The organism is Bradyrhizobium sp. HKCCYLRH3061 (genome assembly GCF_051168015.1).
Classification (GTDB): domain Bacteria; phylum Pseudomonadota; class Alphaproteobacteria; order Rhizobiales; family Xanthobacteraceae; genus Bradyrhizobium.
This window is the reverse complement of record NZ_JBNPUE010000024.1, coordinates 1-57120: the sequence shown is the minus strand read 5'-3', so window position 1 is coordinate 57120 and position 57120 is coordinate 1. Positions and strand designations below refer to the sequence as shown.

Annotated in this window: 50 protein-coding genes, 1 pseudogene and 1 riboswitch (1 of these 52 only partly in view); of the genes and pseudogenes, 29 read left to right on the top strand and 22 right to left on the bottom strand. The window is 65.3% G+C overall.

The annotated features are described in order from the left end of the window. The 4 genes in view from cobN to ACQR2C_RS29500 are tightly spaced (at most 20 nt apart) and all read right to left on the bottom strand, a layout consistent with a single transcriptional unit that may run on beyond the window. Positions 1-2586: the 5' portion of a cobaltochelatase subunit CobN gene (cobN, locus tag ACQR2C_RS29515; protein WP_434882692.1), read on the bottom strand. It extends 837 nt beyond the left edge of the window; 2586 of the gene's 3423 nt are visible here — the first part of the coding sequence; it begins with the start codon at positions 2584-2586; the stop codon falls past the left edge of the window. Positions 2587-2595: 9 nt separating this feature from the next. After that, positions 2596-3633 (bottom strand): cobalamin biosynthesis protein CobW, encoded by a 1038-nt coding sequence (gene cobW / locus ACQR2C_RS29510; protein ID WP_434882691.1) that lies wholly within the window; start codon positions 3631-3633, stop codon positions 2596-2598. Between the two features lie 20 nt (positions 3634-3653). Then, on the bottom strand, positions 3654-4049 hold the full coding sequence (locus tag ACQR2C_RS29505) for a DUF1636 domain-containing protein (protein WP_315805170.1): 396 nt from the start codon (positions 4047-4049) through the stop codon (positions 3654-3656). A 3-nt stretch (positions 4050-4052) separates the two neighbouring features. Then, entirely contained in the window at positions 4053-4685 is a 633-nt protein-coding gene (locus ACQR2C_RS29500) for a HupE/UreJ family protein (RefSeq protein ID WP_316182768.1), read from the bottom strand. A 119-nt stretch (positions 4686-4804) separates the two neighbouring features. Then, a riboswitch (cobalamin riboswitch) is annotated at positions 4805-4997 on the bottom strand. A 33-nt stretch (positions 4998-5030) separates the two neighbouring features. Here ACQR2C_RS29500 and cobU point away from each other — a divergent pair. The 3 genes from cobU to ACQR2C_RS29485 are packed head-to-tail and all read left to right on the top strand — an operon-like array spanning position 5031 to position 7690. Further along, positions 5031-5567 carry a bifunctional adenosylcobinamide kinase/adenosylcobinamide-phosphate guanylyltransferase gene (cobU, locus tag ACQR2C_RS29495; RefSeq protein ID WP_434882690.1) on the top strand — a complete coding sequence of 179 codons (537 nt, stop codon included), beginning with the start codon at positions 5031-5033 and terminating at the stop codon, positions 5565-5567. 16 nt (positions 5568-5583) lie between these two features. After that, positions 5584-6192, top strand: coding sequence for a cob(I)yrinic acid a,c-diamide adenosyltransferase (gene cobO, locus ACQR2C_RS29490; protein WP_434882689.1), 609 nt, complete (start codon positions 5584-5586; stop codon positions 6190-6192). Between the two features lie 4 nt (positions 6193-6196). Continuing rightward, positions 6197-7690 carry a cobyric acid synthase gene (locus ACQR2C_RS29485; RefSeq protein ID WP_434882688.1) on the top strand — a complete coding sequence of 498 codons (1494 nt, stop codon included), beginning with the start codon at positions 6197-6199 and terminating at the stop codon, positions 7688-7690. On the opposite strand, the gene cbiB is transcribed toward ACQR2C_RS29485, so the two are convergent. Continuing rightward, positions 7677-8648 (bottom strand): adenosylcobinamide-phosphate synthase CbiB, encoded by a 972-nt coding sequence (gene cbiB, locus ACQR2C_RS29480; protein WP_434882687.1) that lies wholly within the window; start codon positions 8646-8648, stop codon positions 7677-7679. The genes ACQR2C_RS29485 and cbiB overlap by 14 nt on opposite strands. Positions 8649-8685: 37 nt before the next feature. Between cbiB and cobD the strand changes: the two genes are divergently transcribed. Beyond that, a complete protein-coding gene (gene cobD / locus ACQR2C_RS29475) occupies positions 8686-9738 on the top strand; it encodes a threonine-phosphate decarboxylase CobD (RefSeq protein WP_434882686.1) in 1053 nt (350 codons plus the stop codon). Here cobD and cobS read toward each other — a convergent pair. Genes cobS through cobT form a run of 3 tightly spaced genes read right to left on the bottom strand, consistent with a single transcriptional unit; the run spans position 9735 to position 12099 of the window. Next, positions 9735-10454: an adenosylcobinamide-GDP ribazoletransferase gene (cobS, locus tag ACQR2C_RS29470; RefSeq protein ID WP_434882685.1), complete on the bottom strand. Its 720-nt coding sequence runs from the start codon at positions 10452-10454 to the stop codon at positions 9735-9737. The genes cobD and cobS overlap by 4 nt on opposite strands. Then, complete coding sequence (locus ACQR2C_RS29465; RefSeq protein ID WP_434882684.1) at positions 10451-11044, bottom strand: histidine phosphatase family protein; 594 nt, start codon at positions 11042-11044, stop codon at positions 10451-10453. Before ACQR2C_RS29465 ends, cobS begins: the two co-directional genes overlap by 4 nt. Beyond that, positions 11044-12099: a nicotinate-nucleotide--dimethylbenzimidazole phosphoribosyltransferase gene (cobT, locus tag ACQR2C_RS29460; RefSeq protein ID WP_434882683.1), complete on the bottom strand. Its 1056-nt coding sequence runs from the start codon at positions 12097-12099 to the stop codon at positions 11044-11046. Before cobT ends, ACQR2C_RS29465 begins: the two co-directional genes overlap by 1 nt. Positions 12100-12242: 143 nt before the next feature. On the opposite strand from cobT, the gene ACQR2C_RS29455 reads away from it, so the two are divergent. Both ACQR2C_RS29455 and ACQR2C_RS29450 read left to right on the top strand, forming a co-directional pair. Next, positions 12243-14600 carry an Orn/Lys/Arg decarboxylase N-terminal domain-containing protein gene (locus ACQR2C_RS29455; protein WP_434882682.1) on the top strand — a complete coding sequence of 786 codons (2358 nt, stop codon included), beginning with the start codon at positions 12243-12245 and terminating at the stop codon, positions 14598-14600. 8 nt (positions 14601-14608) lie between these two features. Then, entirely contained in the window at positions 14609-15181 is a 573-nt protein-coding gene (locus ACQR2C_RS29450; protein ID WP_434882681.1) for a GNAT family N-acetyltransferase, read from the top strand. A gap of 9 nt (positions 15182-15190) precedes the next feature. Here the strand turns inward: ACQR2C_RS29450 and ACQR2C_RS29445 are convergent, their stop codons facing one another. Together ACQR2C_RS29445 and ACQR2C_RS29440 are read right to left on the bottom strand one after the other, a co-directional pair. Next, positions 15191-15403, bottom strand: a complete 213-nt coding sequence (locus tag ACQR2C_RS29445) for a hypothetical protein (RefSeq protein WP_315805115.1) — start codon at positions 15401-15403, stop codon at positions 15191-15193. 431 nt (positions 15404-15834) lie between these two features. Next, complete coding sequence (locus ACQR2C_RS29440; RefSeq protein WP_434882680.1) at positions 15835-16884, bottom strand: hydroxyacid dehydrogenase; 1050 nt, start codon at positions 16882-16884, stop codon at positions 15835-15837. 149 nt (positions 16885-17033) lie between these two features. Between ACQR2C_RS29440 and ACQR2C_RS29435 the strand changes: the two genes are divergently transcribed. From ACQR2C_RS29435 to ACQR2C_RS29425, 3 genes are all read left to right on the top strand, one after another. After that, positions 17034-17585: a thiamine pyrophosphate-binding protein gene (locus ACQR2C_RS29435; protein WP_434882679.1), complete on the top strand. Its 552-nt coding sequence runs from the start codon at positions 17034-17036 to the stop codon at positions 17583-17585. Then, positions 17582-18181, top strand: a complete 600-nt coding sequence (locus ACQR2C_RS29430; protein WP_315805112.1) for a thiamine pyrophosphate-dependent enzyme — start codon at positions 17582-17584, stop codon at positions 18179-18181. The genes ACQR2C_RS29435 and ACQR2C_RS29430 overlap by 4 nt, the downstream gene beginning before the upstream one ends. Before the next feature lie 129 nt (positions 18182-18310). Next, a complete protein-coding gene (locus tag ACQR2C_RS29425; protein ID WP_316218496.1) occupies positions 18311-18664 on the top strand; it encodes a VanZ family protein in 354 nt (117 codons plus the stop codon). Between the two features lie 57 nt (positions 18665-18721). Here the strand turns inward: ACQR2C_RS29425 and ACQR2C_RS29420 are convergent, their stop codons facing one another. Together ACQR2C_RS29420 and ACQR2C_RS29415 are read right to left on the bottom strand one after the other, a co-directional pair. Then, on the bottom strand, positions 18722-19111 hold the full coding sequence (locus ACQR2C_RS29420) for a DUF1236 domain-containing protein (protein ID WP_316182757.1): 390 nt from the start codon (positions 19109-19111) through the stop codon (positions 18722-18724). A gap of 977 nt (positions 19112-20088) precedes the next feature. After that, entirely contained in the window at positions 20089-20763 is a 675-nt protein-coding gene (locus ACQR2C_RS29415; protein ID WP_434882678.1) for a hypothetical protein, read from the bottom strand. A 626-nt stretch (positions 20764-21389) separates the two neighbouring features. On the opposite strand from ACQR2C_RS29415, the gene ACQR2C_RS29410 reads away from it, so the two are divergent. Both ACQR2C_RS29410 and ACQR2C_RS29405 read left to right on the top strand, forming a co-directional pair. After that, positions 21390-21629, top strand: a complete 240-nt coding sequence (locus ACQR2C_RS29410; RefSeq protein ID WP_316218498.1) for a DUF7336 domain-containing protein — start codon at positions 21390-21392, stop codon at positions 21627-21629. A 246-nt stretch (positions 21630-21875) separates the two neighbouring features. Further along, the gene (locus ACQR2C_RS29405; protein WP_316218499.1) at positions 21876-23294 is read left to right on the top strand and encodes a TRAP transporter substrate-binding protein; all 1419 of its coding nucleotides are present in this window, start codon (positions 21876-21878) and stop codon (positions 23292-23294) included. 197 nt (positions 23295-23491) lie between these two features. Here the strand turns inward: ACQR2C_RS29405 and ACQR2C_RS29400 are convergent, their stop codons facing one another. Next, positions 23492-24415 (bottom strand): LysR substrate-binding domain-containing protein, encoded by a 924-nt coding sequence (locus tag ACQR2C_RS29400; protein WP_434882677.1) that lies wholly within the window; start codon positions 24413-24415, stop codon positions 23492-23494. Between the two features lie 157 nt (positions 24416-24572). Here ACQR2C_RS29400 and ACQR2C_RS29395 point away from each other — a divergent pair. Beyond that, positions 24573-24845, top strand: a pseudogene (locus ACQR2C_RS29395) (alpha/beta fold hydrolase); the annotation flags it as partial. 134 nt (positions 24846-24979) lie between these two features. On the opposite strand, the gene arr reads toward ACQR2C_RS29395, so the two are convergent. From arr to ACQR2C_RS29370, 5 genes are all read right to left on the bottom strand, one after another. Continuing rightward, entirely contained in the window at positions 24980-25393 is a 414-nt protein-coding gene (arr, locus tag ACQR2C_RS29390) for an NAD(+)--rifampin ADP-ribosyltransferase (protein ID WP_316218501.1), read from the bottom strand. Positions 25394-25483: 90 nt separating this feature from the next. Continuing rightward, entirely contained in the window at positions 25484-26458 is a 975-nt protein-coding gene (gene argC / locus ACQR2C_RS29385; protein WP_434882676.1) for an N-acetyl-gamma-glutamyl-phosphate reductase, read from the bottom strand. 335 nt (positions 26459-26793) lie between these two features. Continuing rightward, a complete protein-coding gene (hyi, locus tag ACQR2C_RS29380; protein ID WP_434882675.1) occupies positions 26794-27585 on the bottom strand; it encodes a hydroxypyruvate isomerase in 792 nt (263 codons plus the stop codon). 33 nt (positions 27586-27618) lie between these two features. Further along, on the bottom strand, positions 27619-29406 hold the full coding sequence (gene gcl, locus ACQR2C_RS29375; protein WP_434882674.1) for a glyoxylate carboligase: 1788 nt from the start codon (positions 29404-29406) through the stop codon (positions 27619-27621). Between the two features lie 168 nt (positions 29407-29574). Further along, positions 29575-31377, bottom strand: coding sequence for an adenine deaminase (locus tag ACQR2C_RS29370; protein ID WP_434882673.1), 1803 nt, complete (start codon positions 31375-31377; stop codon positions 29575-29577). Positions 31378-31802: 425 nt separating this feature from the next. Between ACQR2C_RS29370 and ACQR2C_RS29365 the strand changes: the two genes are divergently transcribed. Then, on the top strand, positions 31803-32288 hold the full coding sequence (locus ACQR2C_RS29365) for a hypothetical protein (protein ID WP_316182750.1): 486 nt from the start codon (positions 31803-31805) through the stop codon (positions 32286-32288). 120 nt (positions 32289-32408) lie between these two features. On the opposite strand, the gene ACQR2C_RS29360 is transcribed toward ACQR2C_RS29365, so the two are convergent. Both ACQR2C_RS29360 and ACQR2C_RS29355 read right to left on the bottom strand, forming a co-directional pair. Beyond that, complete coding sequence (locus ACQR2C_RS29360; RefSeq protein ID WP_434882672.1) at positions 32409-33242, bottom strand: IclR family transcriptional regulator; 834 nt, start codon at positions 33240-33242, stop codon at positions 32409-32411. A gap of 123 nt (positions 33243-33365) precedes the next feature. Beyond that, a complete protein-coding gene (locus tag ACQR2C_RS29355; RefSeq protein WP_434882671.1) occupies positions 33366-35507 on the bottom strand; it encodes an acetate--CoA ligase family protein in 2142 nt (713 codons plus the stop codon). Positions 35508-35732: 225 nt separating this feature from the next. On the opposite strand from ACQR2C_RS29355, the gene ACQR2C_RS29350 reads away from it, so the two are divergent. The 4 genes from ACQR2C_RS29350 to ACQR2C_RS29335 all read left to right on the top strand — a co-directional run bounded on the left by ACQR2C_RS29350 (position 35733) and on the right by ACQR2C_RS29335 (position 40494). Next, on the top strand, positions 35733-36428 hold the full coding sequence (locus ACQR2C_RS29350) for a GntR family transcriptional regulator (protein WP_409997984.1): 696 nt from the start codon (positions 35733-35735) through the stop codon (positions 36426-36428). 61 nt (positions 36429-36489) lie between these two features. Continuing rightward, positions 36490-38223, top strand: a complete 1734-nt coding sequence (oxc, locus tag ACQR2C_RS29345) for an oxalyl-CoA decarboxylase (RefSeq protein WP_316182747.1) — start codon at positions 36490-36492, stop codon at positions 38221-38223. Between the two features lie 65 nt (positions 38224-38288). Continuing rightward, on the top strand, positions 38289-39566 hold the full coding sequence (gene frc / locus ACQR2C_RS29340; RefSeq protein WP_315805096.1) for a formyl-CoA transferase: 1278 nt from the start codon (positions 38289-38291) through the stop codon (positions 39564-39566). A 592-nt stretch (positions 39567-40158) separates the two neighbouring features. Then, positions 40159-40494: a hypothetical protein gene (locus tag ACQR2C_RS29335; protein WP_315805095.1), complete on the top strand. Its 336-nt coding sequence runs from the start codon at positions 40159-40161 to the stop codon at positions 40492-40494. Positions 40495-40691: 197 nt separating this feature from the next. Here ACQR2C_RS29335 and ACQR2C_RS29330 read toward each other — a convergent pair whose 3' ends face one another. After that, positions 40692-41168 (bottom strand): peptidoglycan-binding domain-containing protein, encoded by a 477-nt coding sequence (locus ACQR2C_RS29330; RefSeq protein ID WP_315805094.1) that lies wholly within the window; start codon positions 41166-41168, stop codon positions 40692-40694. A gap of 451 nt (positions 41169-41619) precedes the next feature. Between ACQR2C_RS29330 and ACQR2C_RS29325 the strand changes: the two genes are divergently transcribed. The 8 genes from ACQR2C_RS29325 (at position 41620) to ACQR2C_RS29290 (ending at position 49989) form a co-directional block, all read left to right on the top strand. Then, a complete protein-coding gene (locus ACQR2C_RS29325; protein WP_434882670.1) occupies positions 41620-41757 on the top strand; it encodes a hypothetical protein in 138 nt (45 codons plus the stop codon). A 387-nt stretch (positions 41758-42144) separates the two neighbouring features. After that, positions 42145-43143: a Bug family tripartite tricarboxylate transporter substrate binding protein gene (locus tag ACQR2C_RS29320; protein WP_434882669.1), complete on the top strand. Its 999-nt coding sequence runs from the start codon at positions 42145-42147 to the stop codon at positions 43141-43143. 9 nt (positions 43144-43152) lie between these two features. After that, positions 43153-43647, top strand: a complete 495-nt coding sequence (locus ACQR2C_RS29315; RefSeq protein WP_434882668.1) for a tripartite tricarboxylate transporter TctB family protein — start codon at positions 43153-43155, stop codon at positions 43645-43647. Positions 43648-43688: 41 nt separating this feature from the next. Further along, positions 43689-45188: a tripartite tricarboxylate transporter permease gene (locus tag ACQR2C_RS29310; protein WP_315805090.1), complete on the top strand. Its 1500-nt coding sequence runs from the start codon at positions 43689-43691 to the stop codon at positions 45186-45188. Between the two features lie 218 nt (positions 45189-45406). Continuing rightward, a complete protein-coding gene (gene oxlT / locus ACQR2C_RS29305; protein WP_315716169.1) occupies positions 45407-46693 on the top strand; it encodes an oxalate/formate MFS antiporter in 1287 nt (428 codons plus the stop codon). A gap of 244 nt (positions 46694-46937) precedes the next feature. Beyond that, on the top strand, positions 46938-48251 hold the full coding sequence (gene oxlT, locus ACQR2C_RS29300; protein ID WP_434882667.1) for an oxalate/formate MFS antiporter: 1314 nt from the start codon (positions 46938-46940) through the stop codon (positions 48249-48251). 211 nt (positions 48252-48462) lie between these two features. Further along, entirely contained in the window at positions 48463-48882 is a 420-nt protein-coding gene (locus tag ACQR2C_RS29295) for a CBS domain-containing protein (RefSeq protein WP_172114347.1), read from the top strand. A 138-nt stretch (positions 48883-49020) separates the two neighbouring features. Further along, positions 49021-49989, top strand: coding sequence for a quinone oxidoreductase family protein (locus ACQR2C_RS29290; RefSeq protein WP_316218514.1), 969 nt, complete (start codon positions 49021-49023; stop codon positions 49987-49989). A gap of 74 nt (positions 49990-50063) precedes the next feature. Here ACQR2C_RS29290 and ACQR2C_RS29285 read toward each other — a convergent pair whose 3' ends face one another. After that, positions 50064-50192: a hypothetical protein gene (locus ACQR2C_RS29285; protein ID WP_315716165.1), complete on the bottom strand. Its 129-nt coding sequence runs from the start codon at positions 50190-50192 to the stop codon at positions 50064-50066. On the opposite strand from ACQR2C_RS29285, the gene ACQR2C_RS29280 reads away from it, so the two are divergent. The 4 genes from ACQR2C_RS29280 (at position 50173) to ACQR2C_RS29265 (ending at position 56978) form a co-directional block, all read left to right on the top strand. Next, positions 50173-51486, top strand: a complete 1314-nt coding sequence (locus ACQR2C_RS29280) for a cation diffusion facilitator family transporter (RefSeq protein ID WP_315805086.1) — start codon at positions 50173-50175, stop codon at positions 51484-51486. The genes ACQR2C_RS29285 and ACQR2C_RS29280 overlap by 20 nt on opposite strands. A gap of 207 nt (positions 51487-51693) precedes the next feature. After that, positions 51694-54018 carry an ATP-binding protein gene (locus ACQR2C_RS29275; protein WP_434882666.1) on the top strand — a complete coding sequence of 775 codons (2325 nt, stop codon included), beginning with the start codon at positions 51694-51696 and terminating at the stop codon, positions 54016-54018. Positions 54019-55199: 1181 nt separating this feature from the next. Next, entirely contained in the window at positions 55200-56540 is a 1341-nt protein-coding gene (locus tag ACQR2C_RS29270; protein WP_434882665.1) for a hypothetical protein, read from the top strand. A 99-nt stretch (positions 56541-56639) separates the two neighbouring features. Next, positions 56640-56978 carry an antibiotic biosynthesis monooxygenase gene (locus ACQR2C_RS29265; RefSeq protein WP_315805083.1) on the top strand — a complete coding sequence of 113 codons (339 nt, stop codon included), beginning with the start codon at positions 56640-56642 and terminating at the stop codon, positions 56976-56978. Positions 56979-57120: the final 142 nt, after the last annotated feature.

Below are 57120 nucleotides of genomic sequence, written 5' to 3'. Positions count from 1 at the left end.
GAACAGCCCCGAGATCCGCAGCGTCGCATCGATGCGCGGGCGATCGAGCATCGCCAACGGCAACACATCGACGCCCGTGACGCGATTGGAGTTGAGATCCCAGCGCGGCCGCACGCCGAGATAAGCCAAGGCCTGGGCCAGATCGTCACCCCCCGTGCGCAGCGATGCGGACGCCCAGAGATCGAGCATGAGCGCGCGCGGATAGTCGCCATGGTCCTGCAGATAGCGCCGGATCACCTCGTCGGCGGCGCGCTGGCCAACCAGAGCCGCAGTGCGGGTCGGAATCGCGCGCGGATCGATCGCGGTCAGATTGCGGCCCGTGGGCAGCACGTCGAGACGGCCGCGGCTCGGCGCGCCGGCAGGACCGGCGGCGACGCGCCGGCCGTCGAGCGCCGCGAGCAACGCGCTGTGCTCGGCCGCCGCGCTCCCGTCAATCCGGGCTGCGATGTCGGCGCGATCGATAGTCGCTGCCGCCTGTCCCGCGGCCGCAATGATCGCATCGGCCAACAGGCCGGTCGCCGCCGTGTCGGGCGCCTGCCCGAACACGTGCAGGCGGTCACGCACCGCGAGCTCCTTGATGTCGCAGAGCTGCGCATCGAGCTGCGCGATCGCCTCGCGTCCGGCCATGGCACGGTCGAGCCCGCAATCGGCGGCCAAGCCGCTCTGCCAGGCCCGCGCGACGATCTCCTCCTCGAGCAGCTTCAAGCGGCGTTTGTCGAGACCATCCGCCTCGGCATACTCCTCGACCAGCCCCTCCAGCTCCAGCAAGGGTCCGTGCAGGCCGGCCTGCGACAGCGGCGGCGTCAGATGCCCGAGCGTCAGTGCCGACAACCGCCGCTTGGCCTGCATCGCTTCGCCGGGATTGTTGACGATGAAGGGATAGATCACCGGCAACGGGCCCAGCACGGCCTCCGGCCAGCACGCGCTCGAGAGCGCCAGCGCCTTGCCCGGCAGCCATTCCAGCGTGCCATGCGCACCCAGATGAATCAGCGCATCGATCCGCTCGGCCTCACGAAGATACGCGTAGAGCGCGACGAAAGCGTGCCGCGGCGGCACGCTGGTGTCGTGATAGCCGGACTTGCGGTCGGCGCGATGGCCACGATCCGGCTGCAACAAAATCAGAAGTTTTCCTGTACGCAGCACCGGGAAACGGAACGCGCCATCCCGGAATGCCGGGTCGACATCCGCCTCTCCCCAGGTATCGTGCAAGGCGCGCTGCAGATCATCCGGCAACAGCGCCAGCGCGGACCGATAGGTCGCGAGCGGCACGACGAGCTCATCTGCCTGGTCCCGCAGCAGCGCTTCGATGTCGTCGGCGGTCGGCGCTGCGCGGCCGATGTCGTACCCGCTGTCCGCCAACAGCCGCGCGATCGCGGCCGCGCTTGCGCTGGTGTCGAGACCGACCGCATAGCCGCGGCGGCCGCCGCGCGCCGGATAATCGGACAGCATCAGCACTACGCGCCGTTCGCTGGCCGGCAGCGCGCGCAATTGCGCCCATCGCGCCGCGAGCCGGGCGACGTAAGCAATACGGTCCTGTTGAGGCACATAACGCATCGCGCTGAACTGCAGACGCTCGTCCGCCGGCGCCTCACCCTTGAACGCAATCGGGCGCGCCAGCAGCCGGCCGTCGAGCTCCGGCAGCACGACATTCATCGCAAGGTCCGGCGGCGACAGTCCACGCGCCGAGGAAGCCCACGCGTCCTCGGTGCTCTGCGCCTGGATGATCTGCAGAACCGGCGCGTCCGCGAGGTCGAGCGCCGTTGTGCCGTCCTCGCGCTGCGCCGAGAACGCGGTCGCGTTCAAGATGACCGCAGGACGCCGGTGCCGGACCAGTCGCGCCAGCGCATCGCCGATGCTGGGATCCTTCAGGCTGGTCACCGCGACCGCGACCGCCGCCAGCCCTTCGGCTTCGATCGAACGCATCAATTCCGCAATCCCGGCCGTATCGGCGGCAAGCAGGCTCGCACGGTAGAACACGATCAGCGCGCTCGGCCGCGCATCATCGTGGCTGCAGAGGTCATCGATGCCGACCGCGCCGCGGTCGCGCGCGAAGCCGACGATGGAGCCGAGCGCGAGCGGCTCGCCAAACGGCGCATCACGGCCAAGCAGGCTCGCGAGATAGTGCAGCGCCTCGCGCGCATTGCCGACGCCGCCCTCGTGCAGATAGCCGTAGAGCCGCGACGTCGCGTCGTGCGGCAAGGTCGAGAGCGCATCGAGCCGGTCGTCGGCGCGATCATCGCCCGGCAGCGCCGCGAACAGAATGTTGCTGCTGCGGCAGGTCGACGCGATGCGCTCCAGCCCGTAGCGCCAATAGTCGAGCCCGCCGAGACAGCGCACGACGACGGCGCGCGCGCCGAGCACGACGCGATCGACATAGAGATCGACCGACATCGGATGCTTCAGCCGCTTCAGGCTGGCGAGGCGCAGGCTGGGCAGCTCGGTCGACGTCGCGGTCCAGGCTTCGGCCAACGCCGACAGGTCGGTGTCCGAGAACGACAGCACGACGATCTCGGCCGGCGACTGCGCAAGATCCACGGCCTGTTCGAGGTCGTCGAGATCCGCGCCCGTTGTCGCCAGCAGGTGCATCGGTGACGCCTACCCTGTGATCAGGCTCTGGATGGCGGCGGCATCGAGGCCGCGCTCGCCGATGATCACCAACCGCCCCTGCCGCGATTCGCCCGAGCGCCACGGGCGCTCGAACTGATGCTGGATGCGGCTGCCCACGGCCTGCACCAGGAGGCGCAGCGGCTTGCCGGCAACTTCCACGAACCCTTTCACCCGCAAGACATCATGCGCATCGACGGCGGCCGCGATCCGGTCGACGAGCGCATCGGGCGAGGCCTGCGCCGGGACGTCGAGCACGAAGCTCTCAAAATCGTCGTGATCATGCTCGGCCTCGTTGTCGTGATGCGACGGCCGGGCGGCGAGATCGTCCTCCGCTGCGGCGCCGAGCCCGAGCAGCACCGACGCCGACAGCCTGCCATGCTCGGTCGCGATCACCTTGACCGCGCGCTGCACCTTGGCGGCGATCTCGGCGGCGACATCCTTGCGCTGCTCCTCGCTCATCAGATCGCTCTTGTTCATCACGACGAGATCGGCGCACAGCAACTGGTCCTCGTAGACCTCCTCCAGCGGGTTGTCGTGATCGAGCGAGGCATCGGTGGCGCGCTGCGCCGCGAGCGCTTCCGGATCGTCGGCGAAGCGGCCCGCAACCACCGCCGGGCCGTCGACGACCGCCACGACGCCGTCGACCGTGACACGCGTCGCGATCTCGGGCCAGTTGAAGGCCTGCACCAGCGGCTTCGGCAGCGCCAGCCCCGAGGTCTCGATCACGATATGCTCCGGCGGCTCCTTCTGGTCCAGCAGGCTCATGAGCGCGGGCACGAAATCGTCGGCGACGGTGCAGCACAGACAGCCGTTCGACAGCTCGACGATGCGATCCTCCGGACAGTCCGGCACGCCGCAGCCCTTCAGGATGTCGCCGTCGATGCCGACATCGCCGAACTCATTGACGATGATGGCGAGCCGGCGACCGTTCGCGGTCTCGATCAAGTTGCGCACCAGCGTCGTCTTGCCGGCGCCGAGAAAACCGGTGACGATGGTGCAAGGCGTCTTGGCGAACGACTTCGTCATGGCGATGCGATCTCTCGGTTTCAGCGTGGCGCCGACAGCGCAGGCACGCGCGCGACGGTGTTCTTGCGGATGTATTCCGGGCGCTCGCGCCAGGCCGGCAGGCCCGCATCATGGCGCTGATGCAGCTGCGCGAATGCCAGCACATCCCGCGCATGCAGATCCGGATCGAGCGCGCCGAGCACATAGGTCCATTTGCCCGGCGCTGTCACCGCAACCGTGCACGCACGATTGCAGTTCGACAGGCACTCGACACCGACAACGGTGACGCCGGCGCGCTGCGCGGCCGGCACCGTCTCGATGGCTGCGAGCAAACGGGCACCGGCCCGCGGCTCGTCCGGCGGCGCAGCTTCAGGCGCCTGCGTGCGGCAGGTGACGCAGACGAACAGCGTCGTCTCTCCAGTCTCCGATGCGATCATCAATCAGCCGATCACGCCGGCGGCCGTTGCGGCGGCAACGCCGCCCACCAGCACGATGGCAGCGCCCGCGAGCCGCAGCGCCAGCGGCGCAGCCGCCTTGGCCTTCGCCGACAGCAGCCTGGTGCCGAGGAACGCACCGGCCGCGATGACGGTCTGGATCACGAGCAGCCCAGCGAGATAGGCTCCAAGCGGAGAGTTCTCGGCGCCGACGATCGATTCACCCAGCGCATATCCGTGGACGAGGCCGGTCACGGCGAACAGGCCGGCAACCGGCAACACGCCGAAACGCCCACGCATCACCACCACCAGCCCAACCACGGCGGTGGTCAGGCCGACCAGCAGCTCGGCAGCCGGGATGTTGGCCTTGGCCACATGCAGGCCGACGCCCGCGATCATCGCGGTGGTGAAGGCGAGCACCGGCGCGAAGCCGCGGCCCAGAAGAGCTGCAACGATGCCTGCGCCCACGATCGCCGCCAGATGGTCGATTCCGATGATGGGATGGCCGAGGCCGGACAGCATCCCCTGCGCAAACGTCTGCGGCAGCTTGCCGCCCATCATGTGATGCGCGAAGGCGGGATCGGCGGCGAGCAGCAACAGGCTCGCGGCTGCAAAGGTCGTGGTACGGGTCAACTTCATGGCCGTCTCCGTCGCTTGCCGGCTCCCCAGAGGACCGGACGATGCGCTGCATCCGACGGCATCCCGCCCATCCCGGCGGGATCAGAACCAGCATCGCGACTCCCCGCGCGACGGGTCGGCCAACAGCAATGTCGACGGCAGGTCTCCTGGCTCTCGGGTCGCTGCATCAGGCCACCTTCCCGGTTTCCCAGTGGTGTCTTGGCCTCACACTCGCCGATTACAGTTGCGGGGGCAGCCACGGCCTTGGGTCAAGAACCCGCACCGTGTTCCCTAAATCTCTCCTTTCGGAGAACCGTCATCTGTTAGATACGGGTCGCGCCAAAGCCCGTCAATCGGAATCGTCCCATGGTCCCTGCCCCGCCGCATCCCGCCCTGCCGCGCCTGACGCTGGTGCTCGGCGGCGCGCGCTCGGGCAAGAGTCGCCATGCCGAGACCCTCGTCACCGCCTACCCGCCGCCTTGGACCTATGTTGCGACCGCGCAGGCGTTCGACGCCGAAATGACCGACCGGATCGCCCAGCACAAGGCGCGCCGCATTGAGGGATGGCAGACGCTGGAAACGACACATGATCTTGCCGGCCTCATCCGGGCACATGGAGATTCGGGCACGCCGATGCTGATCGATTGCCTGACGCTCTGGCTCAGCAATGTGATGCTCGCCGACATGGACGTACCGGCCAGATGTGCCGAGCTGATCGATGCGCTCAGGAGCGCGAATGGCCCCATCGTGGCCGTGTCCAACGAAGTCGGGCTGGGCATCGTGCCGGACAATGCGCTGGCGCGCGCCTTTCGCGACGCCCAGGGACGATTGAACCAGGACGTCGCGGCCGTGGCCGATCGCGTGATCCTGATGGCGGCAGGACTGCCGCTGACTTTGAAGTGACAAGGAGAACATGCCCGTGACCGAAAGCGCCGACGATTCCCGCCACAAGGCGAAGATGGAGAACCGCAAGGCGGTGCAGGATGCCGAGGTCGCCTCCAAGACCGTGGAGAAGGGCCTGCTCATCGTTCACACCGGCAAGGGCAAGGGCAAATCGACGGCGGCGTGGGGCCTGATGCTGCGCGCGATCGGCCGCGGCTTTCGCATCGGCGTCGTGCAGTTCGGCAAGGGCGCGTGGGAGACCGGCGAGCGCAAGGCGATCGAGACGTTCGGCGACCAGGTGTCGTGGCACACGCTCGGCGAAGGTTTTACGTGGGAAACCCAGGATCGCGCGCGCGACGTCGCCGCGGCCGAGCGCGCCTGGGCCAAGGCAAAGGAGCTGATGGCTTTTCCGTCGATCCGGCTGCTCGTCCTCGATGAGCTCAACATCGCGCTGCGCTACGATCACCTTGATATCACCGACGTCGTCGCCACGCTCGCAGGGCGCCGTCCCGATCTGCACGTCGTCGTCACCGGCCGCAACGCCAAGCCGGAGCTGATCGAGGCCGCCGATCTCGTGACCGAGATGAACCTCGTGAAGCATCATTTCGCGGCCGGTGTGAAGGCGCAGGAAGGCATCGAGTACTAGGCTCATGAGCGCGCGCGCCATCATGTTCCAGGGCACCGGCTCCGACGTCGGCAAATCGCTGATCGTCGCAGGACTCGCGCGCGCGCTGACATTGCGCGGCCTGAAAGTAGCGCCGTTCAAGCCGCAGAACATGTCGAACAATGCCGCCGTCACCGCGGATGGCGGCGAGATCGGCCGCGCCCAGGCGCTGCAGGCGCGCGCGGCGCGGCAACCGATGACGGTGCACATGAACCCGGTGCTGCTGAAGCCGCAAAGCGAGATCGGGTCGCAGGTGGTGGTGCAGGGACGCGTCATCGGCAACGCCAAGGCGTCGGCCTATCAGGCGATGAAGCCGCAATTGATGAAGGCGGTGCTCGAGAGCTTTCACCATCTGGCTGCTGATGCCGACATCGTGCTGGTCGAAGGCGCCGGCTCCGCCTCCGAGATCAACCTGCGCGCCGGCGATATCGCCAACATGGGCTTTGCCCAGGCGGTGCAGATTCCGGTGGTGCTGATCGGCGACATCGACCGCGGCGGCGTCATTGCGAGCCTGGTCGGCACCCAGGCGGTGCTCGCGCCCGCGGATGCCGCACGCATCGCGGGTTTCCTCGTCAACAAGTTCCGCGGCGATCCGGCGTTATTCGCGTCGGGCATCAACGAGATCGCGCAGCGGACAGGCTGGACGTCGCTCGGGCTCATTCCGCATTTTTCCGATGCGCGCCGCCTGCCCGCCGAGGATGCGCTCGGACTGGCTGAACGCGGATCATCGGAAGGACGCAGGCCGAAGGTCGTCATCCTCGCCTATCCGCGCATCTCCAATTTCGACGAGTTCGATCCGTTGCGGCTGGAGGACGGAATCGACCTGCAGTTCCTGCGCCCGGGCACGCCGATTCCTGGCGACGCATCCATCGTGATCCTGCCGGGCTCGAAGGCGACGATCGCCGATCTCAGCGCCCTGCGTGACGCCGGCTGGGACATCGATCTCATCGCGCATCTGCGCCGCGGCGGCCGCGTGCTCGGCATCTGCGGCGGCTATCAGATGCTCGGACGCATGATCAGCGATCCCGACGGACACGAGGGGGCATCTGGTTCCGTCACGGGACTTGGGCTGCTCGACGTCGAAACGACCCTGACGGATGACAAGGCGTTGCGCGAGGTCCAGGGCACGCTGATGGACGGTCAATTGCCGTTCCGCGGCTACGAGATGCACATCGGCCGCACCGAGGGACCAGCGACACAGCGCCCCTTCCTGACCTTCTCCGACGGTCGTCGCGATGGCGCCATCGCGCCTGATGGCCTGGTAGCCGGCTGCTACGTGCATAGTCTGTTCGCCGACGATGGCCTGCGCAGCCATTGGCTGCGCGGCCTCGGTGCGACGACCAGCGGCCTCTCTTATGAGATCGATGTGGACACAACGTTGGATGCACTCGCGGTGCATCTCGAGCGCTACGTCGACGTTGATCGTATCCTGGCATTGGCGAGCAAACGCGCGCCCCCCGTGGCGACTACAGGATCCTGACCAGGACGAGGCCTGCGACGACCGCCGCCTGAACCAGACACGCCAGCCGATACAGCCGCAAGGCGCGCCGGATGTCGGAGGCCTCGAGATCGGCGCGCCCATCCCCCATCCAGGCATCGGTGACGAGATGACCGTGATAGACGCGCGGTCCGGCCAGGCGCAGTCCGAGTGCACCGGCCATCGCCGCCTCCGGCCAGCCGGCATTGGGCGAACGATGCTTCGATGCATCGCGTGCAACGTCTCGCACCGCGGCCGAAGCCGAAGCGTTGGGGATGCAGACCGCAGCGGCTGCGATCCACAGCGCGGACAGGCGCGAGGCCGGCAGGTTGACGAGATCATCGAGCCGCGCCGCCGCCCAGCCGAACGCGCGGTGACGGTCCGAGAGATGACCGATCATGCTGTCGGCGGTGTTGAGAGCCTTGTAGATCAGGATGCCTGGAAGACCGCCGATGACGAGCCAGAACAACGGAGCCACGACACCGTCGGAGAAGTTTTCAGCCAGGCTCTCGACCGCGGCCCGCGCGACGCCGGCTTCATCCAGCCGCTCGGGATCGCGGCCGACGATCATCGCCACCGCCCCGCGGCCGCCGTCGAGTCCCTGCTGCTCCAACCCCTCTGCGACCGCGGCGACATGCGTATCGAGACTGCGCTGGGCCAGCAGGCTGCTTGCCGCCACACCAAGGATGATGGTTGCAACCGGCTCGCCGACGAGCGCCTGCACGACCCATGTTGCAATGAGGCCGGTGGCCATCATCCCGACGACGAGCAGGCACACGAGCGCAATGCCGCGCGCGCGTCGTGCGGCAAAGCTGTCTGCTGCCCTGTTCCAGCGGCGGTCCCCCCATGCTATCAGCGCGCCCATCCACATCACGGGATGTCCGATCCGCTGCACCAGCAGTTGAGGATAGCTGACCGCCGCCTCGACGAGGAGCGCCGTGAGCGCGAGAGAGACGAACATCGATCTCCGCTGAAGGAAAGGCATGTAAAGGAACGAGATGGACGACAGAGCGACTAGCACGCATAAGGATGAGCCGGAAGCGATCCTTCACGGCGGCGATCTCGCTGCGGTCAGCCGTCTCTACCCGGACGCACCGCTGCCGTGGATCGATCTGTCGACCGGCATCAATCCGATCCCTTACCCCGTGCCGACGGTCCCGGCTGAGAGCTGGACACGGTTGCCCAGCAAGCCCGACGAGGACGCGCTGCTGTCCGTTGCCGCTGCACGGTACCGCCTGCAGACACCCGCATCGATTGTTGCGGCCGCAGGCACCCAAGCGCTGCTGCAGATTCTGCCGCGCCTGCGCGCTTCGAGTTCGGTCGCTGTGTTTGCGCCGACCTACGAAGAACATGAGCTCTGCTGGCGCCGCTGCGGTCACCGAGTGCGTTTGGTCGACAAGGTCGATGCGCTGGCCGAAGCAGACGTCGCCATTGTGGTCAACCCGAACAATCCCACTGGACGATTGCTGCCACGCGCCACGCTCCACTTGCTCGGCGTGACGCTCGCGCGTCGCAACGGCCTGCTTGTGGTAGACGAAGCTTTTGCTGATTTCTGTCCCGTGGAGGCGAGCCTGATTCCGAACTTGCCACCAGCCACTCTGGTGTTGCGATCGTTCGGAAAGGCTTACGGCCTGGCAGGATTGAGGCTCGGCTTTGCCATAACTTCCCAGGACCTGGCCGATCAATTGCGCCGTGCGCTGGGTCCATGGGCCGTGTCTGGACCTGCGCTTGCGATGGGTTCGATTGCTCTGGCTGACGACCAATGGCTGCGGGACGCACGCGTGAGGCTGGTGTCCGACGGACAACGGCTCGATACGATGCTGACCGCGTCCGGCTGCCAAATTCACAGCCTCGGTTCCAGGGCTCTTGGCGGAACACCCCTGTTCAGGCTGGTCGAGAACGCGAACGCTGCCGCATTGGCCGAGCGGCTCGCCCGGCACGGCATCCACGTTCGGCGTTTTCCGGCTCAGCCAAACTGGCTGCGCTTCGGCCTGCCGGGCGATGAGTCCGAGTGGCAGCGGCTGGCGCAGGCGCTCGGCGGCGCCTTCTAGCCGAGCACGCAGGCGGCAAGCAGCAGCGTTTCCGTGACCTCGATGCTGGCGCCATGGCAATCACCAGTGATGCCGCCGAGCCGCCATTGCCAATAGAATGCGACCGCCGGCAGGAGCACGATGGCGAGCAGCGTCGGGACCGCGCCGGCCAGCGCGGCGATCACGAGCACGCCGCCCCACGCGATAATGACATTCCAACCGACGCTGTTCGAGACGCTCGCGCCGAGCCCCGGCTTCAACGACAGTAGCGTCTTGGTGCAGACCAGCGTTCCCAGCCGTGCCCAGGCCGGGATCAGCAGCAGCACCCAGGCCGTCGGGCCCGTGGCCAGCTCGGCGGTCAGCACCAGCTTGGCGGCGATCTGCAAGCTGATCGCGACGACGGCGAAGCTGCCGGCATGGGGATCGCCGAGCACGGCGATGAAGCGTTCAGGCTTGCCATGCGCGGCGCCGAACGCATCAGCGACGTCGCCGAGCCCATCGAGATGCAGCGCGCCGGTGATCCAGATCCAGGCGACCAGCACGGCCAGCGCGACGATCCACGGATCGGCCTCATGAAAAAGGCGGGCGATCAGCGCCAGACAGGCGCCAATCACCAGTCCCGCGGCCGGAAACCAGACCGACGCCCGCGCAAGATCGTCCGGTCGCGACTCCGCGACGCGTGGGGTCGGCAGCCGCGTCAGGAACTGCAATGCAATCCAGAATTCACGAAGCGTCATGGCTGAATGATCTCGACGATTTCGCCCCAAGCTACACCATCATCGCCCTGCCCGGCTTCGAGTGTGATCCGCGTGCCGGGACAGATACGCAGGCTCCATAGCTGGCGCAGCGGCCAGCCGAGCAGATGCGACAGCGCGGCACGCACGGCGCCGCCATGCGTCACCACCAGAACCGGCGCAGGCTCGGACTTTGCCAGAATGTGATCAGTCGCGCGCGTGACACGCGCTCGCAGATCGACCCAGCTCTCACCACCCGGTGCCCGGACTGTGGGATCAGCATGAAAGGCGTCGAGCAAACCTTTCCCCCCGGGCTCGGCGGCGAGGTCACGGCGGCTTCGCCCGTCCCAGTGCCCGAAATCGAGCTCGCTCCAGTCCGCATCGATGTCCAGCGCGCAGCCGGCCTGTCGCGCATAGTCCTCCGCCGCCGCACGTGCGCGCGCCAACGGCGAGCTGACAACGCTGCGCCAGATCCGGCTCTGCGTCTGCCGCCGGAATTGATCCCAGCCGAGGTCGCTGAGCGGCGGGTCGGTACGGCCGTCGAGATGGCCGTCCCGCCCCGTCGTCCCGTGCCGCAGCAGATCGATCCGCATCAGGGCTTGGCTCCTGATACAGCGGCCTCCGCGAAGGTCGCCATGCCCCCGTGAAGCGCACAAGCCAGCCGGATGATCGGCAGCGCGGTGGCGGCGCCGGAGGCCTCGCCGAGCCGCAGATCGAGGTCGATCAGAGGACGCGCGCCGAGCGCGTCGAGCACGATGGCGTGGCCGCGTTCGGCCGAGCGGTGCGAGAACAGCAGCCACGGACGGCAGGAAGGATTGAGGCGGACGGCAACCAGCGCTGCGACCGAGACGATGAAGCCGTCGACCAGCACCGGCCAGCGCCGCTGCGCGGCGGCGACGATCGCGCCGGCCATCGCAATGATCTCGAAGCCGCCGACCGCTTTCAGGACGTCCGCGACGGCCGCTCCCGCCGTGAGCCCGTGTTGCCGCAATGCGTCGGCGATCACCGCGGCCTTCCTGGCCCGCCCGTCGGCGTCGAGCCCGGTGCCGCTGCCGACGGTGTCCGCAGGCGCACAGGACAGCAGCGCTGCGGCGATCGCTGCCGCCGACGTCGTGTTGCCGATCCCCATCTCGCCGAAGATCACGAGTTGCGGCGCGTGATCGGCCTGCCGCAGCACCGCGCGCCGTCCGGCTTCCACCGCGAACGCAACCTCCTCCGGCGTCAGCGCCGCCTCGGTGCTGAAATCGCGGGTGCCGCGCCGTGGCTTGTCGACGACGACGCCGGGCACCGGCTCATGCGCCAGCGTCCCGACGTCGACCACCTCAAGCGGGCAGCCCAGGCTGCGCGCCAGCACCGAGATCGCCGCACCACCGGCCGCGAAGTTGTGCAGCATCTGCACCGTCACTTCCGGCGGATAGGCCGACACGCCCTGCGCCGCGATGCCGTGATCCCCTGCGAACAGCACCACCGGGACCCTGTCGGCCCCCGGCCGTTCCAGGGCCTGCAGCGCCGCCAGTTCGACCGCCACCTGCTCCAATCGCCCAAGGGCGCCAAACGGCTTGGTCAACTGCGCCTGGCGTTCCAGCGCCGCCTGCCGATGGAGTTCGGACGGGGCCGCACAATCAAGGCTGATCCATTCAGGAAGCACCGCGGATCCTTTCAGCGTCACTCGGGTTCGGGACGATTGCCACCGCGAGACGGCCGAGACAAGCTCCGTGAGTGCCCGATTGTCATTGAACCGTCATCGAACGTGACGACAGGTGGCTGCCCCACCCAGCCCGAAAGACTCTCATGGAATATTCCCGTCGCTTCACCTTCCTGTTCGCCGCGCCCGTGTTCGAAACCGACGATCTCGCCGGCGTCCGCTTCAACCAGATCATCGAGGAGATCCAGCGCTCGGGCTTCGAGGTGGTGCGCGCCCGCAAGCTGGAGGACGCCGAGATCGCGGTGCAGACGGACGCCGCGATCGGCTGCATGGTCGTCGACTGGGGCAAGAAGGGACTGGAGGGCAAGACGGCGTCGCTGATCAATCTGATGCGCCGGCGCGGACTGGACTTCCCGATCATCCTCCTGATCCGCCGCAAGCGGTTCGAGGATCTGCCGGTCGAGGTGCTCGACTTCATCGACGGCTATGTCTTCCTGTCGGAGGAGACGCCCGCCTTCATCGCCAAGAACCTGATCAGCCGACTGAAGCAATATGCGGAGACGCTGAAAACGCCGTTCTTCGGCACGCTGGTCGACTATGCCGAGGAAGGCAACCAGCTCTGGACCTGTCCCGGACACAATGGCGGCGTGTTCTACAGCCGCAGCCCGATCGGCCGGATCTTCGTCGAGCATCTCGGCGAAGCCGTATTCCGCGACGACCTCGACAATTCCGTGCTCGATCTCGGTGATCTCCTGACCCATGAGGGACCGGCGCTGCGCGCGCAGAAGGAAGCGGCGCAAATCTTTGGCGCCGAGAAGACCTATTTTGTCCTCAACGGCACCTCGACCTCCAACAAGGTCGTGTTGGGCGCGCTGGTCACCGATGGTGACCTCGTGCTGTTCGACCGCAACAACCACAAGGCGGCCCATCATGGTGCGCTGCTCATCTCGGGCGGCGTCCCGATCTACGTCCCGACAGTTCGCAACCCCTGGGGCCTGATCGGCCCGATGCGCTGGGACCTGCTCGACGAGCAGCACCTGCGGCAACAAATCCGCGACAACCCGCTGGTGAAGGACCCCGACGCCTGGCGCAAGGAGCGGCCGTTCCGCGTCGCGGTGGTCGAGCAGTGCACCTATGACGGCACGATCCACAGAGCCGAGATGATCCTGAAGCGGATCGGCCACCTCTGCGACTACATCATGTTCGACGAGGCCTGGGCGGGGTTCATGAAGTTCCACCCGCTCTATGCCGGCCGCTTCGCCATGGGCCTCGGCGATCTCGGACCCGACGCACCAGGCATCATCGCCACGCAATCGACCCACAAGCAGCTCGCGAGCTTCTCCCAGGCCTCGCAGATCCACGTCAAGGACCGCCACATCAAGGGGCAGCGGCGGCGGATCGAGCATCGGCGCTTCAACGAAAGCTTCATGCAGCACGCCTCGACCTCGCCGTTCTATCCGCTGTTCGCCTCGCTGGACGTCGGCGCGCAGATGATGAAGGGCCGCTCCGGCGAGGTGCTGTGGGACGACACGATCCGGCTCGGCATCGAATTGCGCAAGAAGATCCGGGCGATGCGCAGGGAATTCGAGGAGAAGGAGAAGGATCCGGCACGGCGCTGGTTCTTCGAGCCGTTCGTTCCGGATCGCGTCTCGATTCCCGATGCGGCCAATCCCGGAGCCAGCCACGATGTGGCCTGGGAGGCGATCTCGACCGACCAGCTCGCAACCGACGCGTCCCTCTGGCAGCTCGCGCCCGGGGCGGCATGGCACGGCTTTCCGGATCTGGCCGCCGGCTTCACCATGACCGATCCGAACAAGCTGACCTTGCTCACCCCAGGCTTTGATCGCGCCACGGGCGGCTATGCCGACCACGGCATCCCGGCGCCGATCGTCGCGCAATATCTGCGCGAGAACCGTATCGTGGCGGAGAAGAACGATCTCAACTCGCTGCTCTTCCTGCTGACGCCGGGTGTCGAGGCCAGCAAGGCCGGAACCCTGATCAGCGGTCTGGTCGCCTTCAAGCGGCTCCACGATGACAACGTGCTGCTGGAGGACGCCATTCCGGAGTTCACCCGGAAGCGCTTTGCGCGCTACGGCAAGCTGCGGCTGCGCGACCTCTGCGGCGAGATGCATCGTTTCTATCGCGACGCCGAGGTGAGCGCGCTGCAGGCAAAGCAGTTCCAGCCGCAGCATTTGCCGGAGATCGCGATGTCGCCGCGTGAGGCAGCGCGTGCGCTGATGCGCAACGAGGTCGATTACCTGCCGATCGACCAGATCGCCGGGCGCGTTGCGACGACGCCGTTCGTGGTCTATCCGCCGGGCATCGCCACCATCGTTCCGGGCGAGCGGCTCTCCGCGCGCGCCCAGCCGATGATCGATTACCTCAAGATGTTCGAGCGGGCGTTCAACGCCTATCCCGGCTTCGACGTCGAGATCCAGGGGCTGTACAAGGAGCTCGACGAGTCCGGCCGGGTCCGGCTCCATACCTATGTCTGCGCAGAGTAATTCGAACCATGGACAGCACGATCACGGCTGGCGAGACCGAGCCGCCGGTCCTCGTCAGGCCGTCACGCGACGAGGACGTCGAGGCCATGCTCTCGATCTACCGGCGGCATGTCCGCCGCGGGGTCGAGGACAGCGCCCCCGGTTCCGGCGCGCCGGAGCCGGACGATCTCAAGCAGCGGCGCAAGAATCTGCGCAATCATCGCCTGCCGCATCTGGTTGCGACATTCCGCGGCGAGGTCGTGGGCTATGCCTATGTGGTCCTGTTCAGGAAGCGGCCGGCCTATCGGTTCGCGGTCAAGCATTCGATCTATGTCCACCATGAGCATCTCGGCCGCGGTGTCGGCCGGCTGCTGATGCAGGCGCTGATCGATGCTTCCGCCGCGGCGGGATATCGGCAGATGATCGGCTATATCGACGCCGACAACGTCGCCTCGCTCGGCATTCACGAACGCTTCGGATTCGCCAGAGTGGGGCTGCTGCCGGGCGTCGCCTACCGCTACGGCCGCTGGTGCGACACCGTGATGGTGCAGCGCTCGCTCGGCCCCGGGGCCCGCGATGCACCGGCTGGGCTGGGCCGCTGAGCCCGCAGCTCAGGAGGGAAAGTCGGCCGCCTTCACCTCGATGCGGTCGGCGTGCAGCGACCAGTCGCGCAGCTCCTGCTGTTCGCAGAACCTGGACTTTGCGATTTCTGCGGCTTCGCCTTCGCTGTCGGCCTCAACCTCCAGCGTGCTCTGGCAAATCTCGCACTGGCGGCCATTCTCGCCCAGCACGTCCTTCAGGAAATGGATGACGTAGCGCGACATGCAACCTCCTGCCTCTCACGCAGTGATCGAGGAGATGTTAGCGCGCTTCTCCGTCCGCTGTTGACCGATATCAAGCGGCCGACGCAAATATTTGACGCAGCTCGTGGAACCGGCGCTCAGGCTCCGACCGAAGGCAGGCTTGCGGCGGCAATCGCGACGAACTGCGAGACGGCGCGACGGACGCGGCCATGGGTCGACTTCAGGATGGCGTTCAGGCGGCGCATCGGACCAGTTTCCCTTCTGCGCCGAGCGAAAAAAATGGCCTAAGCTCATGGCGCCTCTGGAAAAATGATCAGCCGCCGCCGGGCTGTCGAGACGGCGCGGAAAATAGCAATGTCCACGTCGCCGCAGCCGCCCGGGAGAGAAGATTCATTACCACCCCGCAGCTTGCGACGCATGAAATCTTCTCCCCGCAACTCCCCCTCTCCCGGCTAGCCCGGCGCCACTCCGAACGCCTCGCGGAAACGGGCGCTGTAGCGCGGCCAGGCCTCGGGATTGATCAGGCGCGGCGGCCGGCCGCCGTCGAGCGCGGCGAGCAGTTGCTCGGCCGCGATCCGGCCCATGTTCTGCCGCGCCTCCCGCGTCACGCCGGCGGTGTGCGGGCTCGCCAGCACGTTGTCGAATTGGAGCAGCGGATGATCCGGCGGCGGCGGCTCCTTGGCCCAGACGTCGAGCCCGGCGCCGGCGATGCGCTTTTCGCTCAGAGCAGCGAACAGCGCCTCCTCGTCGTGAATGAAGCCGCGGGCGGTGGTGACGAAATAGGCATGCGGCTGCATCAGCGCAAACTCCCGGGCGCCGATCATGCCGCGGCTGTCTCTCGTCAGCGGGCAGTTGATCGAGACGAAATCGGAGCGCCGCATCAGGTCATGGAGTTCGACCTTCTCCGCGCCGCGGGCCGCGATCTCCTCCGACGAGAGATAGGGGTCATAGGCCAGCACCGTCATGCCGAGGAGGCCGCGACACAGCTCGGCAACCCGGCGGCCGACGTTGCCAAGTCCGACGATGCCGATCGTCCGCCCCTGCACCTCGTTGCCGATCAGATCGTTGCGGTTGACATCCGCCTCGCGGCGCAGCCGGCGGTCGGACTGGATGATGCGCTTCGACAGGGTCAGCATCATGCCGAGCGTGTGCTCCGCCACCGAATGCGCGTTGCCGCCGGACTGGTTGACGACGAGGACGCCGGCCGCGGTGCAGGCCTCGACATCGACCGGGTCATATCCAGCCCCGTTGCTCGACACGACGAGAAGGTTCGGGGCGCGGCGCAGCAGGTTTGCATCGACATGGAAGCGCGGCGCGAGCTCGTCGCGGGCCGCCCCGATCTGGTAGGCGTGGGCGGCGGCGAGGATCGGCGCCGTCTCGGCCTCGGAGCTCTCGTTCTCCAGCCGGTCGAGCCGGACGTCGGGGCGGCCTGCGAGCAGCTCGCTGAAGATCGGGTGCGCGAGATATTTGACGTAGAAGACGCGCTTGGAATTCGCGGCCATGAACAGGCGACCTCCTGGTATCTTGGTTCTTGATTTCCGACTTGAAAGGCGGATGCCTGACCGGCCGGGCCGGCATGTTGACAATCGTCCCGGTGCCGTCAAGCTCGGCACCAAACAGAGCCCCATCAGGGACGACCGGAGGAACAGCAATGGCCGCCGATGCCGACGCGGCGCGATCAGCGGCCGCTGTGCCGAATTGGCACGAGATCGTGCTGCAGACGTTGAAGCGCAACGCCGTCGATCTCATCCCCTACGTTCCCGACCGCGTCCTGACGCCGCTGATCCAGAGCCTGCACGATGATCCGTTCTTCACGACGTTTGCGACCGCGCGCGAGGAGGAAGCGGTCGGCATTCTCGCCGGCGCCTGGATGGGCGGGCGGCGCGGCGCGCTCCTGATGCAGACCTCGGGCTTCGCGACCTTGCCCAACGTGCTGGCCTCGCTGGTCGTGCCCTGCCAGATCCCGCTCATCATGCTCGTGTCGGAGCGCGGCACGCTCGGCGAATTCAACTACGGCCAGTCGCTGGTGTGCCGGACCATGCGGCCGGTGCTCGATGCGCTGGCGATGGAGCATCACACCATGACGCGGCTCGACGAGCTCGACTTCATCGTCGACCGCTCGATCAAGCAGGCGGTCGCGACGCAGGCGCCGGTGGCGCTGATCCTCTCCCCGCTGCTCACCGGCGGAAAGGTGTTCGCATGACCGCGCCGATCCTCAACACCAAGATCATGAACCGCCATGACCTTACCTGCCGGCTGGTTGCGAAGCTCAAGCATGAGGAAGCCGTCATCGGCGGCATTGGCAACACCAATTTCGATCTGTGGGCGGCGGGCCCGCGGCCGCAGAACTTCTACATGCTCGGCAGCATGGGGCTGGCCTGCCCGATCGCGCTCGGCGTCGCGCTGGCGCAGCCGCAGCGCCGGGTGTTCGCGCTCGAAGGCGACGGCTCGCTGCTGATGCAGCTCGGCTGCCTCGCCACGATTGCGACGCTGGCGCCGAAAAATTTGGCCATCATCGTCATGGACAACGGCGTCTACCAGATCACCGGCAGCCAGCCGACCTCGGCCCGGCAGGCCGACGTCGCAGCCATTGCCGCAGGATGCGGCATTCGCGCCAGCCATTGGGCCGCAGATGAGGAGGATTTCGAACGCCTCGTCGATCTGGCGCTGGGAACCGCCGGCCCGGTGCTGATCGCGGCCCGCATCGACGACAAGCCCGGCGTCGGCGCCACCCGGCGCGATCCCGCGCAGATTCGCGAGCGCTTCATGCAGGGGTTGGGCGTGCGGCAGCCGATCTGAAAAGCCCGGCGACGGCGCCGCGCGGTAAGATGAGACGCCATGAACCTCGACCCGCGCCGCGTTAACTACACTAGGGGCTCAAGCCGCTGTGAGCCCGGCCCACAGCCCGGATCGTGCTAAGCAGAGCTCATGAAGATCGTATTCCGCCTTTCGGCCTGGCTGCTCGCCGCAGCCGTCGCCTTCGCGACGCTGGGCCCGCCGAACTACCGGCCGCATTCCCATCTCGGACAGGACGGCGAGCACGCCCTCGCCTTCGTCCTGATCGGCCTGGCCTTCGGCCTCGCCTATCGCAGCCATCGGCTGCTGACCACAGGGATCGCGGTCATCCTAATCGGGGCGCTGGAGCTGGCGCAATTCCTGGCACCCGGGCGTCATGCGCGGCTGGAGGATTTCATCGTCGACGCCACCACCGCCTGCATCGGCTTCGGCCTGGCCGCCGCGCTCGACTGGCTCGCGCGCCAGATCCGCACCCAGACCACCTGAACGCAGAAAGGCCCCGCCACGGTTTGCGGCGGGGCCTTCCGGCGCGATGATGTCAGATCACTCGATGATCTTGATCACGCGGCGGGTGCGCGGATCGACGATCACGCGGCGATCGTTGACGACTGCGTAGCGATACTCGGTGTAGCGCGGCACCGGGCGCAGCTCGACGGTGGCGGGCAGCGGCTCGCCGACCACGACGCGCTCATGCACCACGACGGACGGCGCACGCTCGGCATCGATCGACGTGATCACGGCGTTCGGGATCTCCACCGCGGCACCAACGGCCGCACCGACCGTGCCGCCGACCATGGCGCCAACCGGACCGGCGACCGCGCCGCCAGCCGCCGCGCCGTTGGCGGCGCCTTCGACGGTGGTGGACTGGGCAAACGCGGCGGTCGACGCCAGCAGCGAGGTGGCGATCAGCGTAACAGCAAGACGGGTCCTCATCATTCTCTCCTCCAGTGCGTTCAAGGTGCCCGCTCAACACCGAGAGAACGCCCGCGGTTCCGGTTCCAAATGGCCGAAACTTCATCATTCCCTTGGGAACGGAAACCGAAGCTCCGCAACGGGACATGACAAAGATCGCTCGAGGTCTCTCCACGTTTCAAACAGCGGCGCAGGTTCGCGATCTCGCGGCGGATCACGCCCGAGTCCTGCGATCGATCGCCCTTCGATGAGATCGAGAGGGCGCAGGGAATGCCGGGTGAAGGCCTCACCCATGGCCCGCCTGCTGAAAAAATGCAGGCGGCAGGTACCACAGGCAAAGCCGATCAACCGGCATTCCCTGCGCGGCGGTCTTAACGCTTCCTTCGCGCTCTCCTCGGGGACCGGCTGATTGACCCCGTCGCTCGCGCGAGGGCAAGAGCCCTCGTCACGCGCTTGACCTCGGCACCGGGAGGCCAGGACCACACGACTTCGCGTCCGTGATGTGTCGTTCGTCCGCATGCGCAAGCACATGCTGCGACATCTCACGGCCACCGCATCCCTGCCCCACGTGTCGTGACGATCGCGCGCTACGCCCCTCTCGGCGGGACAGGATGGGTGCATCATGCATTATTTCTGAGAAAAAGAAAGGCCTTTCCGGAGCTGCCGATCGTCAGCGGACTATCAAGTTGATTCAGAAGCCGAATTTTTTGCGTGCGGATACGACACCGCCTAGCGCCTGATGGCCCGCTCAGCCTAAAGCGCGCAAAGCTCCGGGACTGATTTGCCCGACGAGCAAGCGGTCGCTGTCAGCTCGGAGGACAATCGGGGCACTCGGGAAAGAGCACACTCGAGTGGCTTCCTGAATGTCAGCGCCGCGCGTGTCCGGCTCTAGGATGGAACCGGAGCAAGCCGTCCGATGGCCGCTTGACCCAAAGGCGAAGCGATCGCTTGGCATCTTTCGCCGTGCGGGACATTCGAAATAACCGCCCCAGAGACCGCTATTGCTGCTTTGTCTTACGCAGGTCGTTTCGAGTTGTCGTCACGACCGCAGACACTTTACCATGAAACTCCTGCTCCGCAGCTGTCATCGCCTCCGGAGCATAGGACTTGCCATGACTTGAATATGTATCAACGACAATCCGTCTGTTCTTACTACACCCTGCGAGGGCCTCTTGCTCGATCGCATCGATGGAATCATCGGACGTTCGAGCCAATTGGCGAGCAGCGCCCTCGAGACAGAAGGAATAGGCGCGCACAGCCTGCTCTTCGAACGCCTTATCTGGATCAATCTTCAAGAGCTGCTCCGCCCGGTGCTGCAGATCGACAATCCAGGGGATCTCCTTGAAGAATGATCCTACGGCGTCGTCAACGTAGGAGCGCTCATCTACGCGGTGCGCACCATCCAATGCGCGCTGCCGACAGACCGAAAACAAGTCATTCACAATGTCAGTTCTCGCGCTATCCCCCGCGCGCTTCAGTCTATCTGGACCATTGGCTGGACCGTTTGCGATGACGAAGCGGCGCAAAGCCGAGGGCATTTCCTGCTTCACGCAGTCGTGGAAATATTGCAGCTCGTCAGCAGCCCCCACGGGGCGCGGGTCGAGGAGCCCGAGAGCCATGGCCAAAATGCCGAGACTTGTAAGGTACGGCTGAGATGATCGGCTGAGCTTCATCGGGCTTCATTCCAATTTTCCATCAAGCTCCACTCATATTGACCTCAGATTGATAAGCCATGAAAATGATCGCATCGAAGATCCGCGATGATCGAGTCAGCTGTACGCCGACGGCCCGCCGCGCTCGTGCATCTGCAAGGAATAACCTCGTACTCTGGCTCATACCGCACCTTCAAATGGCAGCTGGGATGTCCGCCTGCCGAGGCAATCGGAAGCAAGTCATTGGACTACCGAAAGCATGTTTTGACCCGAGGCCGACTTCTAGCTCATTCAATCAAGTTTAACTTTCGGCCCGCCGATTGATAGACATAGGTGCTATAGCGTATTGTCGCATGTTCATCCTGTTACAACTCTGGATTATGATAGGAGCATCGGCCCTCGTATGGAGGACCGGCAAGCTGATCCGTGAAGAAAGGCAAATAGCCAACCGTGATCGAGCGTATTATCGGCGCAGTGACAGCGATCTTTTCAAGCTGATCTTGTATTTTATTCTTTGGTTTCTGACGGGGCTTGGACTGTTCATCCTGTGGCTTCATGTCACTCGCAGCGTCTAAGGACAACTCCCGCTTCAGGCCCGAGTCCGACTTCGAGACCTTCATGGCGGCCAAAAACAAGGACGAGAGTAGATGCGCAGGGTCTTTCTGCTTTGGCACAGCCGACCGCTCGAAGGCGGCATCGATGAGAACGATACCGATGACAAGCTCATCGGGGTCTACAGCAGCGCCGCCGAAGCAGAGTCCGCAAGACAGCGCAAACTTCAATTTGAAGGCTTTCGCGGCTATCCGGACGCCTTCCTTGTCGACGAATATCAGGTCGACAAGGATCGGTGGAGTGAAGGGTTCATCACGGAGCCGACCGCGAAGTGAACGTCGCACGATGCCGGTTTCTGGCCCGTCCCGGACCCTTCCGGGACGGCGCTGGCAACGTCCACTCTTGGGCTCCTCGGAATTAGGCGCCAGAATGCCTCAGGGCCACTTTGACCGGAAGCTGGACCAGCAAGGCTGGCTTTCATCAACTCTCAACCGTTGCGACGGAACATTCCGGACGGACACCGGTTCGCCCAAGTTCCAGCGCGTTTAAAGCCAAAGCGCGTTTTTCAGAGGGTCCCGCTGATGTCATCGTCCGATGTGGTCAGGAGCGCTCACGATCGCCGTCAACGACGGTTGCTGATCGTGCTGGCCCTGGGATTTGTCGCTTTTGGCGCCGCTGCAGCCGGCCTGTTCTACGTCTTGCAGCCCGAGACACTCCGGATCGCCGTCGGACCGGCGGCGAGCGACGACCATAAGGTGGTCCAGGCGATGGCCGACGCCTTCGGTGAGGAAAGCAGGACCGTCCGGCTCTCCCCGATCACGACCGGCGGAGCGGCGGAGTCACTGGCGCTGCTGGCCGCCGACAAGACCGATCTGGCGGTCGGCCGCGGTGACCTCGGCATGCCGCCCGATGCGCAAACACTGGCCGTCCTGCGCAAGAACTATGTCGTGCTGTGGTCGCCCTCCGGGCGACGCGGCAGCGAATCCAAGCATAAGGCCGGCGGCAAGATCGCCGATATCGCCCATCTGGCGGGTCACAAGGTCGGCATCATCGGAAGGACCGGAGCAAACGTGGCCGTGCTCCAGGCCATTCTGGAGGGATCCGGCGTGCCACCCGACAAGGTTGCCACCGCCCAATTCGGCACAGACGAGATCGAGAAGCTTGCGCAAGACCCCACCCTCGATGCGTATCTCGCCGTCGGTCCGCTCGACAGCAAGATCACGGTGGACGCGATCACCGCGACCTCCCGGGCACGCGGAGCGCCCACGTTTCTTCCGATCGAAGCATCGGAGGCCATTGCCCTGAAGCATCCGCGCTACGAGGCCGAGGAAATTCCAGCCAGCGTCTTCAACGCGAAACCGGCCTGGCCGGAGGACAAGGTCGACACGATCAGCGTCAATCACCTGATCCTGGCCAAGAAGGGGCTCTCCGAAGCCAAGGCGGCGGCCTTCTACCGGCAACTCTTCGCGGTCCGCGACACGATCACGCAAGGTCTCGCCGGCGCTTCGCACATCATGAAGCCCGATACCGAGAAGGAGACCGAACCATCGGTGCATCGCGGCGCCGCGGCGGTGATCAACGGCACTGAGCGAACCTTTCTGGACAAGTACAGCGACTACTTCTGGTTCGCCTTGCTCGTTCTGTCCGGCATCGGTTCGGCCGCCGAATGGCTGCGCCGCTATCTGAACCGGGATGAACTGGAGGACGACACCAGCGGCCGCAACCGCATTCTTGCGGCGGTCTCGGAAGTGCGCAATGCCGCGTCGGAAAACGATCTGCTGACCAGGCAGCGGGAGGTCGACGGGATCATCGCCGAGACCCTCAAGGGCTATGATGATGGCGCCATCGAACCGGAGGACTTGGCGGCATTCGGTCTCGTCGTTGAATTGTTCAATCATGCCATTGCCGAAAGGCGAACGACGCTGCACGGCGATCCCACCGATCAACCACGAACGGTGGGTAACCCTCGGCTCTCTTCGATAGGCGCGCCCGGCCAATGACGCCTCATCGGCGCCTTGGGTTGCGGCGAAGCGCTGCAAGTTCCAGCCCCATTGGACGCCCGATCTGATAGCCATCAGAATGCGAGCCTCCCGCCTTGATATGCTCGGCGGGATAGTCCCAAGGTCAGGCCGAAGCCGAGGCAGCAGGCGCCTGCCCGAAGGCTGCTTTTGACCTGCACGGCCGTCCATCGTCCCCGCTATTCGGCTTCAACATAGCGAATGATGCTCTGGTTCTGAACGTTTGCGACCAGCTCGTCGGCGCGCGACAACAGCCGGCGGAGCAAGGGCGACTGGTTTGACCGATTGTATCCCAGGGCCAAATCGACCGTCGGGGTGCCGCCCTCGAGCGCCCGCGCGACGACGTTGGGGGCGAGCATGTTCTGCGCATAGAGCGGAACGAGGCTGATGCCGCCGGTCGATGCCACCAGCGACATCGCGGACGATATGTTCTCGCCTGCGTACTTTGCCTCCAGGGTGATGCCGACCCTGGAGGCATAGTCCTGGATGACCTCCTGCAACACGGGGGAGGTTCGCGCCGAACTGACATAGATTTCGCGGGCGAGATCCTGCGGCCGAATCTTCTTGCGCGAGGCCAGACGATGATCGGCGGGCAGCACCGCGATCAACGGCTCCTTCGCCAGCACTTTGAAGACGACACCCTCGTTGTCTTTCTCGGGACGGAGAAAGGCGATGTCCAGCTTCCCTCGCATCAATGCCAGCGCGAGCTCCGGCGAGGATTGCGTGCTGAGCGTGACCTCGACGTCCGGGGCTTCCTCGCGCAGGATGCGCAAGAGTTGCGGCAGCCACATGACCTCCAGCCCGACGAGGAATCCCATCGAAAGGAGAGGCTTTTGCGGGCGAGCCGTCTGCCGGGCCCCCTCGGTCGCCGCCTCGACCTGAAGCAGCGCCAATCGCGCGTGATCGAGAAACACGCGTCCGGCGGAGGTCAGCGCCACGCCGCGGGCCTGGCGCTCCAACAGCGGAACGCCGACTTCGGACTCGAGATCGCGGATCTGCCGGCTGAGCGACGGCTGCGAGGTGTTCAGTCGCCGCTGGGCAGCGGTCAGCAGGCTGCCTTCTTCAGCGACGGCAACGAAATAGCGCAGATGCCTGAGCTCCATGCCCCCTCGTATATCTTCCAAGCATAGCTCGAAGCTTACAAGGTCTTGGTCATCGGCAAAAGATGAGATCTACCGTCGCGCCGTCTGCAACCCAAAATGGGACAAGAAACATTGTCGACGCCGAAGCCCAGCATCGTCTTCTGTCATGCCCCTTCGGGCCGAGCAGGAGCAGAAGCTGGTCTGGGCGACCCACTATCCGCCGGCCGCCGACCTGCTCGAGCAGCAAGATCTCGACGCGGTCGCCTGGAGATCGAAGCCGAGCTGATACATTCTCGCCAAGAACGACCAGACCGTGCACCCCGATCTGCAGCGGTTTCTTTCCAAGCGCATGAAGGCGACCGTGATCGAGGCCGACAGCAGCCATGTCGCCATGCTGTCGCAGCCCGACCTCGTCATCGAGGCCATTCGCAAGGCTTCCGCTGCCGTTTGAGACCGTCGGCCGAACTGAGGTTCATCTCACTCGCGAAGGGAGATGCCGTTGGCCGGAGCGCATCTCCCTTCCGCTGGTCTCCGGGCAAGGACCGCGCGGCCCCGGCACGCGATCCGGCGCACACCAGCCGCCAGTCAATCGATGATGCCCGGACCCTCTGCCATCGCCCGCGCAACGCCCTCCTTCATCTTGGTCAGCACATCCGGTGCGTGCCCCTGCCAATCGACGACCTCGGCAACGACCCGCAGCGGCGCGCGGGATCGATAGGACTTTGTCGGATTGCCCGGGTACTTCTTGTCCGTCAGGTTCGGGTCGTCGACGATCGGTCCCGTGGGCTCCACGACATAGATCCGCTCACGTCCGCTGCCGGCGGCCAGCTCGGCTCCCCAGATCGCCGCGTCCAGCGTGGCTGCGAAGTAGACCCAGGACAGCGGCTCCGCCTCGGTGAAATTGGAGGGATGGCCGACAGCGACGAGATCGCCCGGCCGCAGATCGGCGCGTGTGCCGTGGAAGAACGATTGCGCAAACACGGTCGCGACAGACGACATCAGTGACCTCGCATGGACTCTCCAGCGCGTGGGATCACGCGGCGGATGTCGGACCCTCACAGCGGCGACAGCGCGGCCTCGCGAGAGATCTCACGGCCAGACAGGGACGCCGTCCAGACCTGCGGTTTCCGGCAGGCCGCAGATCAGGTTCGCGTTCTGCACGGCCTGACCGGCCGCGCCCTTGCCGAGATTGTCGACCACGCCCATCGCGATCACCAGATTGCGCTCGGGATCGGCCGCATAACTGACGAAAGCGAGGTTCGAGCCGGTGGCCCATTTGGTCTGCGGCGGTTTGTCAGTCACGCGGACGAAGGCCCTGTTGGCATAGAAGCGCCGGGCCGCGTCCAGGCACTGCTCCGTGGTGGCGCGGCCGCGGCAGTAGATGGTGGCGAGGATGCCGCGGGTCATCGGCACCAGATGCGGCGTGAACACCAGGCCGGCGGCGCTGCCGCCGCTCAGCCGGGCGATCGTCCGTTCGATCTCCGGCATGTGGACGTGCTTCAGCAGACCGTAGGGCACCAGGTTCTCGTTGCTCTCGGCGTAGCCGAAACCGGAGCCGCCGCCCCGGCCGGCGCCGGAGATGCCGGTCTTGGCGTCGATCACGATGTTGCCGGGCTCGATCAATTTGTCGGCCAGCAGCGGCGCCAGCGCGGTCAAGGTCGCTGCGGGGAAGCAGCCGGGATTGGCGACGCGGGTCCGCCCCTCGATCTCGGCCGGCCAGACGTCGGCGAGGCCATACGACCAGCCCACGACGTAGCGGTGGTCGCCGCCGATGTCGACGATCTTCACCTCCTTCGGCACGCGCGCCAGCGCCTCGGCCGAGGTGCCCGTGGGCAGCGAGGCGAACAGCACGTCGAGCTTCGGCAGCGTGGCCGGATCCCACTTCTCGATCACCAGCCCGGCCAGCCGCGCCGGCACGCCCGGAAAGCGGTCGACCAGCCGGCTGCCGGCGCTGCCCTCGCCCGCGGCGTAGACCAGTTCGAACGAGGGGTGGCCCGCGATCAGGCGCATCGCCTCGCCGCCGCCAAAACCGGAGATGCCGACAATGCCGACGCGAATGGTCATCGTGGTGTCCTCGTGCTGCCGCGGCGGCTGGCGCCGCGAGCGCGCGTTGCATGAGCGACAGCAAATTGCGTAGGTCGCAGGGCCTGTCAAGCACACTCCGAGACGGCGGCGACGTGAGCAGCAAGCGCGGCGCGGCGAAACGGACGACTGGCCGCCTGTGCATGGTCACCGCCCCAACATGCCCGCACCTCCCGTGCGGCAGCCCCTCACCTCAACCCTCTCCCCGTGAAGAACGGGGAGCGCATTGTGCTCCGGGGCCGGCGTACGCTGCGCTTGGGACATAGCGGCGCATCGCTGTCGGAAATCGCTTACGAACAATGCGCACCAGGCGACGCTCAGTCGGCCGGAACGATCGCCCGGTCCGTCATCCACCCCAGCCCGTCCGCGGTCGTCGTCAGCGGCTTGTACTCGCAGCCGATCCAGCCGGAATAGCCGATGGCGTCGAGGTGGCGGAACAGGAAGGGGTAGTTGATCTCGCCGGAGCCCGGCTCGTGGCGGCCGGGATTGTCGGCGAGCTGGATGTGGGCGATGCGGGCGAGATGCTTCTGCATGGTGCGGGCGAGATCACCTTCCATGATCTGCATGTGGTAGATGTCGTACTGCACGAACAGATTGTCGGACTCGACGTCTGAGATCAGCTGCAGCGCCTGGGCCGTGCGGTTGAGGAAGAAGCCGGGGATGTCGAGCGTGTTGATCGGCTCGATCAGCAGCTTGATGCCCTGCGCCTCCAGCGCTATCGCGGCAAAGCGCAAATTGCGCACCAGCACCTGGTTGAGCTCGCGCGGATCGGCATCGTCGGGCGCGATGCCGACGAGGCAGTTGAGCTGGCGGCAGTCGAGCGCGCGGGCATACTCGATCGCGCGGCGCACGCCGTCGCGGAAATCGTCGACACGATCGGGCAAGATCGCGATGCCGCGCTCGCCGGCCGCCCAGTTGCCGGCGGGCAGATTGTGCAGCACCTGGGTCAGGCCGTGGCGCGCGAGCTGCTCGCGCAGCTCGGCCTTGTCGAACTCGTAGGGGAACAGATATTCGACGCCGCTGAAGCCGGCGGCCTTGGCGGCGGCGAAGCGCTCCATGAACGGCAGCTCGTTGAACAGCATCGTGAGGTTGGCGGCAGAGCGCGGCATGGCGTGATCCTCGATGATCGGAGTGCGCTGAGATCAAGCCGGCAGCAAAGTGCGCGCCGGCTCCGCCGGCGTCTCGTCGACCGGCAAGTCGAGCACCTCCTCGAACTCCACAACATTGTCGATCTCCGCCCCCATCGCGATGTTGGTGACGCGCTCGAGCACGAACTCGACCACGACGGGCACCTGGTACTCCGCCATCCATTCGCGCGCGGTCGCGAACGCCGCCTGGGCCTGGCGCGGATCGGTGACGCGGATCGCCTTGCAGCCGAGCCCTTGCGCGACCGCGACATGATCGACGCCGTAGCCGCCGACCTCCGGCGCGTTGATGTTCTCGAACGACAGCTGCACCTGGTAGTCCATCGAGAAGCCGCGCTGCGCCTGGCGGATCAGGCCGAGATAGGCGTTGTTCACGACGACGTGGATGTAGGGCAAATTGAACTGGGCGCCGACCGCGAGCTCCTCGATCAGGAACTGGAAGTCGTAGTCGCCCGACAGCGCGACGATCTCGCGCTTGGGATCGGCGGCGCGGACGCCGAGCGCGGCCGGCAGGGTCCAGCCGAGCGGGCCCGCCTGCCCGGCATTGATCCAGTGGCGCGGATGGTTGACGCTGAGGAACTGCGCGCCGCCGATCTGCGACAGGCCGATGACGCTGACATAGCAGGTGTCGCGGCCGAACGCCTTGTTCATCTCGTGATAGACGCGCTGCGGCTTGATTGGCACCTGGTCGAAATCGCTGCGCCGGAGCATGGTGCGCTTGCGATCCTGACATGCGGCCGGCCACGCTTGCCGCTCGCGCAATTTGCCGGCCTTTCGCCACTCGCGTGCGACCGTGATGAACAGCTCCAGCGCGGCCTTGGCATCGGAGACGATGCCGAGGTCGGGATTGAAGACGCGGCCGATCTGGGTGGGCTCGATGTCGACATGCACGAAGCTGCGGCCCTTGGTGTAGGTCTCGAGCGAGCCGGTGTGGCGGTTGGCCCAGCGGTTGCCGATGCCGAGCACGAAATCGGACTCCAGGAAGTTGGCGTTGCCATAGCGATGGCTGGTCTGCAGGCCGACCATGCCGGCCATCAGCACATGATCGTCGGGAATGGCGCCCCACCCCATCAAGGTCGGCACGACCGGCACGTTGACGGTCTCGGCGAAGGTGACGAGGAGATCGCTGGCGTCGGCGTTGATGACGCCGCCGCCGGCGACGATCAGCGGGCGCTCGGCCGCATTGAGCATCTCCAGCGCCTTCTCGATCTGCTTCCGGGTCGCGGCGGGCTTGTAGACCGGCAGCGGCGCATAGGTCTCGTCGTCGAACTCGATCTCGGCGAGTTGCACGTCGAGCGGCAGGTCGATCAGCACCGGTCCCGGCCGGCCCGAGCGCATGATGTGGAAGGCCTGGCTGAACACGCGCGGCACGAGGCCAGGCTCGCGCACCGTCACCGCCCATTTCGTCACGGGCTTGGCGATCTGCTCGATGTCGACAGCCTGGAAATCCTCCTTGTAGAGCCTGGCGCGCGGCGCCTGGCCGGTGATGCAGAGGATCGGAATCGAATCCGCGATCGCCGAATACAGCCCGGTGATCATGTCGGTGCCGGCCGGCCCCGAGGTGCCGATGCACACGCCGATATTGCCGGCCCTGGCGCGGGTGTAGCCCTCGGCCATGTGCGAGGCGCCCTCGACGTGACGGGCGAGAATGTGGCGGATCGAGCCGCGGCGTTGCAGCGCGGAATAAAGCGGATTGATCGCGGCGCCGGGAACGCCGAAGGCGCAGGTGACGCCCTCCTCCTCCAAGATCCGCACCGCAGCATCGATCGCCCGCATCTTCGCCATCTCGCGCCTCCCGCTTGTTTGATGCGCGAGCTTCGCTGCTGACGGATGCGATCTCAATTCAGTCGTCGATTTTTCCCACGATGCGGCACGCTCGGCAAAACACCGGCGGCCTCAGTTAGTTAGGACAGAACGACACTGACATGTCCTAACAGGACGAGACGCGAGTAGTTATTCGAACAGCGGCGCCAGTTCCATCTGCGGCACGAGCACGAGGCCCTTGTCGGTGATGCGAATTTCCGGAATGACCGATAGAGGAATCAAATTGAAGCCCATGTAGGGAATGGTGCAGCCGGCTTCCGCCCACTCTTTCTTCAACAGCTTTACCTCCTCGGCGACCTCGGTGACGCGCTTGTCCGACAAGAGTCCCGCGATCGGCAAGGGAACCATCGCCCTCACCTCGCCGTCGGCGACCACGCAGACGCCGCCCTGGTGCTGGCCGATCGCGGCGACCGCGGCCTGCATGTCCGCCTCGTTGGTGCCGGCGACGATGATATTGTGGCTGTCATGGCCGACGCTGGAGGCGACGGCGCCGCGCTTCAGGCCAAAGTCCTTCAACAGGCCATGCGCGACGTTCCCCGCCGACTTGCCGTGGCGCTCGATCACGGCGACGAAGCAGAGACCATGGCGCGCGAACAGCGTCTCCCAATCGTTGGCCGGCTCGATCGCGACCTTCTCATGGATCAGCGTGATGCCCGGCAGCGCGGTCTTGATCGCATTGACGGTGCAGGCTCTGGTCGGCAGCTCCGGCGTCAGCTTCACCTGCGCGGGCAGCTTCACCGTGGCATAGGCCGCCTTCGGGTACTGATAGCGCTGCGACAGCGCCTGATCGAGAAGCGCGGTGATCTTGCCCTTGTCGACGACGAGCTCGCCGCCATACCAGGTCGATTGCGGCTTCAGGCCGTCGTCGAGCAGCACGAGGTCGGCGCGGCGGCCGCCGCCGAGGCCGCCGATCTCGCCGTCCACGGCAAAGCGCGTCGCGCCGTGCAGCGAGCCCATCGACCAGGCCTGCTCCGGCGACATCCCCGCCTTGACCGCCTCGCGCACCACCCAGTCCAGGCCGAACAGCATGAGATCGTCGGCATCGCGGTCGTCGGTGCAGACGGCGGTGCGCTTGTGCGACGCGCCGAGCTCGGTGATGGTGCGGATCGCCTGCGGCAGGCTGTGCCACGGCGTGGTCGGTGGCCCACCGCGCAAAAAAATCCAGACGCCGGCATCGAGCAGATCGTCGGCGATGTCGCGGTCGATCGCCTCATGGGTATCGGTGACGCCGCTCGCGGCATAGGCCGCGACGAACTCGCGGCCATAGACATGGCCCGACACCGGCCGCCCGCGCTGCAGGGCCGCAGCGAGAATGGCATGGCTGCGCTCGTCGCCCATGCAGACCGGCACGAAATCCATCTTCTCGCCGAGCGCCACCGCCTCCGGCCAGCGATCGAACAGGCCGGCGATCTTGTCCGGCGTGAGATCACCGCCGGCCGTTTCCAGCGCCGCCGATGTCGCCGGCACCGTCGAGGGCACGGTGAGGAAGATCGACAGCGGCGCCTGCCGCGCGTCCTCCAGCATCGCCTCGACGCCGGCGACGTCCATCACGTTGCCGATCTCGTGGCTGTCGCAGAAGATCGTCGTGGTGCCATTGAGCAGCGCCGCCTCGGCGTAGGCGCAGGCCGTGACCATCGAGGATTCGATGTGGATGTGCGGATCGACCAGCCCCGGCGCGATGATGCCGCCGGCCGCGTCGTAGACCGCAAAGCCGCCGGGAAGTGACTTGTGCGCACCAGCGGGCTTCACAGCCGCGACACGCCCGCCGGTGATCCACAGCTCGCGGTTCGGGAGAATGCGCTCCGAATAGGTCGACAGCACCCGCGCGCCTGTGATCACGAGATCGGGCGCGACCCGGCCCGACGCGACGTCGGCCAGCCGCCGCGTCATGCTGTGCAGAGGAGCGACCGAGAAGCGGGTGAGTTTGGTCATGGCACAACTCGCTGGACGTGTTCGGGGGATCCGCCACGATCGTTGCGCGCGATACGCAAGACGGCAAGCCCAAATAGGTCGGCGCAGCTGACTACGGCTTGGGCAGCGAAGCTGGCTGCCGATCTCCCGCTTCAGCGGCAGCGCGGCGCCACGGTCGCTTTGCAGCCATCCGTCGCAGCGACCGCCTGCGGCAGGTCTGACGACGAGGCGTGCTCGGGCAATCGGACTGCGCGAAAGCTCTCCGCCTGCTGATGCCCATGCAAGCTCGGTCGCCCGCAGGCGCAGGACGATGACAAGGACTGACCTACAGCGTTCTTCTTCCGGTTGATAGAGATCAAAACCACACTTTGGATTCTAGTGTTATTTTGTCGAGACCAGAGCGCGTTCGGCGACCGCTCGGACGAGCGCCTGCCGAGGAGGCGTCCATGCGCAACACCATCTTGATCCTGGCCTGTTCCATTCTCGCCGCGAGCGCCACAGGGTCCGCAGCGCGCGCCGGCATGATCGCGCATTACGAATGCACGGTGGTCGGCTTCCCCTTTCCCGAGCCGGTCGGCGATCGACCCGATCACAACCTCCTGACGGTCGAATATTCCTGCCTCGGCACCGACGGCGTGCTGAAGGGCGCGGTGTATACGGCCTCGAACACGGTCGAATGGGATGGTGCCAAAGGAACGTTCTTGATCGGCGGCGGCGTCCACCGCATCCCCGGCGGGCGCGCGGTGACGCAGGCGACCGAAGGGACCGCATCGCCGGTGATGCGGGACGGCAAGCCGGTGGGCAACGAGACCTCCGGAACAGGCATCATCAAATTCGCATCGGGCTCGCTGGCGGCGTTGGCCGGCAAGACGATCCATTTCGTGACCAAGCCCATCAGCCCGATCCGCTTCACCATCGATTTCACCGACTGACCTGACTCAGTCTCGCTCGGACCACATCGCGATGCGTGGACCGGCCATCCCGCCACAGCGGCTGGTTTCCCCTTGTCGGCTGCTGCGCCGATCTCGCACGCATCTGCCGCTGTTGCTGCATCACTCCGCAAGGTCAGCCGCCGGCTTGGGACCGCCCAGCGCCACCGTCAGCTCCGCCGCAATATCCCGCACCATGCCCCCGACCACAGGCACCCGCTCCTCGGTCAGCCGGCTCGCCAGGCCGGACACCGAAATCGCCGCCAGCGGCTCGCGGCAGGAATCGTGAACGACGGCGGCGATGCAGCGCAGGCCGAGGCGGGCTTCCTCGTCGTCGACGGCGTAGCCCTGGCGGCGGATGGTCTCCAACTCGCGGAACAGGTCGCTGGCGCGGATGATGGATTTCTCGGTCAGGCGCGGCATGCCCTGGCGGTGAATGATGCCGTTCACATCCTCGTCGGAATAGGTCGCGAGCACCGCCTTGCCCATGCCGGAGGCGACCATGGCGAGGCGGCCGCCGACCTTGGTCAGCGAGCGCATGATCTCGCGGCTGTCCAGCCGCAGCAGGACCATCAGCGATTCATCATCGACGACGGCGAGATTGGCGGTTTCGCGCGACTGATCACGCAAGCGCCGCAGATAGGGAATGGCGAGCGCGACGAAATTGCGCCGGCGGGTGAAGGTCGCGCCGACCGCGAAGCTCTGCGCGCCAACGTGCCATTTCGATTCCATGCGATCGAACTGGACGAAGCGGCGCTTCTCCAGGGTGGTCAGCAGGCGATGAACGGTCGATGTGGATAGCCCGGCCCGCACGGCGAGATCGCTGAGGCGATAGCCTTCGTCGTCCTCGGCAAGAATTTCCAGGATCTGGAGCGCGCGGCCGACGGATTGCACGCCGCCGTCACGGGGCTCGGCCGCGGCATCCGGGCGTGGCTCGATCGTCTTGCGACGGATCACGTGGCGCCTCTCTGCGCGGCCATCGCAGGCGGCGCCGTTGCAGGACGGACGGATCTTGCTTCGTCACGCACAGAAGAAAGTGCCGCCCCGGCCAGGGCCGGAGCGGCAATCGCGTCAGATCAATCAGAGCAGGCCCGCGCCGCGCGCCCACTTGTACTTGGCGCCGAGCACCTCGACCGGCAACTCGGTCGAATAGGCGTAGGCCGGGATGCCGTTCTGGTAGAGATATTCGGCGGCTTCCTCGACCTCGACGTCGCCGGCGAGCGAGGCGACGATCGGCTTGACGAAGCCCTTGGCCTCCATCTCCTTCTTCACCTCGACCATGTTGCGCGCGAACACCATCGGCGGCGTCACGATCGTGTGCCAGTAGCCGAGGATCAGCGCATGGATGCGGTCGTCCGACAGGCCGAGCTTGACCGTGTTCACATAGGTGATCGGCGGCTCGCCGCCGGTGATGTCGACCGGGTTGCCGGCGGCACCGAACGGCGGGATGAACTTGCGGAAGGCGGCATCGAGGTCCGGCGGCATCGTCATCAGCGACAGGCCGTTGTCGACGACCGCGTCCGACAGCAGCACGCCCGAACCGCCGGCGCCGGTGATGATGAGGACGTTCTCGCCCTTCGGCGTCGGCAGCACCGGCACGCCGCGGGCGAACTCGAGCAGTTGGCGCAGCGAGCGGGCGCGAATGACGCCGGACTGCTTCAGCACGTCCTCATAGATCTTGTCGTTGCCGGCGAGCGCGCCGGTGTGCGACGAGGCGGCCTTGGCGCCGGCCGAGGTGCGGCCGGCCTTGAGCACGATGACCGGCTTCTTCTTGGAGACGCGCTTGGCGGCTTCCGCGAAGGCGCGGCCGTCCTTGAGGTCCTCGCAGTGCTGCGCGATCAGGTTCGTGTTCGGATCCTGCTCGAAGAAGGCGAGCAGATCGTCCTCGTCGATGTCCGACTTGTTGCCGAGGCCGACGATCGCCGACACGCCCATCTTGGCCGAGCGCGAGAAGCCGATGATCGCCATGCCGATGCCGCCCGACTGCGACGACAGCGCGGCGTGGCCCTTGACGTCATAGGCGGTGCAGAAGGTCGCGCAAAGATTGGCCGGCGTGTAGTAGAAGCCGTAGATGTTCGGGCCCATCAGGCGGATGTTGTACTTCTTGCCGACCTCGACGATCTCGGCCTGCAGCTCCGGCGCGCCGGCTTCGGCAAAGCCCGACGGGATCAGCACCGCGCCCGGAATCTTCTTCTCGCCGCACTCGGTCAGCGCCGCGGCCACGAACTTCGCGGGAATCGCGAACACGGCGGTGTCGATCACGCCGGGCACGTCCTTGACGCTCTTGTAAGCCTTGTAGCCGAGGATCTCGGAGGCCTTCGGGTGGATCGGATAGATCTCGCCCTTGTAGCCGCCGTTGATCAGGTTCTTCATCACGGAGTTGCCGATCTTGCCGTCCTCGGCGGAGGCACCGATCACGGCGACCGCGGAAGGCTTCATGATGCGGTTCATCGCGGTGACGATTTCCTCGTTCGAGCGCGGCGCCGGACGGGGCTTGTAGTCGAAATCGACGACGATGCGGACGTCGGCGGCGATGGCGCCGGTCTTGGTGGCGAACACCGGGTTGAGGTCGAGCTCGACGATCTCAGGGAAATCGCTGACCAGCTGCGACACCTTGACGATGACGTCCGACAGCGCCTCGCGGCTGACTGGATCGCCGCCGCGCACGCCCTTGAGCATCTCATGGGCCTGGATGCCGTCGAGCATCGACAGCGCATCCTCCTTGGTCGCGGGGGCGAGACGGAATGTCACATCCTTGAGAACTTCGACCAGCACGCCGCCGAGGCCGAAGGCCACCAGCTTGCCGAACGAGCCGTCGGTGATCGAACCGACGATCACCTCGGTACCGCCGGTCAGCATCTGCTGGACCTGGATGCCTTCGATCTTGGCGTCGGCCTTGTACTTCTTCGCATTCGCGAGAATGGTCTCATACGCCTTCTGCGCGTCGTCAGCGGTCTTGACGCCGACGATGACGCCACCGGCTTCCGTCTTGTGCAGAATGTCCGGCGAGACGATTTTCATGACGACCGGAAAACCCATATCTCCCGCGAGCTTGGCCGCCTCGGCGGCTGACTTCGCCAATCCCTCCTTCGGCACCGGAATGCCGTACGCATCGCAGACGATCTTGCCTTCGGGCGCGGTCAGGCTGGTGCGTTTATCCGCCTTCACACGATCGAGAACGTCTCGGATCGTAGCCTTGGCATTCGGGATGGCGTCAGACATCGGGGCTTCCTCCTGGGGATTGCTCGTCGTTTATGGCATTTGGTATGCCAGAAGCAAACTTTGTCAAGCGCGACGAAGATGTGGAAACGCTGAAAAAGCACGCAGCTTGACAGTCTGGCATCTGGTATGCCAAAAATCTTGGACGCAAAATGCTGTAAACAAGCATCTCCCAAGGAGAGGAGATCGGTCTTGTCTACAGAGAAAACAAACAAGGCATTGCCCATCATGGCCGAGGCCGACATCGCGATCGCTCGCATCGCCCCGGAGACGAGCTTCAAGAATAAGGCCTACGAGGCCTTGAAAGAAGCCATTCTGAAGATGGACATCTACGCCTCGCCCGAGCCCGTGATGCTCGACGAGCGCGCGCTCTCCGAGCGCCTCGGTGTCAGCCGCACGCCGATCCGCGAAGCGATCGCGATGCTCGAGCAGGACGGCTTCGTGAAGACCGTGCCGCGCCGTGGCATCGTCGTCGTCCGCAGGACGAAGAGCGAGATCGTCGACATGATCCGCGCCTGGGCGGCGCTGGAGAGCATGGCCGCGCGGCTCATCACCACGATCGCGCGCAAGAAGGACATCAGCGCGCTGCGCGACTACTTCAAGGACTTCGGCAAGGATCGCCCGCCGCAGGAGCACATCGAGGAATATTCCAAGGCGAACATCGCGTTTCATCAGGCGCTGATCTCGCTGTCGGAATCGCCGGTGCTCGTCGACATGACCAACGACATCCTGCTGCACGTGCGCGGCTATCGCCAGCTCACGATCGGGCGCACCGACCGTATCGCGGCCTCCCTGCCCGAGCATCTCGCGATCATCGAGGCGCTGGAGGAACGCAACACCGAGCTCGCCGAGAAGCGCGCGCGGGATCACACGCTGGGCCTTGCGAGCTATGTCGAGACGCACGGCCAGGAACTATTCAGCTGACGGGTTCAAACAGAAGAAGTCGCCGCAAAGCGCCTTCGTAGACGACCAGGGAGAGAGGCGCATGGCGCAGACTGCTGTTAAGACCGAGGCACCGGACACGCACGAGGAGCTCACGGACGGTTTCCATCTCGTCATCGACGCGATGAAGCTGAACGGGATCGACACGATCTACAACGTGCCGGGCATTCCGATCACCGATCTCGGTCGCATGGCGCAGGCTGAAGGCATCCGCGTGCTCTCCTTCCGTCACGAGCAGAACGCCGGCTACGCCGCAGCGATCGCCGGCTTCCTCACCAAGAAGCCGGGCGTCTGCCTCACCGTCTCCGCTCCCGGCTTTCTGAACGGCCTCACCGCGCTGGCGCATGCGACCACGAACTGCTTCCCGATGATCCTGGTCTCGGGCTCCTCGGAGCGCGAGATCGTCGACCTGCAGCAGGGCGACTACGAGGAGATGGATCAGCTCGCGATCGCCAAGCCGCTGTGCAAGGCGGCGTTCCGCGTGCTGCACGCCCAGGACATCGGCATCGGCTTCGCCCGCGCGATCCGCGCCGCGGTCTCCGGGCGTCCCGGCGGCGTCTATCTCGACCTGCCGGCCAAGCTGTTCGGCCAGGTGATGAACGCGCAGGCAGGCAGCGCCTCGCTGGTCAAGGTGATCGATCCGGCGCCGGCGCAGATCCCCTCGCCCGACTCCGTCAAACGCGCGCTCGATCTGTTGAAGAACGCCAAACGTCCGCTGATCATTCTCGGCAAGGGCGCGGCCTATGCGCAAGCCGATGAGGCGATCAAGACTTTCGTCGAGAAGAGCGGCGTGCCGTTCCTGCCGATGAGCATGGCCAAGGGCCTCTTGCCCGACCTGCATCCGCAATGCGCCGGTGCCGCGCGCTCGACCGTGCTGAAGGACTCCGACGTCGTGATGCTGATCGGCGCCCGCCTCAACTGGCTCTTGTCGCACGGCAAGGGCAAGAGCTGGGGCGAACAGCCCAAGAAGTTCATCCAGGTCGACATCGAGCCGAAGGAGATGGACTCCAACGTCGAGATCGCCGCCCCCGTGGTGGGCGACATCGGTTCGGTCGTCACCGCCTTCTCCGACGCGATGGGCAGCAACTGGGCCAAGGCGCCGGCCGAGTGGCTGAGCGCGGTGCAGAAGAAGCGCGAGGACAACGTCGCCAAGATGGCGCCGCGGCTGATGAACAACAACTCGCCGATGGACTATCACGGCGCGCTCGGCGTGCTCCGCACCATCATCAAGGAGCGTCCGGACGCGATCCTGGTCAACGAGGGCGCCAACACGCTCGACCTCGCCCGCGGCGTGATCGACATGTATCAGCCGCGCAAGCGGCTCGACGTCGGCACCTGGGGCGTGATGGGCATCGGCATGGGCTCGGCGATCGCCGCCGCGGTCGAGACCGGTAAGCCGGTGCTGGCGATCGAGGGCGACAGCGCCTTCGGTTTCTCCGGCATGGAGGTCGAGACCATCTGCCGCTACAATCTGCCGATCTGCGTCGTCATCTTCAACAATGACGGCATCTATCGCGGCACCGACCAGAACGCGGCGGGCGACGATCCGGCCACCACCGTGTTCGTCAAGGGCGCGCGCTACGACAAGATGATGGAGGCCTTCGGCGGCGTCGGCGTCAACGCGACCTCGCCGGACGAGCTGAAGCGCGCCGTCAACGCGGCGATGGATTCCGGCAAGCCCACCTTGATCAACGCAGTGATTGATCCCGCGGCCGGATCCGAGAGCGGCCGTATCGGCAACCTCAATCCGCAGAGCGTGCTGACGAAGAAGAAGTAAGGCCACCCGCAAGACATCACCTGCCCGCGCCATGCGGGATGACCAATCGTTACGGAGAGCAAGACATGACCAAGGCGCTCGAGGGCGTTCGCATTCTCGACTTCACCCACGTCCAGTCCGGACCGACCTGCACGCAACTGCTGGCCTGGTTCGGCGCCGACGTGATCAAGGTCGAGCGTCCGGGCGTGGGTGACATCACCCGCGGCCAGCTGCAGGACATTCCGAACGTGGACAGCCTCTATTTCACGATGCTGAACCACAACAAGCGGTCGATCACGCTCGACACCAAGAACCCGAAGGGCAAGGAAGTCCTGACCGAGCTGATCAAGAAGTGCGACGTGCTGGTCGAGAATTTCGGCCCCGGCGTGCTCGATCGCATGGGCTTCCCCTGGGAGAAGATCCAGGCGATCAACCCGAAGATGATCGTCGCCTCGATCAAGGGTTTCGGCCCCGGCCCCTACGAGGACTGCAAGGTCTACGAGAACGTCGCGCAGTGCACCGGCGGCGCCGCCTCGACCACCGGCTTCCGTGACGGCCTGCCGCTCGTCACCGGCGCGCAGATCGGCGATTCCGGCACCGGACTTCATCTGGCGCTCGGCATCGTCACCGCGCTCTATCAGCGCACCCACACCGGCCGCGGCCAGCGCGTCACCGCCGCGATGCAGGACGGCGTGCTCAACCTCTGCCGCGTCAAGCTGCGCGACCAGCAGCGGCTCGATCACGGCCCGCTGAAGGAGTACAGCCAGTTCGGCGAGGGCGTGCCGTTCGGCGACGCCGTGCCGCGTGCCGGCAACGATTCCGGTGGTGGCCAGCCCGGCCGCATCCTGAAGTGCAAGGGCTGGGAGACCGACCCGAACGCCTACATCTACTTCATCACCCAGGCGCCGGTCTGGGAGAAGATCTGCGACGTGATCGGCGAGCCGACCTGGAAGACCGATCCGAACTACGCCAAGCCCGCCGCCCGCCTGCCGCGCCTGAACGAGATCTTCGGCCGCATCGAGCAGTGGACCATGACCAAGACCAAGTTCGAGGCCATGGACATCCTGAACGAGTTCGACATCCCCTGCGGCCCGATCCTGTCGATGAAGGAGATCGCCGAGGACGAGTCGCTGCGCAAGACCGGCACGCTGGTCGAGGTCGACCACCCGACCCGCGGCAAGTATCTCTCGGTCGGCAACCCGATCAAGCTCTCGGACAGCCCGGCCGACGTGACCCGCTCTCCCCTGCTCGGCGAGCACACCGACGAGGTCCTCCGCCAGGTGCTCGGCTTCAGCGACCACCAGGTCGCCGAGATCCACGACTCCGGCGCGCTGGATCCGCCGCGGAAGGAAGCTGCGGAGTAATCGAGCGCCAGAGACGATCGGCGGCGCGACCGCCGAATGTGAAGCTCCTCGACATCAAGCCGCCGGCATCAGCCGGCGGCTTTTTCATTCTCACGTTCCCGTCTATTTCCCGCGCCCAGCGCACATCGACGATGACCTTGGTCCGGCTACGGCCGGCGATCGCACCTGTCGAGAATGTCTGAAATATGGGATGTACGGAGCAGTTGTCGCCGACCCGATTGCTCGTGACCCACAGCCTCGATTGCTACGATCTTTGATGTTTTGTCCCGCGGATGATCGAAAATCACGATATGCAGCCAGGGCGGACGCGAACCGCCCCCGAAGAGCACACTGGCATAGCCCTGCCCACTCGCAGACCTCCGAGAAACATTTCGTTTTGATCCAGAGCAAGGTCCTCTCGCGCTTCGACGTGCATTCTGCGAGGGCTCCCGTGGAGGTGTGCAGCGATGCGTCCCAACTTCACACTGCCGGAGCTTGAGAACGCGTTGGAACGCGGCGTATGGCGATTGTGGTGTGATGGAGGGATGTCTTGGTAAGTCCAATCAGGAAGCCGCCGATCCTGGGGCACCCTCCCGTCCAACTCGAAACGTCCGTGCCGAAGGGCGGAACCAAGACCCCAAACATCGTCCACCCGGACGGCCACGACACCGCGTTCTCGATCCCCGCCGGCAAGACATTCGTGGTAACCGATGTCTCCGTTCAGCGGCTGTCCGTCCTTGGTACGGCGATGTTGTTGGAGGTCTCGCTGACGCAGGATATTCCCTCCAGCGGAGGAACGACAAATCGCTGGAGCTTCGTCGGGGAGACGACAGCCAATGTCGAGCGGACCTTCAGCACCGGAATTGCTTTCTCGACGCCGTTCGTGGTGAGAAACGGCAGCCAGAGCGGCGACACGGTTGTGGTTCGACTTTGGGGGTTCTTCCGATAGCGATCGAGCTGGCGCGCGCCAATTCTGGTCCGGAGGTCGCCTCCAGCAGCTCCTGATCCGGCCCCGCTTCGGCCGGGCTTTCATATCGTCGCCGTCGGCAAGCGCAGGGCGTCGAGAAGACGAAGGCCGCTTCAGCGGGCAGGTCCTACGGTAGAAATTGCCTCGAGCGTCTTCCAACTCTTTGAAGATCTGACGAGCTACCTGCCGAATATTCCGCCCACCACACGGTGCATCGCGCCGCCGATCGCGCCGATGGGACCTCCGACATTCCTCTGATGTCGCGCGCGCCCCGCGCTGCGGCGGGGTTGACGGTCGGGTTTGGCAGCCTCGGTGGCTGCGTCCATCAGGACCTTGTGCTGAGCGGCGTTGAGGAAGCCGGTCGTGGGATAGCCGCGCTCCTCCTGCCAACGGGCGATGACGGCGCGGGTCTGCTCGTCGAACGTCCCGTTGATCCTGGTGCCGAACCCGAGCCTGGTCAGCCCCCGTTGCACGGCCCGACGCTTCGCCTTGGTGAGGCCGATCTGATTCTCGGTCTCCTGATTGGCTTCCTGGGCGGCGATCACCGTATCGGCGGGTGCCGACGCTTCACGCGGTGCGCTGCTCAGACCAGCGTGAGCGACCTGCGCGCTTCCGGCGATCGCCAGGATGGACAGTGCCACGATCAAGGCGCGCATGGCCTTATCCTTCGCCCTCAGGTCTGCCGATGACACGTTTCGAGGAATACAGCGCGACGCACTGAACGATCAACATCCGGCGACGCCACTCCGCTTCGTTGCAGAGTAACTGCGGCCCGGGCAGCACAGTTCCCTCACCTCGGGCCGATCGTTCCGTCGCGTTGCACGCGCGGGATCGGCGCACGGGATGGCAGATGTCGGCAGTCGCCGAGATACCCGGAGTTTGCCGGCTCGGTCCCCCGAGGAGGGATCGAGACCGACCGGCGCCTCGGTTGGGCGGCTCTTTCCATATGAAAATGCCGTTCTCGATAAGAACCCCCAATCGTAACATTCCTGCCGCATCGCAAAATGCTCATGCCGCTATGCAATATCGATCGTTGTATCTGGCATCTGGTATACGTAAATTCTCCTCAGTCAGAACGTCATACCGCCTCACTGAAGGAGACAAACCATGGCCAAGACCGTTGCCCTCCCCCTCGTTCAGCCCGTGTCCCTGTTCGGTCGCCTGCTGGCCACCCTCGACCGCGTGCTGATGATCAGCGCCCGCGCTGCCAACCGCAACGGTGACCTGCCCTATTTCGGTCTCTGAGGCCGAAGGCGCTTCCGGCGCGCAGCCGGCACCGAAGCCCAACCAAGAGCCCCGGATCTCCGGGGCTTTTGCTTTTGCGACACCCGCACGACCTGCGACAAATTGGCCTGCCAGGCATCCCACCCAATCTCCTCAATTGCGGTCGGTCACCTCTTCATACCAAAATCAAATCGGTCGATTGGCTGCGGATGCACCTCTTGCTGCCTGATCCCGGCTGCCAACACAACTTTTGGCTGCATGGGCATCGCAGGGGAGTCCGGAGCTGACGACGGCCTGAAGCGCGGCACGGCGGAAAACGCCACCGGCCGGCTCGACAGGTCAGTGGTTCGATTGGGCACAGCGGCCGCAAGAAGCCGTGCGTTCCGGGAATGAAGGGGAGAAAGCGTGATGAAGCGTTCCGTGTGCGTGGCCGTTATGGCCGGCATCGCCCTGATGGCAGGGCATATCCCGGCTCTGGCGGGATGGGAGCCCGTCCGGCCGGTCGAGTTCATCGTTCCGGCTGGCACCGGTGGCGGTGCCGATCAGATGGCCCGGACCATCCAGGGCATCGTCACCAAGCACAATTTGATGAAGCAGCCGCTGGTCGTGATCAACAAGTCCGGTGGCGCCGGCGGCGAAGGCTTCCTCGACGTCAAGGCGTCGGCCGGCAACCCGCACAAGATCATCATCACGCTGTCGAACCTGTTCACGACGCCGCTCGCGACCGGCATTCCTTTCAACTGGAAGGACCTCACCCCCGTCGCCATGCTGGCGCTCGACGAGTTCGTGCTCTGGGTCAACGCCGAGAAGCCCTATGCGACCGCCAAGGACTACATCGATGCGGTCAAGCAAGGCGGCGGCACCTTGAAGATGGGCGGCACCGGCTCGAAGCAGGAAGACCAGATCATCACGGTGGCGATGGAGAAGGCGACCGGCGCGAAGTTCACCTACATTCCCTACAAGGGCGGCGGCGAAGTGGCCGTGCAACTGGTGGGCAACCACATCGAATCCACCGTCAACAATCCCATCGAGGCGGTGGCGCAGTGGCGCGGCGGCAAGGTCAGGCCGCTCTGCGTCTTCGACGACAAGCCGATGGGCTATGACGAGCCGATCACCGACGGCAAGGCCTGGAAGGACATCCCGACCTGCAAGTCGCAGGGGCTCGACATCGAATATCTGATGCTGCGCGGCATCTTCATGTCGCCACGGGCCACCAAGGACCAGATCGAATACTATGTCGACCTGTTCAAGAAGGTGCGCGAGACGCCGGAATGGCAGGACTTCATGAAGACCGGCGCCTTCAACACCACCTTCATGACCGGCGCCGACTACGCCAAATGGGTCGAGACCGAAGAGAAGCGGCACGAGCTCCTGATGAAGGAAGCCGGCTTCCTGGCCTCGAACTGAGCGCCTCGCATGAGCCGTCAAGATGGATCCGCCGGCCCGAGCCACAAGGCGGTCGAGGTCGGCGTCACGCTCGCGATCGCGCTGTTCGGGATCATCGTGATCCTCGGCAGCGTGAAGGCCGGGATCAACTGGGGCGCCGAAGGGCCGCGGGCGGGGTTCTTCCCGTTCTACGTCGGACTTTTCATCGTCGCGGCCAGCGCGATGAACTTCCGCAGCACGCTGCGCGAGGATGACGGCCGTGTCTTCGCCGAATGGGGGCAGCTGCGCCAGGTCATGAGCGTGGTGGTGCCGACGGCAATCTATGTCGGCGCCCTGCCCTTCACCGGCCTGTACGTCGCCTCCATGATCTTCATCGCATGGTTCATGCGGTGGCTCGGCAAATATGGCTGGCTCACGGTGGCGGCGGTCGCGATCGGCATGCCGGTCGTGACCTATCTGATCTTCGAGCGCTGGTTCATGGTCCCCCTGCCCAAGGGGCCGGTCGAGGACTGGCTCGGACTCTGACAAGAAAACTCATCCGCTGAGGGTTGCAGGACCAAGCCGGCATGGAAGAACTCGCCAATCTGTTTCACGGCTTCGCCGTCGCCCTCCAACCCTTCAACATCATGGTGATGATCCTCGGGATCGTGCTCGGGGTAATCATCGGCGTGCTGCCGGGATTGGGCGGCGCCAACGGCGTCGCGATCCTGCTGCCGCTGACCTTCAGCATGCCGCCGACCTCGGCGATCATCATGCTGTCCTGCATCTACTGGGGCGCGCTGTTCGGCGGCGCCATCACCTCGATCCTGTTCAACATACCCGGCGAGCCATGGTCGGTCGCGACCACCTTCGACGGCTATCCGATGGCGCAGCAGGGCAAGGCCGGCGAGGCGCTCACGGCAGCATTCACCTCGTCCTTCGTCGGCGCGCTGTTCGCGGTCATCATGATCACGCTGATCGCGCCGCTGGTGGCCGGCTTCGCGCTTCAGTTCGGCCCCGCCGAGAAGTTCGCCGTCTACTTCCTGGCCTTTTGCAGCTTCGTCGGCCTGAGCAAGGAGCCGCCGTTCAAGACGATCGCGGCGATGATGATCGGTTTCGCGCTCGCCGCAGTCGGCCTGGATTCCATCACCGGCCAGCTCCGGCTCACCTTCGGCATCACCGAGCTGCTCAACGGCTTCGACTTCCTGATCGCCGTGATCGGCCTGTTCGGCATCGGCGAGATCCTGCTGACGATGGAGGAAGGACTGAGCTTCCGCGGCGGCAACGCGCAGATCAATCTGCGCGTTGTGCTGCACACCTGGAAGGAGATGCCGGCACACTGGCTCACCGCGCTGCGCTCCTGCCTGATCGGCTGCTGGATGGGCATCACCCCCGCCGGCGCCACGCCGGCCTCGTTCATGAGCTACGGCATCGCCAAGCGCCTCTCCAAGCGCGGCAAGAAGTTCGGCCATGGCGAGATCGAGGGCGTCGTCGCGCCGGAGACGGCAGCCCATGCGGCGGGCACGGCGGCGCTGCTGCCGATGCTGTCGCTCGGCGTGCCCGGCTCCCCCACGGCGGCGGTGCTGCTCGGCGGTCTCTTGATCTGGGGCCTGCAACCGGGGCCGATGCTGTTCGTCGAGCAGAAGGAGTTCGTCTGGGGTCTGATCGCCTCGATGTATCTCGGCAACCTCGCCGGCCTGCTCGTCGTGCTGACCTGCGTCCCGGTGTTCGCGGCGATCCTGCGCATTCCCTTCAGCATCATCGCTCCGCTCATTCTGGTGCTCTGTGCCATCGGCGCCTATTCGGTGCATAGCAGCACATTCGATGTGGTGTTGATGCTCGTGTTCGGCGTGCTCGGCTATCTGTTCAAGAAATGCGGCTATCCACTCGCGCCGCTGGTGCTCGCCATCGTCCTCGGCGACAAGGCCGAGGAGGCCTTCCGGCAGTCGCTGCTGGGATCCCAGGGATCGCTCGCGATCTTCTTCTCCAACGGGCTGGTCGGCACCATCATGGCGCTCGGGTTGATCGCGCTGTTCTGGTCGGCGATCCAGCAGGGCTACAACCGGTTGCGGGCGTTCGCCGCATAAACCCGCCCTTACTTCGATAGTTGAGCTACAAAGATCCTCTGCTGCGTCGTATTGTCGCTGCAGCGATTTGCCTTGCTTCTGCAGGCTTTTTTGTCGATCGCTGGTCTACCAGCGCCAACCGGCTCGATGAATCCGCTTGTCTATTGGCATATCATATACCAAACTCCGCATAGCTGTTAGGACAAAAATAGACAGCAAATAGACAGCCTGGAGGAAACATGACGGATTTGGCTCACGCGGGGGCGCCCGCATCTGCAAGAGTAAGCGACGCCTATCGCTGGACGCAGCTCGCGGTTGGCGTCCTGGCGATGGTGATGATCGCCAACTATCAATATGGCTGGACCTTCTTCGTCCCGGATATCGCCAAGACCTTCGGCTGGGATCGCGCCTCGATCCAGTGGGCCTTCACGCTGTTCGTGCTGTTCGAGACCTGGCTGGTGCCGGTCGAAGGCTGGTTCGTCGACAAATACGGTCCGCGCATCGTCGTGCTCGTCGGCGGCGTGCTCTGTGCGATCGGCTGGATGATCAACGCCTACGCCACCTCGCTCAACGGCTACTATCTCGGCATGATCATCGCGGGCATCGGCGCCGGCGGCGTCTATGGCACCTGCGTCGGCAACGCGCTGAAGTGGTTTCCCGACAAGCGCGGCCTCGCGGCCGGCATCACCGCGGCCGGCTTCGGCGCCGGCTCGGCGCTCACCGTCGCACCGATCCAGGCCATGATCCGCGACTCCGGCTTCCAGACCACCTTCCTGTATTTCGGTCTCGGCCAGGGCATCATCATCGTCATCCTCGCCTTCTTCCTGTTCGCGCCCAAGGAAGGCCAGGTGCCCGCGGTCACTCAGAACACCAACCTCGTCCAGAGCCGCCGCAACTACAACCCGACCGAAGTGATCCGTCAGCCGATCTTCTGGCTGATGTACTTCATGTTCGTGATCGTCGGCGCCGGCGGCCTGATGGTGACGGCCAACCTCAAGCCGATCGCCGGCGACTGGAAGGTCGACAACATTCCGGTGACGCTGATCGGCATGACCATGACGGCGGTGACGTTCGCAGCCACCATCGACCGCGTTCTGAACGGCCTGACACGTCCGTTCTTCGGCTGGATCTCTGATATGATCGGCCGCGAGAATACGATGTTCATCGCCTTCGGCATGGAAGGCATCGGCATCTGGGCGCTGTACATGCTGGGCCACGATCCGGTGTGGTTCGTGATCCTCTCGGGCTTCGTGTTCTTCGCCTGGGGTGAGATCTACTCGCTCTTCCCCTCGACCTGCACCGACACGTTCGGCACCAAGTTCGCCACCACCAATGCCGGCCTGCTGTACACCGCCAAGGGCACGGCAGCGCTGCTTGTGCCGATCGCGAACTACATGCAGCAGTCCTCCGGCAATTGGGACCGCGTCTTCATCATCGCGGCCGGCGCCAACATCCTGGCGTCGATTCTCGCGATCGCGGTGCTCAAGCCCTGGCGGCGGGTCGTGGTGCAGAAATCAACGCTCTGACGCACCCTTCGCGCTGCAGCAAAAATAAAAAAGAACGCTTCCAGATTGACGACGCTCGGCATTTTGCCGAGCGTTTTCTTTTGCTTGGCGGACGATTTCGGTTTCGTTGCAAAGCAGCATGTCGCACCCTGTGTCGCAGGCCATATTGCAGACTGGAATATGTTATACCAGAATGACTCGATGCGCAGATGAGGAGCGCGCTCGCAGCGGCATCCTCCAACAGAGCGCGCGTTTGGGAGGACACATGGTTTCCAGCACAGAGGCAACACCGCCTGTCCAGGCACAGTCCAGCGGCTTCCGCTGGCTCCAGCTCGCGATGGGCATCATCTGCATGGCGATGATCGCCAACCTGCAATATGGCTGGACACTGTTCGTCGATCCGATCGACGCGAAGTTTCACTGGGGTCGCACGGCGATCCAGCTGGCCTTCACGATCTTCGTCGTCACCGAAACCTGGCTCGTGCCGGTCGAGGCCTGGTTCGTCGACAAATACGGCCCGCGCCTCGTCATCATGTTCGGCGCCGTCATGATCTCGCTGGCATGGGTGCTGAACTCCTACGCCGACTCGCTCACCCTGCTCTACGCCGGCGCCGTCATTGGCGGCATCGGTGCCGGTGCGGTGTACGGCACCTGCGTCGGCAATGCGCTGAAATGGTTTCCCGACCGCCGCGGGCTCGCCGCTGGTGCCACCGCCGCGGGCTTCGGCGCCGGTGCGGCGCTGACCGTGGTGCCGATCGCCAGCATGATCGCCTCGAGCGGTTATCAGAGCGCCTTCTTCACCTTCGGCATCGGCCAGGGGCTGGTTGTGTTCATGCTCGCGATCTTCCTGCGGCCGCCGACGGTTGCGGTGCCGGCCCGCAAGAAGCAGCTCAACCTGCCGCAGACCAAGATCGACTACACGCCGCCGCAGGTGCTGCGCACGCCGATCTTCTGGATCATGTATCTGGTGTTCGTCATGGTGGCCTCCGGCGGCCTGATGACCGCCGCCCAGATCGCCCCGATCGCCCACGATTTCAAGATCGCCAACGAGCCGGTATCGCTCGCCGGCTTCCAGATGGCGGCGCTGACGTTCGCGATCTCGCTCGATCGCATTTTCGACGGCTTCGGCCGCCCCGTGTTCGGCTGGATCTCCGACACGATCGGTCGTGAGCACACCATGTTCATCGCCTTCGGCACGGCCGCCTTGATGCTGCTGACGCTGTCGAGCTACGGGCACAATCCGATCGTGTTCGTGCTCGCCACCGCCGTCTATTTCGGCGTCTTCGGCGAAATCTACAGCCTGTTTCCGGCGACCTCGGGCGATACGTTCGGCAGCAAATACGCCGCGACCAACAACGGCATGCTCTACACTGCGAAGGGCACCGCCTCGCTCTTGGTCCCGCTCGCCAGCATCGTCTCAGCAAAGTATGGCTGGCAGGCCGTGTTCGTGATCGGCGTCGCGCTGAACGCGACGGCCGCCTTGATGGCGCTGTTTGTGATCAAGCCGCTGCGCCGGGCCTTCATCCTCGGCAAGGAGCCGGTCACCGAGCCGGTGACGCAGGACGCCAGGATGGCGTGACGCCACGGTTTCTTCCCGCGACTTCAGGAGGCGCACCAGCGGTGCGCCTCTTTTTTTGCGCCGGGGCGGGATGCCCCGGTCATATCCGGCAGTGTCGCTGACGTGTTTTTTCGGTGGCCTCGCGCACGAAAAGCCATCAAACCCGATTGACTTCTGGCATAACGTATACCAGACTTCCTCCCGTTCACTACCAACCAAACGGGAGGGTGCCATGAAGGTCGGAGACATCCTGCGCAACAAGACGGCGCGCGTGATCACGGTGCGAATGAACGAGACCGTCGGCGTCGCGGCGCAGCTGATGCGCGCCAGCAATGTCAGCGCCCTCGTCGTCAAGGATGTCGTCCGCACCGAGGGCAACACCGCGGCCGGCATGTTCACCGAGCGCGATGTCGTGCGCGCCATCGCCGAGCATGGCGCCGCCGGCGTCAACCTGAAGGTCTCGCAATTGATCTCACCGCAGCGGCTGATCTCCTGCAGCACCGAGGATACGCTCGAACACGTGCGGCACCTGATGAACGTGCACCACATCCGCCACCTCCCGGTCATTGTCGACTTCGCGCTGGCCGGCGTCATCAGCATGCGCGACGTCTCCTCGGCCTTCGACGAAGCGGAAGCTCCAGTCGCCGCCTGACGCATCCAGCCCGGTCAGCGGAACCGGTTCAATCCTGAGAGAACCTTGTCGGAGCTGCGCGCCGCCTGTTAGGCGGTGCGCAGAGAGGAGCGGCACAGTAAGGTCGCCGTTCATGCTGACCCGACAGGATTCCTTGCGATGAAAGCCTATGTCTACGGCGCCCAGGGCGCCGCGATCACCGATATCGCCAAGCCCGCGCCGAAGGGCACGCAGGTGCTGGTGCGCGTGCGCGCCTGCGGCCTCAATCGCGCCGATCTCGGCATGACCAAGGGGCATGTGCATGGCGCCGCCGGCGGCGTCGGCACCGTCCTCGGCATGGAATGGGCCGGCGAGGTCGCCGAGCTCGGGCCCGACGCCAGGGGCGTGAAGATCGGCGACAAGGTCATGGGCTCGGGCAGCGCGGCGTTCGCCGAATACACCCTTGCCGACCATGGCCGGCTGTTCCACGCGCCGTCGAACATGAACTTCGACGAGGCCGCCACGCTGCCGATCGCGCTGACCACGATGCACAACGCCGTCGTCACCAACGGCGCTTTGCAGCCGGGCCAGCGCATGCTGGTGCAGGGTGCGAGCTCCGGCGTCGGGCTGATGGCGATGCAGATCGCCAAGCTCAAGGGCGCCCGGCTCGTGATCGGCTCCTCGACCGATGCGATGCGCCGCGGACGGCTCAAGGAGTTCGGCGCCGATCTCGCCATCGACTCCAGCGATCCTGCCTGGGTCGACCAGGTGCTGCAGGCGACCGACGGCGAGGGCGTCGATCTGATCGTCGATCAGGTGTCCGGCAAGGTTGCCAATCAGAACCTCGCCGCAACCAAGGTCCTCGGCCGCATCGTCAACGTCGGCCGGCTCGGCGGCACCCATGCCGACTTCAATTTCGACCTGCACGCGGCGCGCCGCATCACCTATGTCGGCGTCACTTTCCGAACCCGTTCGATCGAGGAGATCCGTACGATCTTCGACGAGGTGAAAAAGGACATCTGGGGGGCGGTCGAGCAGCGCACGCTGCGGCTGCCGATCGACCGCGTTTTCGCCTTCGACGACATTGGCGCGGCGTTCGCGCACATGGAGGCGAACAAGCATCTCGGCAAGATCGTGGTCACCTTGTGAACGCAACCTTCTGAGATTTAGAAGCACTCGAAACAGCGCGCGGTCCACGCCCATGGACCGCGCGATCCCGGCTTTCATGGTGCGGCCTCGGCTGCTACATCCGCCGCCATGAGAGACGCCGCCTCCCATGTCGATTCCGGGAAAACCCGTGTCGCCGCGATCTCGATCGCGGCGAGCGCCAGCATGGCCGCGGCGAAGTTCATCGTCGGCATCCTGATCGGCAGCCTCGCGCTCGTCTCCGAGGCCCTGCACAGCGCCGTCGACGTCGTCGCCACCGTCATCACGTGGATGGTGGTTCGGGTATCGGACCGGCCGGCCGACGACGAGCATCATTACGGCCACGGCAAGCTGGAGAGCCTGTCGGCGCTTGGCGTCATCGCCCTGCTCTACGTGCTGGCCGGCGGCGTGCTGGTCGAGTCCGTCAGCCGGCTGCGCGAGGCGGCGGCACCGCCGTCGCTGTCGGCGATTCCGTTCGTGGTGCTGCTGATCGACATCGCCGTCAATTTCTGGCGCGCCCGCGCGCTGCACCGGGCCGCGCACGAGACCCACAGTCAGGCGCTCGCCGCCGACGCCCTGCATTTTGCCTCCGACGTGCTCGGCTCGATCGCCGTCATCGCCGGCCTGGTCCTCACCGCGTTCGGGTTCTGGTGGGGGGATTCCGCCGCCGCGGTCGCCGTCGCCCTGATGATCTCGATGCTCGGCCTGCGGCTGGCGCGCTCCACCGTAGAAACACTGCTCGACCGCGCGCCGGAGGGCGCGGCCGAAAAGGCGCGCGCCGCGATCCGTTCGATCAATGGCGTCGTCGATGTCGAGCGGCTGCGGGTGCGGCTCGTCGGCGCGACGCATTTCGTCGACGCCACGGTGCAGGTGCCGCGCACCTACCCGATCGACCGCGTGCACGAGATCAAGCGCGATGCGCAGGCCGCGGTCGATGCCAGCCTGTCCGGCGCCGACGTCACCTTCACGACGGTACCGGTCGCGCTCAGCAATGAGAGCGTGCGTGAGCGCATCATGGTGATCGCGCGCAATTCCGGCCTCGCGATCCATCACGTCACCGTCCATGATGTCGGCGGGCGCCTGATCGTCGCGATCGACCTCGAGGTCGACGGCGACATGAGCCTGTTCGCGGCACATGCGATCGCGCACGAGCTGGAACGCTCGATCCGCGACGAATTCGGCGCCGATGTCGAGGTCGACACCCATATCGAGCCGCTCGAGCCCGAGCTGCCATTCGGCGTCGACGCGCCGGCGCAGCGGATCGCCGAGATCGCCGCGGCCCTGCAGCGCCTCGCAGCCGAGACCGACATGTACGACGTGCACAATGTCCGCGTCCGCAACACCGAGGCTGGCGAGATCGTCAACTTCCACTGCCGCGCAGCGCCGTCGATGAGCGTGCTGAAGGTGCACGACAATGTCGACCACATCGAGCGCGGAGTGCGTCGCGCCTTCCCGAGCGTCAAGCGCGTCATCAGTCACGCCGAGCCGCCGCACGGTTGAGGCCTGAACGTCACGCTGCGTTCCCGCTTCGGACTCACTCTGCCGGCTTTTCGCCATGGCAAATCCGCATTGGATAAGATTTATTAGCTTTTGCCAAATCGTTGACTCTCGACAGCCCGAGAAATCTGGATTCAAATCAACTTGATTCGGAAGCGGCTGGGGCTCTTTCGAAATTCGGGTATCCAAGAAGTTTCGGGGGTCTACAGCATGACGCGTGCGCATGCCGCGAACGCGTGCGTCCAATCTTCTGATTCCATCAAGGGGTTGGCGCAATCGATCGCGAAACCGGCCTATCAAAGGCTGCTGACTGCTGAGCCGGTATTGCGTCGTGCTGTCCCTACTTTGATCATCGCCTTTCTCGTCACCATCTGCCTCGGCGCTTTCGTCCAGGTGCTCGACCAGAGCCGTCAGAAGCGCGGCGCGACCAAGCGCGACCTGGCCGCGATCTCCGACCTGCTCGCCGACCGCATCGGCAATCTGGCGATGCACCCGGACCGCATCGCCCATATCGAGCACCTGCAGAGCCTGCTGCCCGACCTGATCCCCGCCTGGGGCGCAGCGCCCGGCCGCCACGTGATCGTGACCGGCGCCGACCACCGCATTCTCGCCCGGGTTCCGGTCGACACCGGACTCGGCGAGAACGACCGTATCCTCGACCTGATCTCCACCGCGCAGCTCCTGGCGACGCCGGGCCTGCAGGGCGCGGTCACCGAGATCACGCTGCCGAACGGCCGTCCGGCCTTCGCGGTGTCGCAGTTGATCAAGGCGCTGCCTGGCCGCGTCGTGGTGATCCAGGAGAAGCTCGAGCCGATCTGGGGCTCGGACGCCGCACTCTCGGTCACGCTGTCGGCGACGACGGGCTTCGTCGTGCTGATCCTCGGCTTCGCCTTCCACTGGCAGTCGACCCGCGCCCGCGAGGGCGACCTGATCAACGACGCCGTGCGGGGCCGCATCGACACCGCGCTCAATCGCGGCCGCTGCGGGCTGTGGGACTGGGACCTGTCGCGCGGCCGCATCTTCTGGTCGAACTCGATGTTCGCGATGCTCGGCCTGGAAAACCGCACCGACCTCCTCACCTTCGGCGAGGTCAACGCGCTGGTGAACTCGGACGACATCGACCTGTTCGAGATCGCTGACCAGCTCGTCGCCGGCGACATCCACCAGATCGATCAGAGCTTCCGGATGCGCCACACCGAGGGTCACTGGATCTGGCTCCGGGTGCGTTGCGAGCTCAGCCAGGGCACCTCCGATTCCGGCCTGCACCTGATCGGCATCGCCGTCGACGTCACCGAGCAGAGGAGCCTGGTCGAGAAGACCGTCGAGGCCGACCTCCGCCTGCGCGACGCGATCGAGACGATCTCGGAAGCCTTCGTGCTGTGGGACGCCAACAACCGGCTGGTGCTGTGCAACTCGCATTTCCAGAAGCTGCACAAGCTGCCGGACTCCGCCGTGATCCCCGGCACCTCCTATGAGACCGTCATCGAGGTCGGCAAGATGCCGGAGATCCGCACGCGGCTGCACGATCACAGCCAGCAGGCGCCGGGCGGCCGCACCTTCGAGGCGCAGCTCGACGACGGCAGCTGGCTGCACATCAGCGAGCGCCGCACCAAGGACGGCGGCTACGTCTCGGTCGGCACCGACATCACCCGCATCAAGGAGCACGAGCAGAAGCTCGTCGACAACGACCTGCGCCTGCGCGCCACCGTGATCGACCTGCAGCGCTCGCAGAGCGCGCTCGAGCGCCAGGCGATCGAGCTTGCCGACCTCGCGGAGAAATACTCGCAGGAGAAGACCCGCGCCGAGGAAGCCAACCAGACCAAGTCGAAATTCCTCGCCAATATGAGCCACGAGCTGCGCACGCCGCTCAACGCCATCATCGGCTTCTCCGAGATCATGGGCAGCGGCATGTTCGGCTCGCTCGGCTCCGAGAAGTACCAGGAATACTGCCACGACATCCTGACCTCCGGTCAGTATCTGCTCGAGGTGATCAACGACATCCTCGACATGTCGAAGATCGAGGCCGGCCGCATGAAGCTCGACATGGAGCCGCTCGACCTCGCCAAGACGCTGGCGGAATCGCTGCGCGTCGTCTCCGGTCGCGCCCTGGACAAGAGCCTCGTCCTCGACGCCGACATCGGAGGCAGCATCCCGGTCGTCGCCGACCGTCGCGCCACCAAGCAGATCATGGTCAACCTGCTGTCGAACGCGGTGAAGTTCACTCCGGAAGGCGGCAAGGTGACGATGCGCAGCCGCGTGTTCGAGGACAAGGTCGTGCTGATCATCGCCGACACCGGCATCGGCATCCCCGCGCAGTCGCTGGCGCGGCTCGGCCGCCCGTTCGAGCAGGTCGAGAGCCAAATGACCAAGACCTATCACGGCTCCGGCCTCGGCCTCGCCATCGCCCGCTCGCTGGCCCAGTTGCACGGCGGCTCGATGCGGCTGCGCTCGCGGCTGGAGTGCGGCACCGTCGTCCGCGTCACCCTGCCCCGCGACGCGTACAAGGCGACGGCGAGCATCTCGGTCGCGGCCTGAGGGGCATGCGCGATGCCGTAGGGTGGGCAAAGGCGCGCCCGTGAAGCTGCGTGTCGAGCAGCGCTCCATCGCGCGCCGTGCCCACCGATGTTCACGACGCAGACGGTGGGCACGCGCCGCCTGACGGCGCCGCTTTGCCCACCCTACGGCAGCGCGCCCAACTACGAACTCTGGTCGTACCCTGTCTGCATCGACAACCACCGCCGTCGTCCCGGCCTTGAGCCGGGACCCATAACCCCAGGCAGCCGTTTGAGGCACGCTCGTCAACCATCTCGCATCTCACACCCGCCGCGGAGTATTCGTCCCGGGTCGGCGCCGCAACGTGCTCTCGCGCGACGCGGCTTGCCCGGGACGACACGCGAAAGATCGGATTTACGTCTCATACGAACACCGTGGACGCTTCGAACATGACACCGCGGTCTCGCGGCACACGATGCCCGAGTGATGCGATCAGTCATGCCCTTCGAATTGCAAAGGGCGCAGGGAAGGCCAGGCGTCGGCTGACGCCTGCGGCCCGCCTGCGAGAAAAAATGCAGGCGGCAGGTACCACAGGTGCAGCCGGACAAACCCGGCCTTCCCTGCGCGATGGTCTTCACGCTTATACGCAGTCGCCCTGGTGCGCCGGCTTGTTGGCCACCATTCCCGCGCGAAGCCAAGCCTCGCTCCGAGTTGGACACCAGCTTCGGGGTGTCAGGCCGCTGCGACTTCACGTCCGCAAGACATCCGTTCGTCCGCGCCATCCTGAGACGACGCTGCGAACGCCCGCGGCCACCGCATCCCCGCCTCGCGTGTCGTGACGATCGCGCGCAACGCCCCTTTGCTTGAGGCGGGATGGACATAGGAAGACACAGGATTTTAATTCTGAAAAGCAGAATATTTTTCACTGGCAATCTTGACAGAGCGTCGCACGTTGATTTCGCTTGCGAATTCTATATCTCGGCGCAGGCCCGCGGGGATACGCGAGACCTGTTCGCAAGGCATCTCGAGGCCTCGTCTCGCTCGACGGGCGACTCACCCCGCGCTCGCGACCGCGTTACGCAATGAGATCCCGCGAACATGACAAGGCGGTGCTACGCCGATGGACTTGATCATCAAGCCCTTAACTCTTTGCCTGCAGATTGGAGGTCTGCAACCGGGAGGCTGGGTCTTCCCATGGCCTGTCGCCAAAGCATGGTGCACCAATGCTTCGCCGCCTTCTTCTGCTTCTGCTCGACGTGGTCCTCTCGGCTGGCATCGTATTCCTCGTATCACTTGCCGAAGCAGTTCTGTTTGCGTCACTCCCGAACAGCCTCGTCTTCGTGGCGATGTTTGCATCGCCGCTTCTTTTGATTCCCCTAGGTCTGGCCTGCGCTCCCTTTTTGGCGATTCCGCTCTATGGGCTCGTAAAGGGCCGCTACGGCTTTCTGTTGGGTCCCATCGTCCTTGCCGGCGCCATTTATCTCCACTCCTCGTGGCGAGTGCAGCAAGATGAAGCTGCACTGGTCGAGATGGCTGTGCCGCGGCAGCAGCCCGACAAGCAGAACCACGCCCTTCTCGCGATCGAAAGCTCGAAGTCCTATGAGGACGCCAGCATTCGCGTGCTCGCCACGTCAGCTCACGAGGTGGCGTTGAAGTCCACCGGCTATGGCCGGATCGATTGGACGCTGTATCGGCCGGCGGATGGCACGGCGTGTCTCGCACCGGAGAATGCCGTCCGCGCGCTCGACTTTCTCCGTCTCGGTTATCCAGGAAAGTGCGCCACGAAAAGTTCGGTCGTCGATTTCGATGATGGCCTCTTCCTTTCGGAGAGAAACCATGACGGCAGATATTGGCTGGCGGCGGACGACCTGCCGATCCGCTTCCACGGCTATGTCTACGAACTTCTGGAACGAAACTCCGGACATAGCCGCGTCCTGGCCCGACGGATCAAGGGGACCATGGACATGAAGTGGGTTCTTCCACTGGCCCTGTTCGAGAAGCGACCAACCCCTGTGGAGGCTGGTCCGCCGGTCGATGGCGAGGTGCTTCTGGCCGAGTCGATCGGTGTCAGTCGCGATGCCCTCCGACACCCGGTCGATCCGTTTCCCTACGACGAGGTCCTGATCGGGATTGAACAGTATTTCGGTCGACAGCAGTTGGTCGGCTCTGGCGCGAGTACGCTCGAAGCCATGGCCGTCGATCGCTGGAGGAATATCGCGCTTCTGGAATACACGCAATTTCCCGACCGCATCAAGGGGCGCATGCTCGGCCTGTTCGCGAGTCGCGATCCTCTCCGGGTCGCACTGGGTCTCAGCCTGTATCGCGCCGTAACGCCGCTTTCCGCTCCAGGCTGGGCTGGAGCCGACGAGCTGCTGTTCGACCTCATCGGTGTGCCGGTTTCGGGACACGCAGAGGCCGTGCTGCAAGGTCTCCTGGAGCGACAGTTCGCTCCGGAACGCAAAGACATTTCACCTGAGTTGAGGGCCAGCGCCAGGATGCGTTCCAACGACCCTGGCCTCAAATCTTGGCAGCGCGAGTTGTTGGCGAGGATCGGCGGCGCCTGATCCGCACGTGGCAGTCGTCGACGGCGATCAGCAATTATTGCCAAGTTTGGCGGACCTCACTGCGCGAGAGTCGAGATCGCACTGTCGAGGGACAATCTGATGCTAAAGCGTATCTGGTGCGGCTGGAGCACTCCCGCAAATGCCGATGCCTATGAGGACCTGCTGCGCGCGGCGATCTTTCCAGGGATCGAGGCCCGGAACATCGCGGGGTTTTTGAGCATCGAGCTGCTGCGCAGGCCGATCGACGGCGGCGAGTTCGCGACGATCATGACGTTCGCCGATCAGGCGGCGGTGGTGTGCTTCGCCGGTCCGATGCATGAGACAGCCGTGGTGCCACCGGCAGCGCAACGGCTGCTCAGCCGCTATGACGGCCAAGCCGCGCATTATGAGCTAAGGATCACGGGCCAGGCGCAAGCTCAGCATTCGGGGAGCGCATGAGCCCTCGCCGGCCGATGGCACTAGCGAGGCCTACCTGCAGCGCCGACCATCCCTGCGGCGGCAGCCTGGATTGCTTCGCTGCTGTTTAGCCCGGAGACATAGCTTACACCTGTTCGGGGACATGGTTGACACTTTTGGGGTC

Excerpts from the sequence above, each read along its gene's own strand:
- cobW (WP_434882691.1), bottom strand. The coding sequence starts at position 3,633 with ATGACGAAGTCGTTCGCCAAGACGCCTTGCACCATCGTCACCGGTTTT.
- ACQR2C_RS29505 (WP_315805170.1), bottom strand. The coding sequence starts at position 4,049 with ATGATCGCATCGGAGACTGGAGAGACGACGCTGTTCGTCTGCGTCACC.
- ACQR2C_RS29500 (WP_316182768.1), bottom strand. The coding sequence starts at position 4,685 with ATGAAGTTGACCCGTACCACGACCTTTGCAGCCGCGAGCCTGTTGCTG.
- cobU (WP_434882690.1), top strand. The coding sequence starts at position 5,031 with ATGGTCCCTGCCCCGCCGCATCCCGCCCTGCCGCGCCTGACGCTGGTG.
- ACQR2C_RS29485 (WP_434882688.1), top strand. The coding sequence starts at position 6,197 with ATGAGCGCGCGCGCCATCATGTTCCAGGGCACCGGCTCCGACGTCGGC.
- cbiB (WP_434882687.1), bottom strand. The coding sequence starts at position 8,648 with ATGTTCGTCTCTCTCGCGCTCACGGCGCTCCTCGTCGAGGCGGCGGTC.
- cobD (WP_434882686.1), top strand. The coding sequence starts at position 8,686 with ATGGACGACAGAGCGACTAGCACGCATAAGGATGAGCCGGAAGCGATC.
- cobS (WP_434882685.1), bottom strand. The coding sequence starts at position 10,454 with ATGACGCTTCGTGAATTCTGGATTGCATTGCAGTTCCTGACGCGGCTG.
- ACQR2C_RS29465 (WP_434882684.1), bottom strand. The coding sequence starts at position 11,044 with ATGCGGATCGATCTGCTGCGGCACGGGACGACGGGGCGGGACGGCCAT.
- ACQR2C_RS29455 (WP_434882682.1), top strand. The coding sequence starts at position 12,243 with ATGGAATATTCCCGTCGCTTCACCTTCCTGTTCGCCGCGCCCGTGTTC.
- ACQR2C_RS29450 (WP_434882681.1), top strand. The coding sequence starts at position 14,609 with ATGGACAGCACGATCACGGCTGGCGAGACCGAGCCGCCGGTCCTCGTC.
- ACQR2C_RS29445 (WP_315805115.1), bottom strand. The coding sequence starts at position 15,403 with ATGTCGCGCTACGTCATCCATTTCCTGAAGGACGTGCTGGGCGAGAAT.
- ACQR2C_RS29440 (WP_434882680.1), bottom strand. The coding sequence starts at position 16,884 with ATGGCCGCGAATTCCAAGCGCGTCTTCTACGTCAAATATCTCGCGCAC.
- ACQR2C_RS29435 (WP_434882679.1), top strand. The coding sequence starts at position 17,034 with ATGGCCGCCGATGCCGACGCGGCGCGATCAGCGGCCGCTGTGCCGAAT.
- ACQR2C_RS29430 (WP_315805112.1), top strand. The coding sequence starts at position 17,582 with ATGACCGCGCCGATCCTCAACACCAAGATCATGAACCGCCATGACCTT.
- ACQR2C_RS29425 (WP_316218496.1), top strand. The coding sequence starts at position 18,311 with ATGAAGATCGTATTCCGCCTTTCGGCCTGGCTGCTCGCCGCAGCCGTC.
- ACQR2C_RS29420 (WP_316182757.1), bottom strand. The coding sequence starts at position 19,111 with ATGAGGACCCGTCTTGCTGTTACGCTGATCGCCACCTCGCTGCTGGCG.
- ACQR2C_RS29415 (WP_434882678.1), bottom strand. The coding sequence starts at position 20,763 with ATGAAGCTCAGCCGATCATCTCAGCCGTACCTTACAAGTCTCGGCATT.
- ACQR2C_RS29410 (WP_316218498.1), top strand. The coding sequence starts at position 21,390 with ATGCGCAGGGTCTTTCTGCTTTGGCACAGCCGACCGCTCGAAGGCGGC.
- ACQR2C_RS29405 (WP_316218499.1), top strand. The coding sequence starts at position 21,876 with ATGTCATCGTCCGATGTGGTCAGGAGCGCTCACGATCGCCGTCAACGA.
- ACQR2C_RS29400 (WP_434882677.1), bottom strand. The coding sequence starts at position 24,415 with ATGGAGCTCAGGCATCTGCGCTATTTCGTTGCCGTCGCTGAAGAAGGC.
- arr (WP_316218501.1), bottom strand. The coding sequence starts at position 25,393 with ATGTCGTCTGTCGCGACCGTGTTTGCGCAATCGTTCTTCCACGGCACA.
- argC (WP_434882676.1), bottom strand. The coding sequence starts at position 26,458 with ATGACCATTCGCGTCGGCATTGTCGGCATCTCCGGTTTTGGCGGCGGC.
- hyi (WP_434882675.1), bottom strand. The coding sequence starts at position 27,585 with ATGCCGCGCTCTGCCGCCAACCTCACGATGCTGTTCAACGAGCTGCCG.
- gcl (WP_434882674.1), bottom strand. The coding sequence starts at position 29,406 with ATGGCGAAGATGCGGGCGATCGATGCTGCGGTGCGGATCTTGGAGGAG.
- ACQR2C_RS29370 (WP_434882673.1), bottom strand. The coding sequence starts at position 31,377 with ATGACCAAACTCACCCGCTTCTCGGTCGCTCCTCTGCACAGCATGACG.
- ACQR2C_RS29365 (WP_316182750.1), top strand. The coding sequence starts at position 31,803 with ATGCGCAACACCATCTTGATCCTGGCCTGTTCCATTCTCGCCGCGAGC.
- ACQR2C_RS29355 (WP_434882671.1), bottom strand. The coding sequence starts at position 35,507 with ATGTCTGACGCCATCCCGAATGCCAAGGCTACGATCCGAGACGTTCTC.
- ACQR2C_RS29350 (WP_409997984.1), top strand. The coding sequence starts at position 35,733 with ATGGCCGAGGCCGACATCGCGATCGCTCGCATCGCCCCGGAGACGAGC.
- oxc (WP_316182747.1), top strand. The coding sequence starts at position 36,490 with ATGGCGCAGACTGCTGTTAAGACCGAGGCACCGGACACGCACGAGGAG.
- frc (WP_315805096.1), top strand. The coding sequence starts at position 38,289 with ATGACCAAGGCGCTCGAGGGCGTTCGCATTCTCGACTTCACCCACGTC.
- ACQR2C_RS29330 (WP_315805094.1), bottom strand. The coding sequence starts at position 41,168 with ATGCGCGCCTTGATCGTGGCACTGTCCATCCTGGCGATCGCCGGAAGC.
- ACQR2C_RS29325 (WP_434882670.1), top strand. The coding sequence starts at position 41,620 with ATGGCCAAGACCGTTGCCCTCCCCCTCGTTCAGCCCGTGTCCCTGTTC.
- ACQR2C_RS29320 (WP_434882669.1), top strand. The coding sequence starts at position 42,145 with ATGAAGCGTTCCGTGTGCGTGGCCGTTATGGCCGGCATCGCCCTGATG.
- ACQR2C_RS29315 (WP_434882668.1), top strand. The coding sequence starts at position 43,153 with ATGAGCCGTCAAGATGGATCCGCCGGCCCGAGCCACAAGGCGGTCGAG.
- ACQR2C_RS29310 (WP_315805090.1), top strand. The coding sequence starts at position 43,689 with ATGGAAGAACTCGCCAATCTGTTTCACGGCTTCGCCGTCGCCCTCCAA.
- oxlT (WP_315716169.1), top strand. The coding sequence starts at position 45,407 with ATGACGGATTTGGCTCACGCGGGGGCGCCCGCATCTGCAAGAGTAAGC.
- oxlT (WP_434882667.1), top strand. The coding sequence starts at position 46,938 with ATGGTTTCCAGCACAGAGGCAACACCGCCTGTCCAGGCACAGTCCAGC.
- ACQR2C_RS29295 (WP_172114347.1), top strand. The coding sequence starts at position 48,463 with ATGAAGGTCGGAGACATCCTGCGCAACAAGACGGCGCGCGTGATCACG.
- ACQR2C_RS29290 (WP_316218514.1), top strand. The coding sequence starts at position 49,021 with ATGAAAGCCTATGTCTACGGCGCCCAGGGCGCCGCGATCACCGATATC.
- ACQR2C_RS29280 (WP_315805086.1), top strand. The coding sequence starts at position 50,173 with ATGGCCGCGGCGAAGTTCATCGTCGGCATCCTGATCGGCAGCCTCGCG.
- ACQR2C_RS29285 (WP_315716165.1), bottom strand. The coding sequence starts at position 50,192 with ATGAACTTCGCCGCGGCCATGCTGGCGCTCGCCGCGATCGAGATCGCG.
- ACQR2C_RS29275 (WP_434882666.1), top strand. The coding sequence starts at position 51,694 with ATGACGCGTGCGCATGCCGCGAACGCGTGCGTCCAATCTTCTGATTCC.
- ACQR2C_RS29270 (WP_434882665.1), top strand. The coding sequence starts at position 55,200 with ATGCTTCGCCGCCTTCTTCTGCTTCTGCTCGACGTGGTCCTCTCGGCT.
- ACQR2C_RS29265 (WP_315805083.1), top strand. The coding sequence starts at position 56,640 with ATGCTAAAGCGTATCTGGTGCGGCTGGAGCACTCCCGCAAATGCCGAT.